This is a genomic window from Autumnicola lenta (genome assembly GCF_031846515.1).
GTDB lineage: Bacteria > Bacteroidota > Bacteroidia > Flavobacteriales > Flavobacteriaceae > Autumnicola > Autumnicola lenta.
The window spans coordinates 1-57,671 of sequence record NZ_JAVRHO010000019.1; the positions used below are offsets into that span (position 1 = coordinate 1).

At 38.7% G+C, this 57,671-nt stretch carries 56 protein-coding genes (1 of these 56 running past the window's edge); 32 read left to right on the forward strand and 24 right to left on the reverse strand.

All coding sequences use genetic code 11. The features are described from left to right. Positions 1 to 257 precede the first annotated feature (257 nt). Together RM545_RS12935 and RM545_RS12940 are read left to right on the forward strand one after the other, a co-directional pair. The gene (locus RM545_RS12935; RefSeq protein WP_311495703.1) at positions 258 to 677 is read left to right on the forward strand and encodes a DoxX family protein; all 420 of its coding nucleotides are present in this window, start codon (positions 258 to 260) and stop codon (positions 675 to 677) included. Positions 678 to 924: 247 nt separating this feature from the next. Then, positions 925 to 2,328: an amidohydrolase family protein gene (locus RM545_RS12940; protein ID WP_311495704.1), complete on the forward strand. Its 1,404-nt coding sequence runs from the start codon at positions 925 to 927 to the stop codon at positions 2,326 to 2,328. 115 nt (positions 2,329 to 2,443) lie between these two features. Here RM545_RS12940 and RM545_RS12945 read toward each other — a convergent pair whose 3' ends face one another. Together RM545_RS12945 and RM545_RS12950 are read right to left on the reverse strand one after the other, a co-directional pair. Continuing rightward, complete coding sequence (locus RM545_RS12945; RefSeq protein WP_311495705.1) at positions 2,444 to 2,773, reverse strand: hypothetical protein; 330 nt, start codon at positions 2,771 to 2,773, stop codon at positions 2,444 to 2,446. Between the two features lie 453 nt (positions 2,774 to 3,226). After that, positions 3,227 to 4,063: an OmpA/MotB family protein gene (locus RM545_RS12950; protein ID WP_311495706.1), complete on the reverse strand. Its 837-nt coding sequence runs from the start codon at positions 4,061 to 4,063 to the stop codon at positions 3,227 to 3,229. 440 nt (positions 4,064 to 4,503) lie between these two features. Here RM545_RS12950 and RM545_RS12955 point away from each other — a divergent pair, with 440 nt between their 5' ends. Beyond that, positions 4,504 to 9,579 (forward strand): translocation/assembly module TamB domain-containing protein, encoded by a 5,076-nt coding sequence (locus RM545_RS12955; RefSeq protein WP_311495707.1) that lies wholly within the window; start codon positions 4,504 to 4,506, stop codon positions 9,577 to 9,579. 12 nt (positions 9,580 to 9,591) lie between these two features. After that, positions 9,592 to 11,913: a translocation and assembly module lipoprotein TamL gene (gene tamL, locus RM545_RS12960; RefSeq protein ID WP_489752649.1), complete on the forward strand. Its 2,322-nt coding sequence runs from the start codon at positions 9,592 to 9,594 to the stop codon at positions 11,911 to 11,913. Here the strand turns inward: tamL and upp are convergent. After that, the gene (gene upp, locus RM545_RS12965) at positions 11,910 to 12,569 is read right to left on the reverse strand and encodes a uracil phosphoribosyltransferase (RefSeq protein ID WP_311495708.1); all 660 of its coding nucleotides are present in this window, start codon (positions 12,567 to 12,569) and stop codon (positions 11,910 to 11,912) included. The genes tamL and upp overlap by 4 nt on opposite strands. 176 nt (positions 12,570 to 12,745) lie before the next feature. Between upp and RM545_RS12970 the strand changes: the two genes are divergently transcribed. The 4 genes from RM545_RS12970 (at position 12,746) to def (ending at position 16,058) form a co-directional block, all read left to right on the forward strand. Next, positions 12,746 to 13,279: an SRPBCC family protein gene (locus RM545_RS12970; RefSeq protein ID WP_311495709.1), complete on the forward strand. Its 534-nt coding sequence runs from the start codon at positions 12,746 to 12,748 to the stop codon at positions 13,277 to 13,279. A 92-nt stretch (positions 13,280 to 13,371) separates the two neighbouring features. Then, positions 13,372 to 14,001, forward strand: coding sequence for a hypothetical protein (locus RM545_RS12975; RefSeq protein ID WP_311495710.1), 630 nt, complete (start codon positions 13,372 to 13,374; stop codon positions 13,999 to 14,001). Positions 14,002 to 14,260: 259 nt separating this feature from the next. Beyond that, the gene (locus tag RM545_RS12980) at positions 14,261 to 15,322 is read left to right on the forward strand and encodes a hypothetical protein (protein ID WP_311495711.1); all 1,062 of its coding nucleotides are present in this window, start codon (positions 14,261 to 14,263) and stop codon (positions 15,320 to 15,322) included. 97 nt (positions 15,323 to 15,419) lie between these two features. Then, entirely contained in the window at positions 15,420 to 16,058 is a 639-nt protein-coding gene (def, locus tag RM545_RS12985; RefSeq protein ID WP_311495712.1) for a peptide deformylase, read from the forward strand. Here the strand turns inward: def and RM545_RS12990 are convergent, their stop codons facing one another. After that, on the reverse strand, positions 16,059 to 17,303 hold the full coding sequence (locus RM545_RS12990) for an APC family permease (RefSeq protein ID WP_311495713.1): 1,245 nt from the start codon (positions 17,301 to 17,303) through the stop codon (positions 16,059 to 16,061). Positions 17,304 to 17,668: 365 nt separating this feature from the next. On the opposite strand from RM545_RS12990, the gene RM545_RS12995 reads away from it, so the two are divergent. The 4 genes from RM545_RS12995 (at position 17,669) to RM545_RS13010 (ending at position 21,185) form a co-directional block, all read left to right on the forward strand. Continuing rightward, on the forward strand, positions 17,669 to 18,583 hold the full coding sequence (locus tag RM545_RS12995; RefSeq protein WP_311495714.1) for a helix-turn-helix domain-containing protein: 915 nt from the start codon (positions 17,669 to 17,671) through the stop codon (positions 18,581 to 18,583). Between the two features lie 87 nt (positions 18,584 to 18,670). Continuing rightward, entirely contained in the window at positions 18,671 to 19,129 is a 459-nt protein-coding gene (locus tag RM545_RS13000; RefSeq protein ID WP_311495715.1) for a universal stress protein, read from the forward strand. 73 nt (positions 19,130 to 19,202) lie between these two features. Further along, positions 19,203 to 19,775, forward strand: a complete 573-nt coding sequence (locus RM545_RS13005; protein WP_311495716.1) for a Crp/Fnr family transcriptional regulator — start codon at positions 19,203 to 19,205, stop codon at positions 19,773 to 19,775. A gap of 288 nt (positions 19,776 to 20,063) precedes the next feature. Continuing rightward, on the forward strand, positions 20,064 to 21,185 hold the full coding sequence (locus RM545_RS13010) for an alkene reductase (RefSeq protein WP_311495717.1): 1,122 nt from the start codon (positions 20,064 to 20,066) through the stop codon (positions 21,183 to 21,185). 109 nt (positions 21,186 to 21,294) lie between these two features. On the opposite strand, the gene RM545_RS13015 is transcribed toward RM545_RS13010, so the two are convergent. Beyond that, complete coding sequence (locus tag RM545_RS13015; protein WP_311495718.1) at positions 21,295 to 22,311, reverse strand: zinc-binding alcohol dehydrogenase family protein; 1,017 nt, start codon at positions 22,309 to 22,311, stop codon at positions 21,295 to 21,297. A gap of 197 nt (positions 22,312 to 22,508) precedes the next feature. On the opposite strand from RM545_RS13015, the gene RM545_RS13020 reads away from it, so the two are divergent. From RM545_RS13020 to RM545_RS13055, 8 genes are all read left to right on the forward strand, one after another. Then, positions 22,509 to 23,456, forward strand: a complete 948-nt coding sequence (locus RM545_RS13020) for a polysaccharide deacetylase family protein (protein ID WP_311495719.1) — start codon at positions 22,509 to 22,511, stop codon at positions 23,454 to 23,456. A gap of 178 nt (positions 23,457 to 23,634) precedes the next feature. Further along, positions 23,635 to 24,084 carry a cold-shock protein gene (locus RM545_RS13025; RefSeq protein ID WP_311484044.1) on the forward strand — a complete coding sequence of 150 codons (450 nt, stop codon included), beginning with the start codon at positions 23,635 to 23,637 and terminating at the stop codon, positions 24,082 to 24,084. Positions 24,085 to 24,216: 132 nt separating this feature from the next. Further along, a complete protein-coding gene (locus RM545_RS13030) occupies positions 24,217 to 25,539 on the forward strand; it encodes a DEAD/DEAH box helicase (protein ID WP_311495720.1) in 1,323 nt (440 codons plus the stop codon). A 15-nt stretch (positions 25,540 to 25,554) separates the two neighbouring features. Next, the gene (locus RM545_RS13035; RefSeq protein WP_311495721.1) at positions 25,555 to 26,046 is read left to right on the forward strand and encodes a peptide-methionine (S)-S-oxide reductase; all 492 of its coding nucleotides are present in this window, start codon (positions 25,555 to 25,557) and stop codon (positions 26,044 to 26,046) included. 156 nt (positions 26,047 to 26,202) lie between these two features. Beyond that, on the forward strand, positions 26,203 to 26,505 hold the full coding sequence (locus RM545_RS13040; RefSeq protein ID WP_311495722.1) for a hypothetical protein: 303 nt from the start codon (positions 26,203 to 26,205) through the stop codon (positions 26,503 to 26,505). A gap of 58 nt (positions 26,506 to 26,563) precedes the next feature. Further along, a complete protein-coding gene (locus tag RM545_RS13045; protein ID WP_311495723.1) occupies positions 26,564 to 27,343 on the forward strand; it encodes a sensor histidine kinase in 780 nt (259 codons plus the stop codon). Positions 27,344 to 27,537: 194 nt separating this feature from the next. Continuing rightward, positions 27,538 to 28,983 carry a pyridoxal phosphate-dependent decarboxylase family protein gene (locus RM545_RS13050; RefSeq protein ID WP_311495724.1) on the forward strand — a complete coding sequence of 482 codons (1,446 nt, stop codon included), beginning with the start codon at positions 27,538 to 27,540 and terminating at the stop codon, positions 28,981 to 28,983. A 258-nt stretch (positions 28,984 to 29,241) separates the two neighbouring features. Continuing rightward, the gene (locus RM545_RS13055) at positions 29,242 to 29,598 is read left to right on the forward strand and encodes a SpoIIAA family protein (protein ID WP_311495778.1); all 357 of its coding nucleotides are present in this window, start codon (positions 29,242 to 29,244) and stop codon (positions 29,596 to 29,598) included. 150 nt (positions 29,599 to 29,748) lie between these two features. On the opposite strand, the gene RM545_RS13060 is transcribed toward RM545_RS13055, so the two are convergent. From RM545_RS13060 to RM545_RS13075, 4 genes are read right to left on the reverse strand one after another with little or no spacing between them, the layout of a single operon-like run. Further along, positions 29,749 to 30,876, reverse strand: a complete 1,128-nt coding sequence (locus RM545_RS13060; protein WP_311495725.1) for a carboxymuconolactone decarboxylase family protein — start codon at positions 30,874 to 30,876, stop codon at positions 29,749 to 29,751. A 12-nt stretch (positions 30,877 to 30,888) separates the two neighbouring features. Continuing rightward, positions 30,889 to 31,509: a flavodoxin family protein gene (locus RM545_RS13065; protein ID WP_311495726.1), complete on the reverse strand. Its 621-nt coding sequence runs from the start codon at positions 31,507 to 31,509 to the stop codon at positions 30,889 to 30,891. Between the two features lie 12 nt (positions 31,510 to 31,521). Beyond that, complete coding sequence (locus RM545_RS13070) at positions 31,522 to 32,373, reverse strand: DUF4440 domain-containing protein (RefSeq protein WP_311495727.1); 852 nt, start codon at positions 32,371 to 32,373, stop codon at positions 31,522 to 31,524. Positions 32,374 to 32,403: 30 nt separating this feature from the next. Further along, positions 32,404 to 33,513, reverse strand: coding sequence for an alpha/beta hydrolase (locus RM545_RS13075; RefSeq protein ID WP_311495728.1), 1,110 nt, complete (start codon positions 33,511 to 33,513; stop codon positions 32,404 to 32,406). 279 nt (positions 33,514 to 33,792) lie between these two features. Between RM545_RS13075 and RM545_RS13080 the strand changes: the two genes are divergently transcribed. Next, positions 33,793 to 34,155, forward strand: coding sequence for a cupin domain-containing protein (locus tag RM545_RS13080; RefSeq protein ID WP_311495729.1), 363 nt, complete (start codon positions 33,793 to 33,795; stop codon positions 34,153 to 34,155). Continuing rightward, positions 34,118 to 34,684, forward strand: coding sequence for a helix-turn-helix domain-containing protein (locus tag RM545_RS13085; protein ID WP_311495730.1), 567 nt, complete (start codon positions 34,118 to 34,120; stop codon positions 34,682 to 34,684). The genes RM545_RS13080 and RM545_RS13085 overlap by 38 nt, the downstream gene beginning before the upstream one ends. A 38-nt stretch (positions 34,685 to 34,722) precedes the next feature. On the opposite strand, the gene RM545_RS13090 is transcribed toward RM545_RS13085, so the two are convergent. Beyond that, the gene (locus tag RM545_RS13090) at positions 34,723 to 35,241 is read right to left on the reverse strand and encodes a DUF4251 domain-containing protein (protein ID WP_311495731.1); all 519 of its coding nucleotides are present in this window, start codon (positions 35,239 to 35,241) and stop codon (positions 34,723 to 34,725) included. 619 nt (positions 35,242 to 35,860) lie between these two features. On the opposite strand from RM545_RS13090, the gene hpf reads away from it, so the two are divergent. Then, positions 35,861 to 36,160, forward strand: a complete 300-nt coding sequence (gene hpf / locus RM545_RS13095; RefSeq protein ID WP_311495732.1) for a ribosome hibernation-promoting factor, HPF/YfiA family — start codon at positions 35,861 to 35,863, stop codon at positions 36,158 to 36,160. Positions 36,161 to 36,234: 74 nt separating this feature from the next. On the opposite strand, the gene RM545_RS13100 is transcribed toward hpf, so the two are convergent. Continuing rightward, a complete protein-coding gene (locus RM545_RS13100; protein ID WP_311495733.1) occupies positions 36,235 to 38,271 on the reverse strand; it encodes an aconitate hydratase in 2,037 nt (678 codons plus the stop codon). A gap of 31 nt (positions 38,272 to 38,302) precedes the next feature. Here RM545_RS13100 and RM545_RS13105 point away from each other — a divergent pair, with 31 nt between their 5' ends. Beyond that, a complete protein-coding gene (locus RM545_RS13105) occupies positions 38,303 to 38,989 on the forward strand; it encodes a hypothetical protein (protein ID WP_311495734.1) in 687 nt (228 codons plus the stop codon). Between the two features lie 125 nt (positions 38,990 to 39,114). Here the strand turns inward: RM545_RS13105 and RM545_RS13110 are convergent, their stop codons facing one another. The 12 genes from RM545_RS13110 to RM545_RS13165 all read right to left on the reverse strand — a co-directional run bounded on the left by RM545_RS13110 (position 39,115) and on the right by RM545_RS13165 (position 47,976). Next, the gene (locus tag RM545_RS13110) at positions 39,115 to 39,831 is read right to left on the reverse strand and encodes a hypothetical protein (protein ID WP_311495735.1); all 717 of its coding nucleotides are present in this window, start codon (positions 39,829 to 39,831) and stop codon (positions 39,115 to 39,117) included. 91 nt (positions 39,832 to 39,922) lie between these two features. Next, complete coding sequence (locus tag RM545_RS13115; RefSeq protein ID WP_311495736.1) at positions 39,923 to 40,492, reverse strand: 4'-phosphopantetheinyl transferase family protein; 570 nt, start codon at positions 40,490 to 40,492, stop codon at positions 39,923 to 39,925. Next, positions 40,489 to 40,743: an acyl carrier protein gene (locus RM545_RS13120; protein WP_311495737.1), complete on the reverse strand. Its 255-nt coding sequence runs from the start codon at positions 40,741 to 40,743 to the stop codon at positions 40,489 to 40,491. Before RM545_RS13120 ends, RM545_RS13115 begins: the two co-directional genes overlap by 4 nt. Positions 40,744 to 40,970: 227 nt before the next feature. Then, positions 40,971 to 42,242: a beta-ketoacyl-[acyl-carrier-protein] synthase family protein gene (locus RM545_RS13125; RefSeq protein WP_311495738.1), complete on the reverse strand. Its 1,272-nt coding sequence runs from the start codon at positions 42,240 to 42,242 to the stop codon at positions 40,971 to 40,973. Positions 42,243 to 42,313: 71 nt separating this feature from the next. After that, positions 42,314 to 42,760: a 3-hydroxyacyl-ACP dehydratase FabZ family protein gene (locus RM545_RS13130; protein WP_311495739.1), complete on the reverse strand. Its 447-nt coding sequence runs from the start codon at positions 42,758 to 42,760 to the stop codon at positions 42,314 to 42,316. Between the two features lie 18 nt (positions 42,761 to 42,778). After that, positions 42,779 to 43,573: an SDR family oxidoreductase gene (locus RM545_RS13135; protein WP_311495740.1), complete on the reverse strand. Its 795-nt coding sequence runs from the start codon at positions 43,571 to 43,573 to the stop codon at positions 42,779 to 42,781. Beyond that, positions 43,567 to 44,619 (reverse strand): type III polyketide synthase, encoded by a 1,053-nt coding sequence (locus tag RM545_RS13140; RefSeq protein ID WP_311495741.1) that lies wholly within the window; start codon positions 44,617 to 44,619, stop codon positions 43,567 to 43,569. Before RM545_RS13140 ends, RM545_RS13135 begins: the two co-directional genes overlap by 7 nt. Positions 44,620 to 44,623: 4 nt before the next feature. Beyond that, a complete protein-coding gene (locus RM545_RS13145) occupies positions 44,624 to 45,343 on the reverse strand; it encodes a methyltransferase domain-containing protein (RefSeq protein ID WP_311495742.1) in 720 nt (239 codons plus the stop codon). Next, positions 45,340 to 46,464 (reverse strand): NAD(P)/FAD-dependent oxidoreductase, encoded by a 1,125-nt coding sequence (locus RM545_RS13150; RefSeq protein WP_311495743.1) that lies wholly within the window; start codon positions 46,462 to 46,464, stop codon positions 45,340 to 45,342. Before RM545_RS13150 ends, RM545_RS13145 begins: the two co-directional genes overlap by 4 nt. Positions 46,465 to 46,539: 75 nt before the next feature. Next, the gene (locus RM545_RS13155; RefSeq protein ID WP_489752650.1) at positions 46,540 to 47,229 is read right to left on the reverse strand and encodes a YiaD family glycine zipper/OmpA-like lipoprotein; all 690 of its coding nucleotides are present in this window, start codon (positions 47,227 to 47,229) and stop codon (positions 46,540 to 46,542) included. Between the two features lie 25 nt (positions 47,230 to 47,254). Next, positions 47,255 to 47,734, reverse strand: coding sequence for a lipocalin family protein (locus tag RM545_RS13160; RefSeq protein ID WP_311495745.1), 480 nt, complete (start codon positions 47,732 to 47,734; stop codon positions 47,255 to 47,257). A gap of 80 nt (positions 47,735 to 47,814) precedes the next feature. Next, complete coding sequence (locus RM545_RS13165; protein WP_311485615.1) at positions 47,815 to 47,976, reverse strand: DUF1328 family protein; 162 nt, start codon at positions 47,974 to 47,976, stop codon at positions 47,815 to 47,817. A 428-nt stretch (positions 47,977 to 48,404) separates the two neighbouring features. Here RM545_RS13165 and RM545_RS13170 point away from each other — a divergent pair, with 428 nt between their 5' ends. The 7 genes from RM545_RS13170 to RM545_RS13200 all read left to right on the forward strand — a co-directional run bounded on the left by RM545_RS13170 (position 48,405) and on the right by RM545_RS13200 (position 55,121). Beyond that, positions 48,405 to 49,355, forward strand: coding sequence for an isopenicillin N synthase family dioxygenase (locus tag RM545_RS13170; RefSeq protein WP_311495779.1), 951 nt, complete (start codon positions 48,405 to 48,407; stop codon positions 49,353 to 49,355). Positions 49,356 to 49,358: 3 nt separating this feature from the next. Further along, on the forward strand, positions 49,359 to 49,715 hold the full coding sequence (locus tag RM545_RS13175) for a translation initiation factor (RefSeq protein ID WP_311495746.1): 357 nt from the start codon (positions 49,359 to 49,361) through the stop codon (positions 49,713 to 49,715). Between the two features lie 28 nt (positions 49,716 to 49,743). After that, positions 49,744 to 50,676: a DUF1835 domain-containing protein gene (locus RM545_RS13180; RefSeq protein ID WP_311495747.1), complete on the forward strand. Its 933-nt coding sequence runs from the start codon at positions 49,744 to 49,746 to the stop codon at positions 50,674 to 50,676. A gap of 1 nt (position 50,677) precedes the next feature. Continuing rightward, positions 50,678 to 51,547: a nucleoside phosphorylase gene (locus RM545_RS13185; RefSeq protein ID WP_311495748.1), complete on the forward strand. Its 870-nt coding sequence runs from the start codon at positions 50,678 to 50,680 to the stop codon at positions 51,545 to 51,547. Positions 51,548 to 51,615: 68 nt separating this feature from the next. Next, entirely contained in the window at positions 51,616 to 53,667 is a 2,052-nt protein-coding gene (gene ppk1 / locus RM545_RS13190) for a polyphosphate kinase 1 (RefSeq protein ID WP_311495749.1), read from the forward strand. Next, positions 53,664 to 54,524 carry a substrate-binding domain-containing protein gene (locus RM545_RS13195; RefSeq protein WP_311495750.1) on the forward strand — a complete coding sequence of 287 codons (861 nt, stop codon included), beginning with the start codon at positions 53,664 to 53,666 and terminating at the stop codon, positions 54,522 to 54,524. Before ppk1 ends, RM545_RS13195 begins: the two co-directional genes overlap by 4 nt. 24 nt (positions 54,525 to 54,548) lie before the next feature. Then, positions 54,549 to 55,121, forward strand: coding sequence for a WW domain-containing protein (locus RM545_RS13200; protein WP_311495751.1), 573 nt, complete (start codon positions 54,549 to 54,551; stop codon positions 55,119 to 55,121). A gap of 686 nt (positions 55,122 to 55,807) precedes the next feature. Here the strand turns inward: RM545_RS13200 and RM545_RS13205 are convergent. Further along, positions 55,808 to 56,473 (reverse strand): uracil-DNA glycosylase, encoded by a 666-nt coding sequence (locus RM545_RS13205; protein ID WP_311495752.1) that lies wholly within the window; start codon positions 56,471 to 56,473, stop codon positions 55,808 to 55,810. A gap of 47 nt (positions 56,474 to 56,520) precedes the next feature. On the opposite strand from RM545_RS13205, the gene RM545_RS13210 reads away from it, so the two are divergent. Further along, positions 56,521 to 57,671, forward strand: the 5' portion of a protein-coding gene (locus tag RM545_RS13210; protein WP_311495753.1) for an endonuclease MutS2. 1,033 nt of this gene lie beyond the right edge of the window; the window shows 1,151 of its 2,184 coding nt (coding positions 1–1,151); its start codon is at positions 56,521 to 56,523; its stop codon lies beyond the right edge, outside the window.

Genomic DNA, 57,671 nt, shown 5'->3' on the forward strand with positions numbered 1-57,671 from the left:
CATAGGTAGTTTATTAGTTAAAATATTGATTTTAAGCACTTTAATATACTAATAATCTACCTATTTTTATTCCTTTTTACTCCATATTATTAATCGAACTCAGGTTAGTATAAATTGTACCGGCTTAAACCATTTTAAGTGATCTCCCGTTTTTTACAAAACTAAATAACTCATCGCGCAGTTACATCGCTCAATAATTTCTATAAAAGCATCTTTATTCCCTAAAATTAGTATCTTCATCAAAATTTTAACTCCCTATGAAAAATTCTTATTCAACAAGTTTAAATCTTCAAAGTGTAGATGTCGCACTCCTTATATTCAGAATAGCTATTTCAGCATTAATACTTACGCATGGTATTCCGAAGCTTATTACTTTTTTCAACAGCGAAGAAATTGCTTTTGCAGATCCTATCGGTTTGGGGGAAACAGTAAGTTTTACCCTGGCGGTTTTTGCAGAATTTGTTTGTGCGGTTCTTATTATTTTTGGTTTCGCCACAAGACTGGCTGCAATTCCGCTTATTATCACCATGGCCGTGGCAGCGCTTATCGTACACATACCAGATGGTTTTGGAAAGCAGGAATTACCGTTGCTTTACATGTTTGGTTTTATTCTTCTAATGTTTACAGGAGCAGGAAAATATTCTCTTGATCATTTCTTATTATTAAAGAAAAAGTAGTAATTATCACATGTCTTAAAGTGTAAGACTGATGATTTGATAAAGTAGGGAGCCGGCCTTGTTGTTGCACTAGTGATCAAATTCTCTACTGCGGAAATTTGAATTAAGAACTATTTTACACCCCTGATCTTCTTCAATTTGAACTGTAAATCCAGGTATTTTACGTGGAGGAAAGACTTTATCTGAAATAGCTAAACTTCAAGAGGTAGTTTTCCTATTTTTCCCTTATTTTTAATAAAAACAGAAGATGGACAAGAAAAGAAGGGATTTTTTAAAAAAGGCGGGAGCTTTTTCTGCAGCAGGCTTTTTACCTTCAGAAATATTGGCTTTTACAGATGGATCCATAAATGATGCGGCTTCTAAAATTACAAATTTCGTTATTAAAAATGCGCAGGTGCTTTCTATGGATGACGATATTGGTGATTTCAAACGTGCCTCTGTAGTGGTGGAAAATGGAATAATTAAATCTGTTTCCGAAGATTTCACCAATAATTCAGATTTTGAGATAATTGATGGGGAAGGTGCTATTCTCCTGCCGGGACTTATTGATAATCATTGGCATTTATGGACTTCTCTGTTAAGAAGCATGGCGGGCGACACCAAAGCCGAAGGCTATTTTCCAATGACGGAGCGCTATAGTAAGCTCTACAGTCCCCGTGATATGAAACTTGCCGCAAAATATGCTGCAGCTGAAGCTATTAATGGTGGAATTACCTGCTTAAATGACTTCAACCATAATGCCAGGAGTCCGGAATATGTAATGGCCAGTTTTGATGCTCTTGCTGAAGCAGGTATGCGCGGACATGTGGCTTATGGTCCTTACCGCGACCTTAGTTCTGACACTCCTACAGATTTTGATGGGATTAAAAAGGTGCTCCAGGCGACTAAAGGTGTTGAAAAGTATAAAGGTATAAGTCTTGGATTGGGCGCACGATCTGTCAACTCCCAATTTCTAAAAGAAGATTGGTCGCGTGCCAGGGAATTAGACCTGCCCATAACCATTCATGCCAGTTCTAATGAAGAACAAAAAGGACAGATCTCGAAATTGGCAAATATCGGCCTGCTGGGTGAGGATGTTAATATAATACACGCCAATGCTATTACAGATGAAGAAATCGTGGCAGTCGAAGAATCGGGAGCTTCTATTACAATGACGCCCTACAGCGAAATGCGTATTGGATTTGGATTTCCGCAGGTAAACCGACTAATGCATAGTGGAATTAACCTTGGAGTAGGCGTGGATACCACGGCACTTTCTGGTAACGCTGATTTGCTTTCAGTTTTAAAGCTTTTGCTGAATATTGGTAATGCTGAAGCAAATGATGAATTTGCAACAGATCCCAGAGAGGTGTTGAAAATGGCCACTATCAACGCTGCAAAACTTCTAGGTATCGAAAAGGAGACAGGATCTGTAACTCCGGGTAAAAGTGCTGACCTGATATTATTAAGGAAAAATGATCTGAACTTTTCTGCAAGCACGCAGCCTTATCACTTAGTAGTTGAAGCAGCTCAGCCCGCAAACGTGGAATTTGTTTCTGTAGGCGGCAGAATTTTGAAGAAGGATGGAGCACTTTTGAATATTGATGCCGGGAATCTTGTTAAAAGAGCTAAAGCAACACTGCAAAGAATGGAAGAGCAGGTAAACAATTAGAAAAAAAAGAGACTATCCAAAAACCTCAGTTTTCGTCATGTAAAACAATAGATGACGAAATAAAAATTTTTGAATAGCCTCTCCTAATAAGTTATTGCGACTTTTCCGCTGAAAATTAAGGCTTATCAGTTTCTGAATCGGGATGATCTTTGGCCTTATCACGATCTGGTCTGGCTCCACGTTCATTAAACTGAAAATTTTGCTCATCGGGATTCGGATTTTTAGCAGAATCGGGGAGACTGTCGTTGCTCGCCGGAATATCCAGATTTTTTGCTGTAAAGTCTACCGGATTCTCTCTGTCCAGTGCCTTGTCCTGACCTTTATTCATGCTGTGCCCTTTTTCATTAAGTGCCTGTTTATCTTCTTTTGTAACATCAGGATTATAAGGCAAATCTTCTTTCTTTTCCTTTGGTTCTCTCTTCAAATCTTCGTTCGCTTTACTCATATCTTTCTGTTTTACTCGATTATCTAAATTAAATGCCCCGGGGTTTGCCTCAAGGTCAAATTTTTATTTATTACCTCGCTGGAATTACCCCCAGAAGGATTTACTTAAATGTAAAGATTGTATCGATAACAGCCATTTATTACCGGTTAAAATCTCGTTAAAGCTTTTAACAGACTTTAGGCGGTAGACCGTAGATTAGAAAAGTTTGAAGTCATCAGGAGTTTAACCCTATACCGATACATTCCATTTATTCGTTATCCCTATGATGAGAAAGACCTCACAGGTTTTAAAAACCTGTGAGGTCTGTAATATATTTTTAATAGTGAAGACATTACCCTTGGTACCAATAGCCATCAGAAACGATCAGGGAGAAACTTTTTCAGCATAATTTTGCAACAAAAAAGGGTAAAGCCCTGAGGACTTTACCCTTTCCAAAATGTTGGGGTTACTTTTCTATATTTGCCCTTCGGAATCCAGCATAGCTAAAAACTTGTCAAGGTTTGGAAGAATTACAATTCTGGTTCTTCTGTTTTTGGCCATATTATCTGGTGAATCATTTTCAACTAAAGGATCATAGCTACTACGCCCTGCTGCGATAAGTTTTTCTGGAGAAACCCCATATTTATCCTGTAGGAGACGTACAATAGAAGTGGCTCTTCTTACACTTAAATCCCAGTTATCCTGTAGATAAGAATTTTCTACCATAGTACGGGAATCTGTATGTCCTTCTACCATTACCTCCATGGTAGGTTCAGATTTAATTACTTCAGAAAGTTTTTTAAGCAAATCATGCGCCTGATTACTTATTCGATAGCTTCCGCTTCCAAAAAGAAGTTTGTCAGAAACATCGATCATCACTACGGTTTTGTCTACGCTTATATTAATGTCCTCATCATCTCCACCTTCAGAAATTGTATTTTTTAAATTGTAAGATACGGCAAGGTTTATAGAGTCTTCAAGAGTTTCAGCACCTTGCAGGGCTTCGGGATCCATCTTTGCGATGGTGGACCTCATTTGCCTCTTGTTGTTATTAGACATTGCCGTAAGATCATTCATTTCCATTTTCTCGTCATTAGACTCACGAAGAGAATTAATTTTCGCATTATAATCTGCTACACGAGATTCAATTGCTGCATATTTTCCCTCTATTTCTTCTTTTTCAACTTGTGTTTTTTGCAATTCACTTCTGGTATCGTTCAAATTACTTTCCAAAGCCACATATTTCTTTTTGGAAACACATGAACCGAACATAGCGGCTGATAATACTGTTATTGCGATCGTTTTCTTCATAATAAAAATTTAGATTAGATTCTTTTCTGTTAATAGATTGTAAGGATATATTTTCCAGAATAATGCCACAGTTGCACCAGTACCCTTCGAGGGATAATAAGGAACAGGAGTAATATATACTGAAATACTTTGATTTACAGCTTTTTACGAAGATAGTCAGTTTTATCACCACAGTGTTAAAATGGCTGATGTGCTCCAAATGCCGGCTGTTTTAGGGAGCTGAAAATTGTGGAAATATGCAGGAAACTGTGAAATTTCGCCACAGTTTTTCCTGGTGAAAATGATGTAATTTGGGTTATAGAATTTCTTATTTAGAATTGTTTAAGGTCTTCGAAACAGGTTTTAACAAATTTTTATTGAACCTTAAGAAAATATAAACTTTCAAAACTTCTTAATGAGCAGCCTTTGTAATAGCTTTGAAAATTGTACCATTAGAAGATTTGAAAAAAAGTAAAAGAATACTTATTAAGACCCTCAAAATCCTGGCTAAGATCCTGGCAGGAATTATTGTTTTATTACTTCTTGTTATACTTTTTGTACGCAGTCCATGGGGGCAGGGTATTATTAAGGACAAATTTATTTCTTCAATAACAGATAAGACCAATACTGTTATAGAACTGGATAAACTTTTTATCACTTTTTCCGGAGATATAAGTGTGCAGGGACTTTATGTAGAAGACAAACAGGGTGATACGCTGGTTTATTCCAGGTCGCTGGAAGCCGATATTCCGCTATGGCCAATTATTAATGGTGAGGGAATAGCTGTAGATGAACTTGAATGGGACGGACTAAGGGCAAATATTACCCGAAAAGATTCTGTAGAAGGATTTAATTTTCAGTTTTTGGTGGATGCGATGATGCCTGCAGATACCACCACAACAGCCCCTGAAACCCAACAGGATACAACTGCTACTCAGCAAATTTCTATAGGAGATGTGTACCTCTCTAACTTTGATATCACCTATAAAGATGATGTAACAGGTATGGTTGCCGGGATAAAAATGAAAAACCTGGAAGTGGCTATGCAGGAAACCGATCTCGAAAATATGCGTTTTGAGGTGGCTTCGGCAAGTCTTTCTGATGCAGATTTTGAATATCTGCAGACAAAACCTTTTCCGGAATCACCAGAGCAGGAAGAGGCGCCCCTGCCATTTATCTCTGTTAATTCTTTAACTATAAACAACGTTAACGGGGAATATGAATCTATTCCCGATGGTATCCTGGCTCGTTTTGATATTGCTGAATTAAATACCTCGGCGCCGGTTATGGATTTGGCAAACAATGTTATTGAGGTCGATAATTTGGATTTAAACAACTCCATTATTTATATGGATATGAAAAGCTCTCCAACGGAAGGCGACACTCCGGCAGATTCAACAGAAGTTGCAACACCTCCCGCAGAAGAAGGTTTTCAATGGCCGGAATGGACTGTGGATGTAGCGGAAATAAACCTGCAGTCTAATGACATTACTTATTTGGCAAATAACGCCCGGCCAAAGACGGGAGAATTTAATCCCGAAGCACTTGTACTTCAGGATTTAACCCTGGAAATACTTGATATTTATTTAAGAAACCAAACTGCAGGAGCAGAATTTAATAAGCTTGAATTTCAGGAATCTTCAGGAATAGATTTTAATGAACTTGCTTTTAATTTAGAAGTTTCTGAAAGTCAGTTTGAACTTTCAGATTTAAATTTTGCCGCAAACGGAAATATATTGAGAGGCGGACTTTCCGCAGAATATAACAGTCTGGATGATTTTATAAATGCTCCGGAAAATGCACAACTAAGTGCAGATTTAAGCAGGTTTGAAATTGCGTTACAGGAGGTTTTCCGCTTTCAGCCAGATCTAAAGAACAACGAATATCTTGTAAACCTGAGCAAAAAGAAAATAACAGGAAACCTGAGAATGGAAGGACCGGTGGCTTATCTTCAAATTCCTTCAGCAACTATAAACTGGGGCCAGAATACACGTATTTCTGCCAGGGGAAGTATTCAGAATCCGACAGAGCCGGATAATTTAAAGTTTGATTTCCCCAGCGTTGAACTTGTTTCCACAAAATCTGATCTTAACCAGATCATTGAAGAAGACAGCCTTGGAATAAGCCTTCCTGAAAGAGTACGTTTAACAGGAAATTTAAGAGGGAGCCCAGACAATATAAATGCTATGGCCCAGCTTAATACTTCTGAAGGAAACATAAATCTTGATGGTAGTTTTCTTAACAGGGAACAAATCGCATTTGATGCCGACCTTCAGGTAGATAGTCTTCAATTGGGCAAAATTCTTCAGAATGAACAATTGGGAGCGCTCAGTTTAACCTTAACAGCTTCAGGAGAGGGCAGTGACTTAAACAGCCTTGACGCTAAGTTGCAAACCACAATTTCAAGTTTTCACTATAATAATTATGCTATTGAAGACCTGAATATTTCAGGTGACATTGAAGATGGTAAAGGAACTATTACTTCAGATTATAAGGATGAGAATCTTAACGCAGAACTTGCGGCAAATGTCCTTTTAGACTCAGTTTCTCCTGTAGTAGATCTTAAACTTAACGTGATAGGTGCAGATTTAACCAAACTTGGAGTAACACAAAGGGAAATGAGAACGGCATTTCGCCTGCGCGGTATTTACGAAGGAACCGCTGACGGTTTCCAGGTGATTTCAAGTATTAATGATGGGGTTGTGGTAAACGATAACAAAAGCTACCTCCTTGGTGAATTTGGTGCCGCCGCGTATGTAACTCCCGACAGTACGGCGATGGCGGTAGATAATACGATGCTGAACTTAAGACTGAATTCCAATACCAATCCTGCAGGATTTGTAGATGCCATCGTTAGACATTATCGCCGATTCCTTACTGACGATGTTGAAACACCGGACACCCTAGCGAATCCGGTAGAACTTGAAATGAGAGGAAAAATTATTCCTGCACCTATTATGCGCGAAGTGTTTCTTACCAGTCTGGAAGAATTAGATACTATAGACCTTAGTGTTAATTTTGACGAAGAAGAAAGGTTGCTAAATGCTTACGTAAAAATTCCATATGTTAATTATTCCGGTATGGAAGTGGACAGCCTTCAGTTTGATTTGGATTCCGAACCTGGTAAATTCGATTTTAATCTTGGTTTTAAAACTCTGGCAGTTGGTCCTCTGGATATAAAAGAAACCATTTTAGATGGGAATATAGAAAACGAGAATCTTTACCTGGATTTCAGGTCCTTTTATAACGATGAGCAACTTGTACACGTACAAACAGAAACTTCGAAAGAAAATGATACCTTAAGAATCCATATTAATCCGGAGGAACTTATCTTGAACAGGAATCAGTGGAACATTCCGGAAGATAATGAAGTACTATTTGCAGATGAGTTGATCAAATTCAACAATTTCAGGATTGACAGGGATCAGCAGGAATTTTCACTCACCAACAATCAACCCGATGTGGAAGAAGAGCACATCGCCCTGAATTTTTCAAATTTCAAGCTCGCTACGTTATTAACTTATCTTAATCCTGTTGATACTTTAGCAACAGGAAGGATGAACGGGGAGTTCGTATTGCAGGAGCCATTTGGCAGTACCGGGATTCTGGCAGATTTAGAAGTGAATCAATTCAATCTGCTTAAGGTAGATATGGGAACGCTTAGCCTAAATGGCGAATCGCTGGGGGATCAAAATTATGATTTTGGCCTCGCAACCAGCGGAGGAAAGGTAGATATGGAATTAGCCGGAAATTATAAGGTACAGGATACCACTGCCCAACTGGACATGACGCTGGACCTGCAAAAAGTGGAAATGTCTGCACTGGCCGGTTTCTCTATGGGTGCGGTAAGCAGTGGCGAAGGAGATTTTTCAGGTCAAATTCAGATCAATGGTACAACGGCCAATCCTAATTACGACGGGGAGCTGAATTTTAACGAAGCTACTTTTACCGTTGCTATGCTGGATGCGCCGTTTACACTTCCAAACGAAACACTCACTTTTGATAATGAAGGGCTTTATTTTTCCAATTTTACAATAGAGGATGTAAATGATAGTGCGTTAGTATTGGATGGTGAAATTAATACCGAAGATCTTTTAAATCCTGCTTTTGATTTAAGCATAAAAGCCAATGACTTCCAGGCGCTTAGTTCTACTGCAGAAGATAATGAGCTCTTTTACGGAACTGCAGTTTTTGATGTGGATGCCAATCTAAGCGGAGATCTCAATCTCCCAAAATTAGATATGGAACTGGATATCGGTTCCAAGACAAATGTTACCTACGTGATTCCCGAAACGGAATTACAGATGCAGCAAAGAGATGGAATAGTTGTTTTTGTAAACCGTGAAAATCCTGATGCCATTCTCACTGAAACAGAAGAAGAAACTGCCGTAGTTTCCGGCGTAAACGTGGATGCTCTTGTAAACGTTAATGAAGATGCTATTTTCAGTATTATTATAAGCGAAGAAACAGGAGATCAATTCCAGGTACAGGGAGAAGGAGAGCTTAATATGAATGTTTCTCCAAATGGACGAACCACTCTTACCGGAAGATATGAAATGAGTGACGGCTTTTATGAAATGAGCCTCTATAATCTCGTGACAAGAAGGTTTGAAATTGTCGAGGGAAGTACAGTTACCTGGTATGGAGATCCATATAATGCCGGCCTTGATATAAGAGCGAGGTATAATGTAGAAACTTCGGCCAGTGCTTTAATGGCCTCTCAAATTTCCGGTATAGACGTAAATGAAAGAAACAGGTATAAGCAGGAGCTTCCGTTTCAGGTATTTTTAAATATTGAAGGAGAACTCACCCAACCAAGACTTTCTTTTGGTCTTGACATGCCTGAAGAAGAGCAGGGAGCAATTGGAGGTCAGGTTTATGGCCGAATTCAGCAGCTTAACGAGGAGGAACAAGAGTTGAATAAGCAGGTATTTTCCCTTTTAGTACTTAATCGTTTTTATCCCGATGCAGGTTCTGCCGGAACTTCTGGTGGTATTGCCACTATTGCAAGGGATAATTTAAATCAGGCGCTTTCAGATCAGCTAAACTTGTTCTCAGATAAATTGTTGGGGGATACAGGACTGGAGCTTGACTTTGGTCTGGATAGTTACACCGATTATCAGGGCAATGCCCCACAGCAAAGAACAGAGCTTGACATTGCTGCTCAAAAGCGATTCCTGGATGACAGGCTAATTGTTCGTGTAGGAAGCGAGGTAGATATCGAAGGAGCAAACAGCGATCCCCGGGACACTAATCCTTTAATTGGGAATGTAAGTCTCCAGTATTTACTAACTGAAGATGGCCAGTTCCGGTTAAAAGGTTTCCGGAAAAATCAATATGAAAATGTGATTGACGGGCAGGTAATCGTTAGTGGTCTTGCATTTATTTTTACTCAGGAGTTTAATAAGTTTTCTGACCTCTGGGATGCTCTTTTAATGCAACAGGAAGAAGCAAAGGCAAAAGAAGAGGAGGAAGTTGGGGTGAAAAATAGCCAGGCAGAAGATGATGTAGATAGTAATCAGGATATAAAAAAATAAATATTGAAACAGGTGCGGAAATTTAAGCAATACATAATACCTGCTTTACTTGCAGTTTTTACAATATACTCCTGTAGCGTGGAGAAATTTATTCCTGAAGACAAAATGTTATATACAGGTGCAGAACTGGAACTGGACACCACCAGTCAAATTGACGATCTTCCGGAGGTAAAAAGTGAACTGCAGGAAGTATTGTTGCCAAGTCCGAACAGTGAATTTCTGGGAATGCGTCCCGGTTTATATTTTTATTATAAAGCACAGCGCGAAAAACCAGGGTTTATAAATAAATTTTTAAATAAGAAGATCGGGGAAGAGCCAGTTTATCTTTCTGACGTTGAAACTGTCAATACCCAGGATCTTATTCTTAACCGCCTGGAGAATCGCGGGTTTTTCTATAGTACCGTGGGAAGCCAGGTTAATGAAGATGAAGAGAGTAAGGAAGCAAGTGTTTTATACAGGGCGGAGTTATCACAACCTTACCTTCTGGAAAATTACAGGCTGGACAATGACTCCCTGATCGTATATAAAGAAATTCAGGATTATTTACCAGAATCTCCTGTAGAGGACGGGATGCGTTTTGATTTACCGGTGATGAAACTGGAGAGGGAAAGAATAGATAATTACCTAAAAGGAAAGGGATATTACAATTTTAATCCCGGATTTTTAATTTTTGAAGCAGATACTAATCAATACGACAATAAGAAGTTTGATCTTTTCCTGAAGCTGAAAAAAGATGTACCTCCCAAAGCTATTATTCCTTACCGCATTGCCGAAGTCAACGTTTATCCTAATTACACGGTGGGAAATGATTCCCTTCAGCTGGATACTGTACATTTTGAAAACAAAAATTACATAAGGGACGAAGAATTCTTTAAACCAAAAAGGCTGGATCCTTATATTCTTATTGATGAAGGGGATTTTTACAGTCCTGATGTGTCAGGTAATACAAGCCGAAGGTTAGGCTCTATAGGCGCCTACAAATTTGTGAATATCAGTTACGATGAAATAGATTCCACAGCAACAGACAGCCTTGGCCTTCTTGAAGCCAATATATACCTTTCTCCGTTAAATAAGCGATCTATACGGGCAGAGATACAGGCAGTTACCAAATCGAACAACTTCGCAGGTCCAACATTGGCTGTTACTTACAGCAACAGGAATTTATTTAAGGGTGGTGAAATTCTTAGTGTTACCGGGAAAGTGGGTTATGAAACTCAAATTGCAGGAGGGGACAACGCAGGATTGAGCACTCTTCAGTTAGGATTAAATACCGATCTTATTTTTCCAAGATTATTATTTCCTATTTCGATAGACGACAATTGGTTTGATTATTCTATTCCGAAAACAAAAATAGGTTTAAGTTTTGATTACATGAACAGGACCAATCTCTTTACTTTAGGTTCTGTTCTTGCGAGCTTTGGTTATTTATGGGATGCGAACCGCTATATCACTCATGAGTTAACACCAATTTCAATAGCCTATACTAAACTAACCGACACCAGTCCGGAATTTGACCAGATTCTGGAAGACAATCCATTTTTACAAAGTAGTTTTGAGCAGCAGTTCATTGCCGGCATCACTTATTCATTTACCTATAACGGAATGGTAGACACTAACAAAACTCACCAGTTTTTTATAAATAACACCTGGGACATTGCGGGAAATACGCTAAATCTTCTCAGCGGAAGTTCAACGGAAGAAGAAGAACCTAAAGCGTTATTTGGGCAGGAATTTGCGCAATATGTAAAGTCTGATATTGATCTTCGGTATCACTTTAACTTTGGGGAGGAACAGAAAATAGCCACGAGACTTTTTGCCGGGTATGGTTACGCTTATGGCAATTCTGAAGTTCTGCCGTTTATCAAACAATACTATTCTGGTGGTCCGTATAGTATAAGAGCCTTTAGAACCCGGTCACTTGGCCCCGGTAGTTATTCTGCAAATGAAGACGACGGCATTAGTTTCTTTGACCGTACAGGTAACTTGCGGCTTGAGGGAAACATAGAATATCGCTTTCCTGTTTTCCAGTTCCTAAAGGGTGCTGTTTTTGCTGATGCCGGGAATGTATGGAATACTCAGATTAATTCCCTTGAAGAAGGCGAAGAACGAACTGAATTTCAGCAGGAATATGTGGAAAGTGGAGAGTTTGAATCAGACTTTATATCAGAATTGGGAATTGGAGTAGGGGTAGGCCTTCGGGTAGATATACAGAGCTTTGTTATAAGATTTGATCTTGCTGCACCAATGCACGACCCAGCCTTGCCAGAAGGAGAGCGTTGGATTTATGATTTTGGTAGTCCTGTTTTTAACTTCGCAATAGGATATCCATTTTAGTGCTGAAGTTTAGGTCCAAAACAGAGGTCGCCGGCATCACCAAGACCCGGAACAATATATCCTCTTTCATCTAGTGTATTGTCTATCGTTGCAATCCAGAGATGACTATTTTCAGGATATTCTTTGCTAACATATTCAATGCCTTGCTTTGCTCCAATTACAGAAACCAAATGAATTTCCCTGGGGTTACCCATGGTTTCAAGTGCCTGCAGTACATTTACAAAAGAACTCCCGGTGGCGAGCATAGGATCTGCAAGGATTAGGATTTTCCCTTCCAGGGAAGGCGATGCCAGGTATTCCACGAGGATTTCAAATTGCTCGTTGTCGTTTGGATGATGTCGGTAAGCTGAAATAAAAGAATTTTCTGCATCATCAAAATAATTCAGTAATCCGGTATGAAGTGGTAATCCGGCTCTTAAAATAGAACATATTATAATTTCTTCTTCAGGAAGACTCATTTTTACCTTCCCAAGGGGAGTGATGATATTCTCAGAGCCATAACGCAAACTTTTACTCAATTCATAGCCCAAAATTTCACCTAACCTTTCAATATTTCTCCTGAAGCGCAGGCGATCTTTTTGTACAGTAATATCCCGCAATTGCGCTACAAATTTGTTTGCTATAGACTCTTTTTCCAGTAGGTGATGTACAGTCATAATATAATTTTCTTTAAGAGGGTGGAATATGTACCAATTTACCATGTACAGCAATATTGAACAACTTCTTTTTAGTTATTTATTACTACTTTTTGTAATCAGAACGTCATTTGCTATTTCTAGCCTGCGTTCTTTTAATTAGTATCTTTAGATAATTAACCATTCAGAATATTGTAATGCAAAAATATGGCAGAATTACTTCTCCGGGTACTGTACACTTTGAACGGATATTTCAGAATGAAATCCTGGAAGTATGGGATTATTTAACAGATTCTGATAAGCGTGGGCTCTGGTTCGCTTCCGGAAACATGCAAATGGAAGTAGGAGGGGAAGTCAATCTTGTTTTTCAACATAGAAATCTGTCGATGCAGGAAGACACCGTGCCAGAGAAATTCAGGGACAAAGTAGATGGAAACATACTGAAGGAAAAGGTCACACAACTGAATGCTCCGGAATTGCTTAGTTTCACGTGGAGCGGTGATTCTGTAGTCACTTTCCAACTAAACGAGAGAGAAGAGCAGACACATCTTACACTTATCCATCATAATCTGGGAAAGAATAAAGGAACATTAATAGGCGTTTGTAGTGGATGGCATACTCACTTAAACATACTTTCAGACAGGCTGGAAGGTTTGGAACCAAAGGGCTTTTGGACGGCTTATAATGAAGTGGAAGCTAAATATGTCCAAAGAATCGCGACTACTAACTAACCCCTGTAAAATCATGTTTTGATTTGTATCTTTGGCTGTATTTTTGATTATGTGTAAACTGATTTTGCCTGTCAATTCATAAAAGTTTTAAAATGAAATATTTCTTCACCTTAATCTTCATATTTGCATTCACTATTGGAAGCAAGGCTCAGATAGAAATTCCAAGGTCTACAAATACCGGAACCCTTTTACCGGCTGAACCCGAAAACAATAATACTGGTGCCTTTTCTTCATTCCGACTAAATAAAGAAGAGGAAAAAGAGAATAACTTCTTAAAAAAGGAACCCAGGAAACTTGACTTCAGGGAAACAAAAAACGAGTTTTTAACTGCCGGTGATGCGGTAGAAGAAAAGTGGAAAAAAGACAAGGAAGCCAAAGAAGAATATAGAGGTGATCAATATCTTGGGGATTTTACTACTAAAGGCGCTTATGTGGAATTGTATTGTCGTGATCATGAATTTGTTGATGGCGACCGCGTAAGAATTTCTGTTAATGGTGTGGTTGTAGAGCCAAGTATAGTATTGAGTGGCGGTTACCGTCCTATTCTTATTACTCTGGATAGCGGGCTGAATAACATCGAATTTGAAGCCCTTAATCAGGGATCCTCGGGACCAAATACTGCCGAGCTTCGGGTTTTTGATGCCCAGGGACAACCCGTCACACGTAACATTTGGAACCTGCTTACTGGTGCAAAAGCCAGTATGATCGTCCTGAAGCAATAGCTGAGGATTTTTCAGCTATTGTTTCTGAAAATTTATATAAGTGCTCTCACTTTTTCACATACTTTGCATAGTTCGGGATCTTAAAGTGTATGCCTGAAAATTCACATTTTCATACTTTTATCTACGAAAAGTAAAAAATTAATAAAAAAAATACTATTGCAACGTTAAAATAAAGGCTATTTAACGTTTAATTATATTCTATTCCCTTTGTCTTAATATTTGTTGCCTTAATTTAGAAGAAACCAACTATATATAAATTATGGATACAACACGTACAACACGAACAAGAACAGGTTTTGATGATCTTAAAGACAAGGTTACCCGGAGTTCCTGGGGTGCTATTTTTGCTGGCGCACTTACTGCCCTGGCAGTGGCTTTCCTCTTAAATCTACTGGGATTGGGAATTGGACTTACTTCTATAAACCCGATGACAGAATCTGACCCTCTTGCAGGCCTTGGAACGGGAACCATAATCTGGTGGGGGTTATCCAACCTTGTGGCCTTATTTGTTGGAGGTATGGTGGCAGGACGCATGTCTGGCTTTCCTTCTTCTGCAGATGGTGGAATTCATGGATTCCTTGCCTGGGCACTTTATGCAATAGTTACTTTTTATTTTCTTACTTCTACAGTAGGATCAATAATGAATGGAATTGGTAGTGCCGTTTCCGGAATATTTGGTGGTAACCAATCAGGTCAAATTTCTGTACAAATAGATGAGGCACAGCAGCAAAGTCAGGATCAGGCAAATTTTTCTATTGAAAAGGCAAAGCAACAGGTACTTCAGGTATTAAATACTGCGGAAAAATATGATGTAGTGCCGGAAGGGGCGTCTACAGACACCCGCCAAATGCTGGAAAATCCGCAGGTCGATGCACAAGGTTTAATAAAATCTATGGACATTGAAGAGTTTTTTAATGATCTTTCTTATAATATCGACGATAGCGGAAATCTCAATATTGAGCTTGAGGGTAATGGAGAATATATTCAGACGGAAGAATTAAAAAATTATCTTACTGAAAATACCCAGCTGAGCGAATCAGAAATAGACGGAATGATTCAAAAGTGGGAAACAAATATTCAACAGGCTATTGAGGACGCTGAGCAGGCTTTTGCAGAGGCAAAACAAAAAGCCGTAGAGCTGAGTGATAAAATTACTGATGCGATTGGAAATTTCAGCCTTATCGCTTTTGGAGTCTTGCTGCTTGGGGCATTAGCTGCTTTCTTTGGAGGTAGTTTAGGATCTCCGGAATTTACAGTTAATGAAGAACATAGGATTAAGGAAGAACATGACGATGATCACCGTCGCAGGGATCACAGATAGTCTATAGACATACACAGAATAAAAGCCGCAGAAAAAATCTTTTTGCGGCTATTTTAATGAATAAATGTAATTTCGCAGTGCTAATAAAATTTTAAAAATGAAAAATTTATTCTCTGCACTGCTTCTTACCCTAATAATTGCTGGTTGTTCCAGCATGAAAAATAAAACGGCAGAAAATTCCTTTACTCAGGATCAGGTAAAAATGATTATGGCGGCAGACAGCTCTAAACCCATGAGGGTTTTTAAAATAACCAGTACTAGTGATTCTTTATTATTGCGAACCAAAAGTGAAAATGTGAAGGTAGACCCTTCAGATCCTGTACTAAAAACTTTTGTAAAGCGTCTTTATCAAACAGTTACAGACAGTATGTCCCTGGGAGCGGGAATTGCAGCACCACAGGTTGGAATTCTGAAGAATATCATTTGGGTTCAGCGTTTTGACAAAGAAAATTTTCCGTTTGAACTTTTTATCAACCCAAAAATTGTTCAGTATTCTGAATTAAAACAGGATTGCCTGGAAGGTTGTCTCTCTATTCCTGATCGTCGCGACACCACAAAGACGAGATCTTATGCCGTCCTGGTGGAGTATGATAAGCTGGATAATACACATCATGTAGAAATGGTAGAAGATTTTACAGCGGTAATATTTCAGCATGAAATTGATCACCTAAACGGAATCCTTTATCTGGACCATCTCCAAAAAGAAATCGAGGATGCTGCTGGCAATAATCAATAACTAAAGATTTCCCTGGAAAAGGTTGTAAATATTGAATCCAAAGAGAATAAGGATCGTTACCAATGCAATAACAGTTGGAATAGGAATGTTATTTACATTTAACGGGATATGGAAATAAGGCTTCTCTTTATCTTCATCACGTTGTTTGTATCGTAATCGAAGTAAAGCAACGTTGACCATCCCAAAAACGATAAAGATAAATATGTTACTGATACTGGCCACCACTTTCAGATTTCCTATTAATCCGAATAATATAGCAATTATTGCGATCGCGATAATGGCGAAATTTGGCGTTTTTGTACCTATACCTTTTAATGTGGTAAATCGTTTCATCCACTCAATTCCGCTGTCCCTTGCCACGTCATAAACAAGCCGGGAAGTTCCCAGTATATTGCTCAAAATGGTCTTACTGGTAGCAAAAAGCGCCACGATTACAAGAATTGTTGCTCCTATACTTCCCAATTTTGTCTCAATAACCGCAGCAAGAGGTCCATTGGAAATGGAAAGTTCTTCCCAGCCCATCACGCTTATGGTACAAATTGCAATAAGAACGTAAATTAACAAAACTGCAAGACCGCTTAACATTACTGCTTTTGGCATGTTTTTTTCCGGTTTCTTTGTTTCCTCGGCCATCTTCACTAGATCTTCAAAACCTATATAGCTAAAGAAAATTAAGGCTCCTCCTGCCAATATTCCTGTCCAGCCCTTATCATTCATTTCCAGTAAATTTCTTGAGCCTATCTCTGGAAAACATACAACTACAACCAGACCAAGTCCCAGTAATGTTACAACAGTAGCAAAAGAATTGTAGTAAGAACTGTATTTGGAACCCAGGATATTAAATAAAGCCATTAGAGCAATAATAATAATTACCACAATCCATGTAGGAACATTTATAAGCCGACTAAAATAATCGGCAAAACTAATCGAAATCGCAGCGGCTGCCACAATTCCCGTAAAGACCATAAATACAGACATATAATTTGCTGTCTTTTCTCCCAGTCCCTGTTTAATATATTCAAAGCTGCCACCGGCATCAGGAAAGCGGCTCACAAATTCTGAATAAGATAAACCTGTAAGTAAAGCAACAAAAGCAGCTATTATAAAGCTGAGCCAGAGCATATTCCCACCCAGCGCCGCTGCCTGTCCTATAATCGCATAAATACCAGCTCCAACGATACCTCCTACACCAAACATCAAAACATCCCATAATCCCAAAGAGCGCTTTAGTTTTTCTTCTGCCATATAAATTTAAAATTTCTGATTTTTTTGAATATAAGTTTTTCGGCAGGAACAGTGGTAGGCTTTAAAAAGCTGTTAGGAAAAAAATAACATCCTTTTGTAAAACAACCTGTGCGTTATTCATTTCAGGTTACCTTTTTGTACAATAAAACTTACTATAACCATAATTTTAACTAAACGTATGTTAAACATTTACTGTTTATGAACTTAGGCATTTAATTAAGTTTAATATTGTTAAAACTATTTTTCTGAAAACTATCCAAGTAAATTCCCTGCCCATTAACGATGTGTTAGAAGATATATCAAAAGCACTGGCCGTTCCATTAGAACGAAACTGTGAGGAATATTATGTGCAAATCCCTCCCCAAATGGGAAAGGGTACAATCAAGGGAATTAATTTTGAAAATGGACTCGGTTTTATACGCTACAGCTGTACCTTTAAAACAGATTTTGAAATTCAGTTCATTAAGTCAGAAGTCCATCCTTTAAGGTTTATTTATGCTCATCAGGGTACAGTAGGGCACCGTTTTGCAAACGAAAATACTATTCATCAAATTCAGAAATTTCAGAATATTATAGTTGCCAGTGAGCAAAATAATGGACATGTAATTTCTTTTTCAGCAGGGAGATCGACAATAATCAGCAGCATAGAAATCAGGCGTAGTGAGTTTAAGTCGAAAACAGAATGTGAAATTAAAAGCATGCATTCTGAATTTCGAGACTTGTTAACCGATGTAGAAGCCAGGAAGCAATTTTATTATGAAGGTTTGTATAGCCTCCACATTTCTGAAATGTTTAAAGAAATAGAGAATTTTCAGGAGCAGGATTTTTTGAATAAACTTTTTACTGAAGGTAAAGTGTACGAAATTATTGCACTTCAAATGTTGCAGTACCAGGATGATTTAAAAGATGTTGGTAACCGATCTCTGTTACGCCGGTATGAGGTAGAGCAAATAGAAAAAGCTGCAGAAATGGTAAAACAAGATATAATCAATTTTCACAACATAGACCATATCAGTAGAGAGGTGGGATTAAATGCCAATAAACTCCAACAGGGATTTCAGGATTTGTACTCCCAGACTGTTAATGGTTATATCAATAAAGTACGACTGGACCTTGCACAAAATCTTCTTTTGAATACCGATCTTAGCCTTGCTGAAATTGTAGATCGGATCGGTCTCATTAACAAAAGTTATTTTTCTAAAATATTCAGAGATAAGTACGCCATTTCACCTTCGCAGTACAGAAAAACTTACCGGAATTCCCACAATAGATCTCATTAAAAGCAGGTATAATTTTAACTGATTTTGAACTTTTTGAAACCATGTCTTTTTTGTAACTTCAGGTAATACTAAAACAACCTATCTGTTATGAAAAAAGTTCTTATCGCTCTCGATTATAATCCCGTTTCTGAACAGGTCGCAAAAGCAGGCCATGAGCTTGCTAAAAAATTAAACGCTCAAGTTTGCCTTATACACGTACTTACAGATGTGAGTTATTACGGGATGCAGTATCCTACTTTTATGGGCTACGATGGTTATAACCTTTCAGCCGATATGAACCTGTCTACTGAAATGAGAAATTTTGCTGAAGAATTTTTAAAAACGGCAACAGATCACCTTCAGGATCCTAATGCAGGTTATCATCTGGCCGAAGGTGAAACCGAAACCGCATTGCTAAATTATGCTGAAGAATGGAATGCAGATTTAATTGTGATGGGTACCCATAGTCATTCCACTCTGGAAAAACTGCTCGTAGGAACCATTGCTTCCCGGGTGCTGGAGAAAACAAAAATTCCGGTTTATATGGTACCAATTCAAAAGGAATAATTTCAGGAAAGAAACCTAACTTAGCAGGGTGCATAAAATGGCAATTTTCGTATTCTATATTTTTTAATTCTACATGCAAAATAAAATCCTGCAACACATAGAACAGGTTATTGATCTTGATCTTTCAGAAGAGAACGAATTCCTGAGCATACTTTCAGAAATTAGAATTTCCAAAAGAGAATTCCTGATTGAACCGGGGCAGGAAGTACTCTCAGAATTTTACGTGGTGAGCGGCTGCCTGGAAGCATATTATCTTGATGAAAGCGGAAACAGACATATAATTCAGTTTGCAGTTGAAGACTGGTGGATAAGTGACTTTGAAGCCTTTTTCAGCGGAAAAAAATCAGAGCTTTTTGTAGAAGCCATTGAAAATTCCCATTTACTGGAAATTCAAAAAAGTAATTTGGACACACTCTATAAAAGGATTCCAAAGTTTGAACGCTTTTTCCGAATTAAAACCACTAATGCCTTTGTTGCTTTGCGCGGCAGGATCATGTCTGCACTCCAAAAAAATAACAAGCAACGTTACATAGAATTTTGTGAGCAGTATCCACAAATCGAGCAGCGTGTACCGAACTCGCATATCGCAAATTACCTTGGCATAAAACCTGAAAGCCTTAGCAGGATTCGCAAAGAAATTCTCTAAGCTTAACAATGTTTAACAGCCTTCCCTAACATACATCAAGCACTTTATAACAGCCTTTTCTATAGTTTTGCACATAGAAAACAATTTTTCTGATAAAGGAAATCTATTTCATTTTCAGTAAAAAGTTTGAGCCTGACTTCTACATCAGGTAGATAACTCCGGCTTCACGGGAATTAAATTGCTATGAAAACTTTAAAATTCTGAAGTCGGTTTTACTGAAAAGAGTGAACCTTAAACAATTTCTGGGTTTACGATAAAAAAACTGAGTCATAAACGATATATAAAATTATGAGTATAGAACAAGCATTACTAAAAGATTATAATCTTAACGGAATCCAGTTATCAAACAGAGTGGTGATGGCCCCAATGACACGTAGTAGGGCTGATAATGACGAAAATAAGCCAGAAGAAGGTTTACACGATGTTTATTACAAGCAACGAGCCAGTGCCGGGCTGATAATTAGTGAAGGTGCACAAATTTCTAAAGAAGCTGTAGGTTATGTGAATACACCGGGTATTTACAGCAAAGCCCAGGTAGAAGGCTGGAAAAATGTTACAAAAGCTGTTCACGAAGCCAATGGCAAAATATTTATCCAGCTTTGGCACGTAGGTCGTATGTCACATCCAGATTTTCATGATGGGAAAGCACCATTGGCCCCGTCTGCCATTAATCCCGAAGCAAAATCCTTTACTCCCGAAGGTTTTAAAGATACCGTCGCACCAAGGGAAATGACAATAGAAGAGATTCAGCGAACTGTTAAGGACTTTAAAAATGCGGCTAAAAATGCTATGGAAGCTGGTTTTGACGGTGTGGAAATTCATTCTTCCAACGGCTACCTGCTGCACCAGTTCTTTAATGCAACTTCAAATCACCGTACAGATGATTATGGAGGGACAAAGGAAAAACGGGCACGTATTCTTTTTGATATTCTTGATGCAATTAAAGAAGTGATGCCGGAGAATAAAATAGGGTTAAGGTTAAATCCTTCACTTAACGGAATTTTTGGAATGATGATGGATGAGGAGACTATTCCAACTTTTGATTACATAGTCGAAAAGCTGAACGAATATAATCTCGCTTATCTTCATTTATCAGAACCTTTTAGTGATGTTTCTGATCTCCCGTTTGCAGAGACTGAAATTGCAAAACGTTACCGGCCAAAATATCATGGAACAATTATTATTAATGGTGGTTTTGACCAGGAAAAAGGGAATAAGGTCATAGAAGACGGCGATGCAGATCTTGTTGCTTTCGGAAAACTTTATGTTTCCAATCCAGATCTTCCGGAACGTTTTGAAAAGAATATTCCTTTGTCAGACTGGGATGAGGATACTTTTTACACCCCGGGCAAAGAAGGTTACCTGGATTATGAAGCTAGGACAAGGACAGAAGAAGTAGAAGGGGAATAAATTCCTGACCAAATATTATTTGCAGAAGTCCTGTGCTTATCTCAACAGAAAAAGTCCTTCTGAAAATTTTCAGAAGGACGAAAACTGTCATTTTACGCACAGGACTTTTTTAATATTTGATAACGTTTTTACCAATAGATTTTCCAGATTCCTGAAGTTCATGAACTTCCCTGAAGGTTTCGGCTTTTAATCCGTTAAAGGTCTTATTCAGTGTAGAAACCAAGATTCCCTCGTCAAGAAGGCTCGAGATCCTTTCCAGGATTTCATGTTGTTTATACATGTCTTCAGTTTTTAATGTAGGCCGTGTAAACATAAGTTCCCAGTGAAAAGCAACACTTTTATTCTTAAGCTTGTTTAGATCTACTGGATCTTTAGTTTCCACAATAGAACAAATATGGCCCTGGGGTTTAATTAATTCTGCCATAGCATTCCAGTGAATATCTGTATTGGAAAAATTAAGGATATAATCTACCTGTTCAAATCCTTTGCGCTTCATCTCTTTTTCCAGATCCTTATGATTCACCACCACATCTGCTCCTTTTTCGCGACACCATGCTTCTGTTTCTTCCCGGGATGCGGTAGCAATTACTTTATATTGGGTAAGTTTTTTAAGGATCTGAATACCAATAGAACCAACTCCGCCGGCACCTCCAATCACCAGGATCACCTTGTTACTTCCGCTATTTTCAGTTATAGGGAGTCTTTCAAAAATGCTTTCCCACGCGGTGAGGGAGGTGAGGGGCATGGCTGCGGCTTCTTCCCAAGATAATTTTTTGGGTTTATGGCCGGCACTTTTCTCGTCGATGAGCTGATATTCTGCATTACTACCGGGTCGGTTAGCTACTCCAGCATAGAATACTTCCTCTCCTTTTTTGAAGTTTTGGACATTTTCTCCAACTTCCTCAACAGTTCCTGCAGCGTCCCAACCAATAATTTTCGGACTTTCCAGTTCTTTATCCTTAGCTGAATTTTTCCTGATTTTGTAATCTACAGGATTTACAGATACTGCTTCAATTTTTACCAGAAGGTCATTTTCCCCGGGCGTGGGTTTTTCGGTTTCAAAATCAATAAAACTATTTTTTTCCTCTACAGGAAGGCTTTTTTTAAATCCTACGGCTTTCATCATTTTCCAATTTTTTATTTGAATTAAATTACAAATTAGATGTGGGACTTGCAATTGAATTCCTTGCACATATTTCAGAAAATCTTTTTTGAGTTTTTATGGATCTTGTAAGAGTATAGGAATCATTATAAAAGGAGAAGTAAGAGAATTTTTATTTATATTTAAATCAGTACCTAACCACCAACTAATTTATTCTTATTATGAAATTTTTAATTAGGTTAATTCCCCTGTTTTCTTTTACCTTTTTATGCTCCACAACCTGGTCGCAGGATGCTTCTGTAACTATTGCTGAACAACTGGGATATCCCAGGGATGCAAAGCTTCTTATTATACATGCCGATGATGCCGGAGTTTCACATGCTGAAAATATTGCGACCATAGCAGCAATGGAAGACGGGATTGTAAATTCTGCAAGCATCATGGTACCCTGTCCCTGGTTTCCCGAAATTGCAGCATACGCTTCTCAAAATTCAGAAAAGGATTTCGGGTTGCACCTAACCGTTACCAGTGAATGGAAAAACTACAAATGGTCATCTGCCAGCTCTAAGAACGAGGTAAAGAGCCTTATAAATCCCAATGGTTATTTTTATCCTCTTGTAGATAGTGTGGTGGTAAATTCCAACGCAAGAGATGTAGAAAAAGAGATTAATGCCCAGATAGAGAAAGCACTTAAGTATGGAATAGATGTTACCCACCTGGATGCGCATATGGGTGCTGTAATGAGTACTCCAGAATTTTTGGAAGCGTACATTAAAAAAGGAAGGGAATACCGGGTTCCGGTTTTGTTAAGCAACGATCTACCTGCTCTGGAAGAACTAAAAACCAGGATGGACCTTACGTCTAAAGATGTTATTGTAGATCATTTATACCAGGCAAGCCCTGAAACTTTTAAAGGAGGAATGGAAGCTTTTTATGAAGATTTGCTTAACAACCTTGAGCCGGGATTATCTTGTTTCCTTATTCACCTTGCGTTTGAAAATGAAGAAATGAAGGCAGTCACCATAGATCATCCAGACTGGGGGGCCAGGTGGCGACAGGAAGATTATGATTTCTTTACAAGCCAGAAATCCAGGGATCTGCTGGAAAAAAATAATATTGTTCTTGTAACCTGGAGGGAAATACGCGATAAAATTGTTAGGGCTCAGTAAATTACAATTCGAATTAAGAGACCTTTATTTACAATTAAAACGCTTATATTTGCAACCGTTAATGAATATACTATCATATTTCTTTCCTAAATTTCAAGATAAAAATGGTCAGCATTTTTATTTTCCCCATATAATTACTAATTTATACTTATAAACTAAAAACAACTTAAATAGACGAATGGCAAAATCTCAACAAACATTTAATAAAATCGAGAAAGAAAAACAACGTGCAAAAAAGCGCGAGGAGAAGCGTAAGAAGAAAGAAGAACGCAAATCAAGCTCCAAAGGAAGTTCTTTTGAGATAGCCTATGTTGACAAAAATGGAAATCTTACAGATACTCCACCAGATCCTGCAGACAAAGTAGAAATTGATGCTTCGGAAATTGAAATTGGTGTCCCGAAGAAAGTTGAAGGTGAAGAAGAGGATAAACATGCACCAAAAGAAGGAAAAGTTTCTTTCTTTGATCACTCCAAAGGTTTTGGTTTTATCATAGATAGCAATACGCAGGAGAAGCATTTTGTGCATGTTAGTGGGTTAATCGATGAGATTGATGAAGATGATAAAGTTACTTTTGAACTTGAGAGAGGGATGAAGGGAATGAATGCGGTTAGGGTAAAAAAGATCTGATTACCAGCTCAAATTAAAATCACAGGAATTTCCTGTAATATTTATACACTTGAAAGCTCCATTTTGTGGAGCTTTCTTTTTCTTTATACCCTTTGTAAGAACTTCTTCGGAATAAAATTATAAGCAATCCAGATGGCCACAACAATGAAAAATCAACAGGAAATACTTGAAAAGCTTGGAATAAGGGAACTTAATCCCATGCAAAAAGAGGCGCTGGTTTCGATAAAATCAAAAAAAGACACCATTCTTTTATCTCCAACAGGAACGGGAAAAACCCTGGCTTTCCTGCTTCCGGTAATCGAAGAACTGGACGCAACGCTAGAAGAAGTGCAGGTTCTAATCCTTGTACCTTCCCGAGAACTGGCAATACAAATAGAGCAGGTAACCCGGGAAATGGGATCTGGATTTAAGGCCAATGCCGTTTACGGTGGCCGTGCCTTTTCCAAAGATAAAATAGAACTTAATCACCCGCCGGCAATTCTTATCGGTACGCCGGGTAGAGTGGCAGATCATCTTAGAAGGGAAACTTTCTCGGCTGAAAATATTAAAATTTTGGTGCTGGATGAATTCGATAAATCCTTAGAAGTGGGATTTGAAGCTGAAATGAAGGAGATCATCAGCTTTCTTCCGCAGCTTAAAAAGAGGATACTCACTTCTGCAACGCAAAATATCGATATTCCGGCTTTTGCAGGATTACAAGATCCGCAAACGATCAATTATCTGCAGGAAGCTGTTGCGGGATTGCATACAGAAATAGTGGTTGCCCCCAAGCGTGATAAGCTGGAAACGCTTTTGAAACTGTTGCAAAGCACGGGAAATGAACCCGGTATTATTTTCTGTAATTTTAAGGATAGTATTCAGGAAGTCAGCGACTTTTTGCAGAGGAACGGAATGCCGCACGCATGCTTTTCCGGAGGAATGGAGCAAAAAGACCGGGAGAGAGCGCTTATAAAATTCAGGAATGGAACGCACCGTCTCATTATCGCCACAGATCTTGCGGCGCGGGGAATAGATATTCCGGAGATCAAATTTATTATTCACTATCAACTTCCGCATAGGAAAGAAGAATTTACCCATAGAAACGGAAGAACTGCCAGGATGCACGGAGAAGGGACAGCCTATGTACTTCAATATGAAAAAGAAAGTCTGCCTGAATATGTTACGCCGGACAGTTATACGAAAAAGGTTGAAAGTAAAGTCCAAACTCCAGAGCCAAAGCAAATAAAGTGGACTACTTTATTTATTTCAGGAGGGAGAAAAGATAAAATTTCTAAGGGTGATATCGCCGGATTATTTCTTAAGCAGGGAAATCTCGCCAAAGAAGAATTAGGAGTTATTGAGCTGAAACAGGATTGCGCTTTTGTTTCTGTACCACCCTCAAAAGCCGAAAAACTGGTCCGGGAGTTAAATAATACACGGCTTAAAAAGAAAAAAGTAAGGATTTCACGGGTTTAATGGCAATACAATGTTATGGCGGCAGATTCTAAAATTGCTTTGGGTGGCGGGTGCCACTGGTGTACAGAAGCCGTTTTCCAGGCTTTAAAAGGGGTGACCAAGGTAGAGCAGGGCTATGTCGCTTCAACAGGGGAGCATTCCGCGTTTTCAGAAGCGGTTATTGTCCATTTTATTTCTGAAGAAATTCCGTTGGAGCGTTTAATTGAAGTTCATTTGTACACTCACAACAGCACTTCCAACCACAGCATGAGATCCAAATACAGGTCGGCCATCTATTATTTTAATTTTAGTCAAAAAGTGGAAGCTGAAAAAGCACTAACGACCTTGCAAGCTTATTTTTCTGAAAAACTCATCACCAAAGTTTATCCTTTTGGAGTTTTTGAGCTTTCCAGGGAAGAAATCAGGGATTATTATATCAAAAATCCCGAAAAACCCTTCTGCAAAACCTATATCGAGCCTAAATTGAAGCTCCTTTTGCAGCAATTTTCAAAAGAATTACGGGAATAGCTTTAGATTTTAAGATTTAAGGTGGAGTAGGGGCGATAATTCGAAAATGGCAATTATCAGGCTGCTATAGAAAAATTGGCTTCCGAAGAAATTGCGGTGTAAAAGATAGTATTGCTCGAGTTTTACATGTCACTTAATTTAACTTACCTTAAACCAATGAAAGCAGCAGCAAAATATATTGAAGAGCATACACACGATATAATAGATTTATGGGAAGAAAAAGTCAATAAAGAGATATCGGCTTCCGAAACTACAAATTCCATGGTTTTGCGTAACCTTCTGCCCAATCTACTGGAAGACATTTCCACGGTACTGAAAAGGAACGAGGGCAAGAAAAATTTTCTAAAGGAGGAGAATTGTTCTGAAATTGTAAAAAAAAAGCATAGACCATGGGAGGCACCGCGCTACGTCTTCCCATTATACGGTCAAGCAAATTATAAGGGAGTACATTGTTCTTAACCAGGCCCTAACAGAGCTCTTAATATCCAAAGACTTACATAGCGAAGATATCAGCGTCTTGCTCACTTATATCCTGGAAACCTCCATGAGCCATTCTGCAAGCTCCTTTACAGATTCTATCCAGGAAATGCGTGAAAAACTGGTAGGAACCCTTGCCCACGACATTAGAAATCCTATCTCTGCAGCTTATTTTGCAATTGATATTATGAATTATGCCGATGGGGAAGAAAAATTCAATAAACTTAAAAAAACGACCAGGGAAAGTCTTAAAAGGTCTATCGATTTAATGGAGGGTTTGCTGGATGCCATTAGTGTAAAAGCCGGGGAGGGGGTGACACTTAATTTTCAGAAAGGTAATATTGTTGAGGAGTTGAAAAGCGTGTACGGCGAGGCAGCTCGTATTTATGCTAACGAGATTGTTCTTGAATGTGATGAGGATGAAATTACCGGCGTCTACGACGGAACTGCAGTTAGAAGAATCCTGGAAAACCTGATTACCAACGCCATAAAATACGGGGCACAGGACAAACCTATAAGAATTATACTCAAGAAACATGAGGAGAAATTAAAGCTTAGTGTCCACAATTTTGGAGATCCAATTGCCTCAGGAAACAAGAAAATTATTTTCGATTTTTTAAGCCGGACAGATAAGGAAGCTTCTGGACAATTGCAAAGTTGGGGCATGGGACTAACTTTTGTAAAAATGGGGGCCGAAGCTCATGGTGGTCACGTAGAATTGATAAGTAATGAAGAAGAAGGAACTATTTTTTCTGTGATCCTTGATATAAAATCAAACGAACCCGGTAAAAAACGGGCAAGACTCAACCTTTCTGATTAAAGTTTTGATATTGCAGGAAAACTACCATAGTACAAATAAGTCCTTTGATAATGCTCTAAAAATGCCAGTTTTCGAGCTTTAGAAGATAGCTGCTTCCGAAGAAATTCCTAATCATTGGCGCAATAGTAGTACGATAATTGGCATTTTAGACACTGCTCTTATTTTCGCTATTTTTGTACTGAAAAGAACTCCTGATGGACGATTTAAAAAAGCAAATTCTGGCACTAAGCAAGATTTCCAGCACGTTGGAACCTTCTGAAGCTCAACGTGACGGGATATTTAAAGAAGTACAGCAATATGCGAATACTTTTCTGAACAATTTGCTCTCTACAAAAGCTTATTCTTCGGAAAAGGCTAAAAAAGAAGCTTTTTCTATTACTGCTGAAGTAAAACCGCTCAAGAAAATACTCGAAATTTATGATTCTGAAGTTGCAGATAAAGGAATCCATCCCGCTTCCGGAGGTCATCTGGGATATATTCCCGGTGGCGGAATTTACACTTCGGCACTGGCAGATTATCTTGTGGATATTACAAACGAATACGCCGGACTCTCATTTGCATCGCCCGGAGCTGTGGCTATGGAGCACGAATTGCTGGACTGGATGAAATCCCTCTTTGGATTTCCTGAATCTGCTGTTGGAAACCTGACTTCCGGTGGTTCTATCGCTAATATGATTGGATTAACGGCAGCGCGGGACAAGCACAAAATTAAAGGTGCGAAAATCGAAAAAAGTGTGGTGTATCTTAGTCCGCAGCTGCACCATAGCTGCTTAAAAGCCCTGAGGATTATTGGTCTTGAAGATATTATCATCCGTCACCTTCAGCTGGATTCGAATTCGAAAATAATTCCGGAGGATTTTTCAGAAAAACTTCAGAAGGATAAAGAAAACGGACTGGAACCATTTCTGCTGATTGCTTCAGGAGGAACTACAGATACCGGTGCCGTAGATCCGTTAAAGGAACTGGGCGAAATCGCTAACCAGAATAAACTGTGGTATCATATTGATGCTGCTTACGGCGGATTTTTTATCCTCACAGAACAACGGAAAAAGCTTTTCGAAGGAATAGAAATGGCAGATTCACTGGCTGTGGATCCTCATAAAGGCCTCTTTTTGCCCTTCGGCCTGGGAGCGGTGTTGGTGAAAGATAAAGAGGCCGTTTTCCATTCCCATCACCACAGCGCCAATTATATGCAGGACGCTCATGCTGAAGTGAGCCGGGTAGATCCCGCAGATGTTTCTCCGGAACTTACCAAACATTTTCGTGCGTTACGATTATGGTTGCCACTGCAATTGCACGGAATAGCACCTTTTACAGCCTGCCTGGAAGAAAAATTACTGCTTACCCGCTACTTCAGGGGAAAAATGCTGGATTCAGGATTTAGGGTAGGCCCGGAACCTGACCTTTCGGTAACCTATTTCTGGTGGCCCCGGGATGAAAATGAGGATGAATTCAATAAAAAAGTGCTCAAGGAAATACATGAGGATGGTACGGTTTTCCTGAGTTCCACATTAATAGACGGGAAATTCGTAATACGGCTCGCTGTACTTTCTTTCCGAACAAAGATAGAAACTATAGATAGGGCAGTGGAGGTGTTAATTTCAATAGTTCGAAAGTTGGAAATAAAGTTTAAGGTTTAAAGTTTATTGTGGATTGTTTTTAAAGGTAAAGAGTAAAAGAAGGAAAAAGTAAAAAAATATATAGGAGCGGATTTGGGAACCGTTTGTAATTGATAGATGCAATTTTTCTAAAAACCCGAACTGCAGACACATAATATTATGTAAAATAGAGCCCTTTCAATTTTGATCTGTACTAAAGAAAAGCTAAGTTTTTGCTATAGTCTTATTTACTGGTTAACTTAAAGTTGAATCAGAAAAAAAAAGATATCTACACAAAAAATAGATTTAGGAAGTGAACATGCCGTTGGATTTAGATGGGAAGGAGATTTTGACGAAAAAGCTTTCAAGGAATCGATGGTGCAATTTCTTCCGGAGTTTAAGTCCCGGAACGAGATGAATATTTATATGGAAATTTCCGGTATTGGAGAGGTTGAGGGATCAGCTGTTTGGGAAGATGCAAAATTTGCGATCAACAATTTAAAAGAACTTGCTGATAAAGTTGATAAGATCGCCCTGGTAACAAACGAGTCCTGGATGCGAAACATGGCCGAAGCTTCTTATAAAATGATTCCGGGAATAAAGTTAAAAGCTTTTACTTCTGAAGAAAAAACAGCTGCAAAGGAATGGGTTGTTTAGAATTAGCCAAGTTATTTATAAAATACCGTTGTAAAATATACAGTTTAAATTCTCCTAATGATATAACTGAACTATAATTTATATTATGTAAAATACAATAATTCCGATGTCTCTCCGTCCTCTCTCACAGATTCTTTCTTAGATAGACCATTAATTTCTATATTTTTTATCCGATACCGTTTCAAACCACTCAGTTGGTCCATTAATCCTGCTGGTAATGGCAATTTGGACAAATTCTTCCTCAGGCCCCGCACCGTGCCAGTGCGGAGTATTTGCAGGGCATTTTATAATATCTCCTTTTTTCAGGATTTTCTTTGGGCTACCTTTTTCCTGGTAATATCCTTCACCTGAAAGTGCTAAAATGATCTGGCCATTAGGATGCTGATGCCAATAAGTTCTGGCTTTGGGCTCAAAAGTGACCACTCCCACAGAATTCCTATTAACTTCATCTGCGGTGACCAGCATTTCTAACCAGGCCGTACCGGTAAAAACGGGATTTATGATCTTTTCTCCCCGGGGATATATTTTTTCTATATCCATATATTCAGAATACTGGTCTGGATCAATAGGATCATCTGAAGTGATTTCAGCAAAAAGTTTCCTGCCTTTAAGAGCAGTTCTCTTATCAATATCTGTTTCTATAATTTTCAGGATTTGTAAAATCTGAGGTTCGGTAACGCCCAGTCTCATACTTATCTTCATATGCCCTTTAACCATTGGGGCCAGATCTCCCATAGTTAGTAAAGCTGTAACCGTGGCAATTTCCCGTTCTTTAAAAGATAATACGCCTCTTTTAAAAATATCGGCAAACAAATGCTCTTTCAGAAATACTTCAATAATGGGTACCGTTTTAGCATAGCCCGCTTTTGGCCTGTCTTCAACCCCGGTTAAATCGGCCAGGACTTCTTTTCCAATTTTATATTTATCACCATCTTTGAGATCTGTCGGCTCTTCCCCTGTTTTGTCTTCAATTCCCCTTTCTTCCCTGTTCTCCAAAACTTCAGTTAGTGTATTAATGGCCATAAGACTTCGCGGAAAACCACAATACGCATAAAGATGAACAAGCTCCTCCTTTACCTTATTAACACTAAGCCCGCTATCCAGGCCTTCATTTAAAGCCTCCTGTAAGGTTTTAAGATCACCTTTCGCGGTAGCCGCTGAAATCCTGGCAATACTATATTCTTCAGCACTTAATCCCTGAGATGCCGTTTGTGCGGAAACATAAAGATTGGCCATGATAAGTAAAGTGATAATTAAACCGATGTTTCGCAATTTCATAATTCTTTAATTCTAAGATTTTTCCAATAATCCGATCTTGGTTAACCATGTTACAACCTGATCTTCAACCCTTTCTTTACGTTCTCCTTTTATCGCCAGTAAAACCCCTTTCTTTTCATAACCTCCTTCTACCGAAAAACCTTCAAGAATCTTACTGTTAGGACATATTTCTCTTAACTGATCAAATCCCCGGCCTACTCCATAACCTGCATTGGTATTGAATGGAATTAGCGTTTTACCGCTTAGATCATTTTCGGTTAAAAAACTCTTCATTGGCGGGGGCATTTGGATATCCCAGGTTGGGAAACCTACAAACACAATATCATAATCTCCCAGATCTTCAATTTTCGTCTTTAATACAGGTAAATAGTCTTGTTCATTCTCACTGTCAACCTGGGCTACGATTTCTTGATAATTTTGAGGATAGGGATCCTGCTTTTCCAGGGCTACTAATTTTCCACCAAGCTTATCCTGAATAATTTCTGCAACTGCTTGCGTATTTTTAGTCCGCGTTAGGTAAACAATGAGGACTTTTTCATTTCCTGAAATTTCTGAAACAGGCATTTCTTTCTCAATTTGGGTATTACCGCCAACCGAAAATAAAAGGCTCAGCAACAATAAAATCACTTTCATCGCATTTATTTTTTATTCTTCGGAAGGAGCAGACAGCTGTTTTACAAAAGAAAGATTGGCGAGTTTCCATTCGCCTGATTCCTTCACATAGACCTCGGTCACGATAAACGGGTTTGTAACTTCATTACCACCAACCACCGCAAGTAGTGTAATTTCATTTAAAACAATAGCGGTATTTCCAACAATATCGGCTGAAACACGATGGATATCTGCTTTTTTATAATGGATACCGCCGCTTCTTATCACTTCAACTTCACGGTCCTTTCCCCAGCTTCCGCCCATATGAACAAATTCTGCCTCTTCATGAAATAAGTCCGCAAGTTTATCGGCCTCCTTATTGGCCATCCATTGCCATTTCTTTTTTGAAAGATCTATAATTTCCTCTTTTGAATTTTTACTGGATAAAGCCGAAGCCTTAATGGCATTATAAGTTTCCGCAGTTAGGGTATCGGTCCATTTTGTAGGCGCATTTCCGCTAATTGCAATATAGGTAACCGGGTTATTGGGGGTTGCACCATGCCAGTGTTCAACATCCGGAAGACATTTCACAACATCTCCGGCACGAAGCACCTGCACTTCTTTTCCCTTTTCCTGGTAATAACCTACCCCGTGGGTTATTAATAATAACTGTCCTTTTGGATGCAGGTGCCAGTTTAGTTTAGAACCTTCAGCAGATACGGCCTGGGCAATATTAAAATCGAAAGTTTCATCTGCTTCAAACACGTGGCTCAACCAAACATCGCCCGTGTGATGCACATTTGGTGCTTTTTTACCTTTCGGAAAAATACTCTCCTGGGCCAACAGGAAGTTTGGAATTAGTATTCCTATAACCAGAATCAGATGCCAGTTTTTTATGATATTCATGTTTTGAGTTATAAAAATTAGTTTCTTGTTTTAATCCAGACCTTTTTGTTTCAGCCATTCAAACAAATGTTCCGCCACCTCTTTATTGTTAAGGTCTGACATCGGGAAATGCGTATTGCCTTCCAACCCTATTTCAGGAAGGGGGACTAAGCTCACATCTCCCCCATATTTATTTACCGCATCACGCCATTTCCCGGCCATCGCAAGAGCTACCCGCCATTGCTCCTTTTCCGGATTCTGAACAGGCTCCTCCGGAATATAATCCCCATAGTAAATAATAATAGGAATTTTAGTGAGCTTTTTAAATTCAGCCATAGGGACTTCCCTGGCGCTAAGCTCTCCACCAAGATAAGGCTTTGGTTCAGGCAATTCAGCTTTAGGAAAGACGAAATTACTACCAGGTTCATAGGAAGCGATTGCCTTAATGTTATCATTTTCAAGAGCCGTGAGCCATCCTTGCCCGCCACTGTGGGAATGCGTAACCAGGATACCTGGCCCTATTTTATTAAATAATTCTGAAACGGCGGCAATGTTTATATTAATATTTAAAGGACCTGTATCTGGCGTTATTTGACGGAAGAACTGATTTAATGCTTCAGGATCTTTGGAGAATTGAACGCCGGGATAAAAATTATTACTCAGCCCCAGCCTGAAAATTCCAAACCAAAGCTGATCGTCGGTAGCAGCATTAATTGTAATGGGTTCTGTACTCCTTCCGGAATTTCCACGCCTTGGCTGATCTATGAGATAAATTGAAAAATCTTTCCGTAAAAAGATGCTTTGGAATCCTTCCCGGCCATCGGGAGTGGTTTGCCAGGTCTTCATAGACTGGCCGTAACCATGCCAGAACACCAAAGGAAGCTTTCTTGCGTTTACAGGCTTCTGGTAAAATACAAATGCGTGGTCTCCATGCAGGCTTTGGCCTTCGGTGCTTTGATTGCCGGGATTAAAAGCTCCATCTTGTATAGGATCAAAAGTTCCCGGACTTTCTTTTACTGTGCCTCCCACAGCAAAACTGCCTTGCTCCTTCAGGACAATTTGGTTGGAGGAAAAGGATTTAGAACCCGAACAAGCACCAAGAAATACAGGAATTCCCAGTATGAGTAAAACTATTTGTAATTTTCGATAAAGTTGTTTCATCTTATCAATTTCAGTTTTCTTCAATTTGGTAAAGTATTCTCCGTTCAGAATTAGCTTATACAAATATCAGTTAACCTTGAATTCTATGTGGTATACAGATTACTGATATTCTTACCATTATTACTAATAGTTCAATTTCTTAAAACTCTGATTGGTATATTTGTTTTGAAGTAAATTGCTTCGGGGCAAGCCCACGAAGCATTAAGAAGAAATGATTTTCGATTTCGAGGCAAGCCTCGGAGCATTAAAATCTCGATTATCGAGTAAACAAAAAGCCTTATGGAAGAGATATTGAAAGTGGAAAGCATTACCCAATACAACACACTTAAAGAGATCAAGACAAGACATCCATTAATTACATCTTTTGACAGCGGTACGGCAAAACCGTTGTCTAGCGGAAAGTTCAGCTTTGAGTTTTATGCGATCTTTTTAAAAGGAGTGAACTGTGGGGAATTGAAATACGGCAGGAATACTTATGATTATGAAGAAGGGACTATGGTCTTCATGGGACCAGGTCAGGTTGTTGGTATTAAAAGTGAAAAGGATTATAACCCAAAAGGCTTTGCACTTCTTTTCCATCTTGATTTTGTTAAAGACACTTTCCTTGCAAATAAAATCCATACCTATTCATTCTTCATATGATCTAAATGAAGCCCTCCATTTATCAGATAAAGAGCAGCAGATCATCACTGAATTATTCTTAAAAATAGATTACGAACTCGATCAGAATATCGATAAACACAGTAAAACCATCATCACCAGTAATATTGAATTACTTTTGAATTATTGTGAGCGATTTTATGACCGGCAATTCATAACCCGCGAAGATTTAAACCAGGGAATAGTATCAAAATTTGAAGGATTGCTGAATGAATATTTTCAGTCTGAAAATCCTCAAAAATACGGCCTGCCTTCCGTTGGTTATTTTGCTGAACAATTGAATCTTTCAGCAAATTATTTTGGGGATCTGATAAAAAAAGAAACCGGTAAGTCGGCTCTGGATCATATCCACCTGAAATTGATAAATGTTGCTAAAGACCGGATTTTTGATACCGATAGCTCTGTTAGCCAGATCGCCTATGAATTAGGATTTAAATATCCGCAGCATTTCAATAGAATGTTTAAAAAGAATACCGGATATACTCCAAATGAATATAGAAATCTTAGTTAAATATTTTTAGCCAACACTAGAATTTGCAGTTTTCCAATTTATTCGTTTTCTTCTTTCAATGGCTCCAGGTCACCACGGTAACTTATCGCATCCCGCTGGTTACTGTTCACTGAGGTTTCAGCGTTTCCGTTTGGATGGAGGTTTATGTAGAAACTCAAACTTTCGGTGCCCATCTTCCCATCAAATTTTATCCTGATGTTTTTGTTTTCCCGATTTTCTATTATCTCCAGATCTTCTGTAGGTCCTTTGTATTCTATACCACCGCCTTCGCCATATCCGCCACCGGACTGCCGTACGCCAAAATACGGAAGGAAAACATCTGCACTGTCTCCTTTAAAACGTATAAAATTTGGATTACCAATTAAATTAATCCGGCCTCCGCGTAACGGGATCGCCCACTGGTTTTCAATTTCGAACCCGCGACTGTTTACCAGTTCCTGCAGCTTCTCATAAGCTTTCAAATCGGAGTCTGATGTCCGACTCCTGCTTCCTCCGCAGGATATCAAAGTAACGCACATGACAAGCAGCAGATATCGAAATAAGGCTATTTTCTTCATATGTAATATTTTCTATGTTATGAGGAAGCTACGAATTTCTTTCTAAAAAAGAAATTAGAATCCTTCCGGTTTTCTTTCTGCATAGAGGTCGAAAATTGACATTTTTAATCTCTGGTTCATTAATTGAGCGTTTATTTTATCACTATTGGTTTGAGAGCATAAAAATTCAATACAAAATCTTCATTTACTATTAAAATTAAGGGAAAACATCAGTTTCAACTAAAAAAATTAGGTTAAATAGGATCATTTGCTGCTCCTGGTTACATATTTCAGCATTAGCTGAATTTTCTTCGAAGAAATAAAACCAACTTTTCTCCAGCTTAAAGTTATTTTCAAACTGTATCCTGAAAATGGCAATTATCGTGCTCTAAGACGGTCTTCAGTTAATCTTTTTCCGCGAAAGCGACAGTTTAAAAATACTGTTCTTAAATTTTCAATGTTTGTCTTTGTTCCTGGCTCTTTCAGCTAAGCGCTTCTGCGTCTTTTTAAAATCTTCTTCCGCAGAAATATGGAAAAATTTCCTCTAAAGCAATCATAAATCTTTCAAAAGAAACCTATAATTACCTTGGTGACCTACCTGAATTTAATTTCCTTGTATGGAAATAAAAATTTTTAATTTATGGAAACTAATTTCGAATATGTAGGTATTCAAAAGAGTGAAGCTCTGGAAGAGTACACCCAAAATAAACTGGATAAACTGGAAGTTAAGTACGATTTTATTGTACGTGCAGAAGTACATTTTAAGAGGGAGGAAAACCAGGACCCCAAAGGCTATATCTGTAATATTAAATTGAGTGTACCGGGGCCACAGCTTTTCGCACAATCTAATGAAGATTCATATGAAGCTGCCGCTGCAGAATCTGTACGTGATGTTGAAAAGCAATTGCAAAAGCTAAAATCGAAAATGAGTACCCGATAAAACCGACCATTTTTAGCATATAAAAAAACCCTTCAGTTTTATTTCTGAAGGGTTTTTTAATTAAGGGGGGGCAACTATTTTATCTGTTGTCGCTCATTATCTGTAACCGTATTCTTGTCTACAGCATGTACTTCTTCATTACTGAGCTTCGCTTTAAACTCATTTATAATTCCTCCTTTTAAAAGAATTTCTATTTGCCGATCACTCATGGTATGTTTGGCCTCGAATTCAATTGGCTCGCTACCTTTTTCGGATTTTTGCACACGGACTTTAATATTATTGCGGCTTTTTACATCTTCTCTAAGATTCTTAAAGCTGATCAAATCTCCCTGCTCAATTTTGTCATAATCTGCAATATCTATAAATTCCAACGGTAATATTCCGAAGTTTACCAGGTTCTGCCATGCAATTCTTGCATAAGAATTTGCGATAACAGCTACCTGTCCAAGATATTTTGGTGCCAGTGCGGCGTGTTCCCGGCTGGATCCCTGGGCGTAGTTATCTTTGGCAACCACAATATGACCTCCAAAATCTCCTTTTGCATCCTGTGCCCTGTCGTAAAAAGTATCGTCAATAACCGAATAAGAGAACTTGCTAATTTCGGGAAGGTTACTTCTAAACGGTAAGACTTCAGCTCCGGCACGTAGAATTTCATCTGTAGACACATTGTCTCCCATTTTCAGTAAAACGGGAACATCTGCACTATCTACAAGTGGTTCTATTTCGGGAAGTGTCTTAATATTCGGACCTTTCTTCAATTCAACTTCATCCCCTTCTTCTGCCGGCGGTACAAGCATATCTGTATTGATAATCTCTTTTTCCGGTTGTTCAAATTTAGGATAAGACATTCCGAATAACTTTTCCATATCCCGCGGATCTGTGATTTTTCCCGTTAATGCTGAAGCTGCCGCTGTTTCAGGACTACACAAATGCACCTGATCGTCTTCGGTACCGGATCTACTTGGGAAATTTCTTGGCATCGTTCTTAAACTGATAGTGCCTGATGCGGGTGCCTGACCCATTCCTATACAACCCATACAACCGGACTGGTGGAACCTTGCCCCTGCCGTTATTAAATTCGCAAATGCTTTATTATCTATTAAATTCTGAATCACCTGCCGGGAAGTCGGGTTAATGTCGAAAGAGACATAATCTACGACGCTCTTATCTTTCACAATCGCACCTGCTATCCAAAAATCCCTGATTCCGGGGTTAGCCGATGATCCTATTACCACCTGCCCTATTTCTTTTCCGGCCACTTCACTTACCGGCACAACATTTCCGGGGCTTGTAGGCAGCGCAATTAAAGGTATTAGGTCGTCCAATATAATTTCATCGTGTAAATCGTATTCACATCCTTCATCTGGCAACAATTCTCTCCAGTCTTCTTCGCGATGCTGAGACCTTAAAAATCGTTTTGTTTCCTGGTCACTCGGGAATACTGTGGTAGTAGCACCAAGTTCAGCACCCATATTTGCAATGACGTGGCGGTCCATGGCACTTAAAGAATCCAGTCCTTCGCCGTAATATTCTATAACTTTTCCCACACCTCCTTTAACATCATACCTGCGCAGCATCTCCAGGATTACATCTTTTGCGCTTACCCAGTCTGGTAATTTTCCGGTAAGCTTCACTCCCATCACCTGTGGCATTTTAACAAAATAAGGTTGTCCTGCAATTGCAGCGGCCACATCAAGTCCTCCAGTACCTATGGCGAGCATTCCCAGAGATCCTGCAGATGGCGTATGGCTGTCAGAACCTACCATTGTTTTTCCGGGTTTCCCAAAACGCTCCATATGTACGGGATGGCTCACACCATTTCCCGGGCGGCTATACCACAGTCCGAATTTTCGTGATGCCGAAAGTAAGAACGCATGGTCATCGGCATTTTTAAAATCGGTCTGCAGCAGGTTGTGATCTACGTATTGTACAGCGACTTCGGTCTTGGCTTTTTTCAATCCCATTGCCTCCAGCTCGAGCTGTACCAGGGTACCGGTAGCATCCTGCAGCAGCGCCTGGTCTATCTTGATCCCGATTTCTTTCCCTGGCGTCATCTCCCCTTCCAGCAGATGTTCTTTAATTAATTTTTGAGTGACATTTAATTTTGACATAGTTGGCTATTTTACCTTTAAAATATTAAAATTGAACCGGAAGTTCCTTCCATTTAACAATATCTTATATCTAAATGCTGAAGAAAAAAGTAATTTGCTTCAGAAGAAAAATTTAAATGCTAAGGATTTATTAATGGATGTTATTATTAAACGTGCTATTGTAGGAGGAGTAGTTTCTACAGTGGTTATGGGTATCGGAACCTTTATTTTAGGAGAAATTTCGGGATATAGAGCGATGGATATGCTTTCCACCTCCCTCTCAGGAATTAATATGTTGTGCAACACCGTGATTCTGGGGTCCTCTACAATTTTAGCTTTAATGCTTACCTTATTAAGTATCAGCAGGTCTGCAAATTCCCGACTTACGAAAAAACATTACAGAAATGTATTGCATATTGCCAAATATGACACTATTCTTATTATTGTAGCTACCATCACTTTCCTGATGTTAAACCTGCCTATAATAGAAAGTAATGAAGTGCCGGAAAACTGGTACGTCGCCATTTACTACACCAGCCTTGGTATGGCTGCTGTCCTTGGCGGCGGGTTAATTGCAATTGTTACAATGCTTTATGGAACTATAGCAAGCATTATTCTTATCGTCGGACTTAAAATCACAGATCATCCTCTGGTGGACAATGAAGAAGCTGAGGATGCAAAAGAAGAGCAGGAAAAACAGGATGAAAAAAGCAAAAATAGGGCGAAACAAACGAAATAATAAAAAAGGGCCATTTGAAAATATCCCTGTTCCACATCGCTCACGAATTCGTCCTGAAAGAGACGAGTTGATAAACGAGCCAGGTTATACTTTGAAATGACCCTTATAATCTCTAAACTGTTTTTCTAGCTTTTGCTTAAGTTGCCAATAATATCTATCTGGTGCCCTTCTTCCAGATTAAATCCTGGTTTTCCTTTTCTCGGAAATAAGTAAGTAAAAGGCTCATTAAAGGCGCTCCAGCTTTCGGCAAGACCGTAGTCGTTGTTTTTACTCTTATTTTCCGGACGCCTAAAGGTATTTAAATCTGAATCATAATCAGATCCTACTGCATCCTCTCCCGGAAACAACATTCCGTCGTTAATTTCAGAATACACGAGCACAGATTCTCCTCCATTGCCGGGCAGATCTACAATTTTAAGTGCAAAATCTTTTAAAACTGTTCCCTTAGCGGTGATATCTTTAGTTTTAAAATCGTCCTTAATATTATTTCTTGGATGCGCAAAAATTGGAGCTCCACCGGCATCTTCACTTATTGTAGCAAGATCTGCATAAGCAGAATCCACGATACCGTCACAGGTAAGTAAAATTCCTTTTATTTTGTAACCGTCGGTAACCAGTTTTTTTACTGCGGACTTTGTTGATTCTTCAACCACATCAATCAGGATCATATCCTGCCTGTTAATATGTCTGATAGCATATCCCTGGTTAAAAACGCGATTTTTTTCCTCTCCTTTTATAATAAATGTATCCGGAATAAGCTTTAGGAATTTTCCGGTTTCTCCTTGCTGAATAAATTCAGCTGACTGGCTATGCAGTACCTCCATCTTATCAACAGTCTTCATATGCTATAAATTTTATATTAGTTGCTTCAAGATACAACTTCAGAAACAGTTTTTCAAAGAAAATTTGGAAGGGTTTAACTGGATTTAGCACTTAATTAACGGCAAAGACATAAGCAGAATAGTTGCCGTGATGCGAGATCGAAAAAGGCAAATTATAATTCTTTCCCTTTAAAATAAGATGCGGAATAAAATTTAAATCTTTTTTTATATCCAAGTCTTTGAAAGATAACTTTTTACTGTTAGCAACTGCAGAAATCAATTCCTGTTTCAGGTTTATAGTATCTGAAAAAATTATCTTTTTTACTTCGGAATTTTCTACGGAAGCCACACAATGTATTGCTTTTTCTGAAATTTTAGCGCTAGTAAAATAACTCCAATTATCGATCTTTACCATTCCTGAAGATCCCAATCCTCCTGAAGGATCTGGCTCGCACCTGAAGGATTTCGGGTTAAATTTCCGTGGCAGTGAAAACCTTCTTTGATGGGCTTTATAAGCAGCTTCCTTCATTGCCCAAAAGAGCCAGAATCTTTGCTCCTGATTTTTGGCTTTCTTTAATAACTTCCGCTCCTCTTCTGTAAATATTTTAGAATGCATTCCAGGTCTTTTCCAGTTGCTTTCTTTAGCTGCCAGGTTTAGATCCACAATGTCGTTTCCTATCATTTTTCAGCCATTTTTCGCTCAATAATCCTCTTTGCATCACCAACCGTTAGCATCCCATCCATAGAATCGTTATCGATTTCTATATTAAACTCATCTTCCACATCCAACACAACATCCACCAGGTTAGCAGAGTTTATTTTGAGATCATTAATAAAATCTGTTTTCTCATTAAAATCCTCCAGCCCCTCCTTCCGCTGAACATACGGAGTAACAATAGCTTTTAGTTTTTCTATTATTTCTTTATCTGTCATTATTACAATTGGTTATTTTCTATTTCTATTTTTTATTTTCTCTTTCCATTCCTGCTCTTGTCTCCGAATTCCTGAATCTAATTTAATTTTCAAATCGTCAAATTTTTGAAAAATTTTACCCTCGTACATAAGAATTTTCTCCACTTTCCACTCTCCACTTTAATTCGATTTAAACTCACAACTCACACCTAAGAACCCTTTTATCTTCGTACTTCTTACCTCGTACATTAAGCGAATTTCCTGAAAATCACCACCGCATTTACATCTCCAAATCCAAAACTTGCTTTAGCAAGAATTTTTGTTTCCTGCTGAAGGGTTTTCCGCGGAATTTTCTCACTGGTAATCATTTTGAGAATTTCAGGATCGGGATCTTCGCAATTAATGTTCCCGAAGATAAAATCATTTTTAAGCTGAAGCACACTCGCAACACATTCTATACTCCCCGAAGCACTTAAACAGTGACCAATCATTCCTTTAAGCGAATTAATGACAGGAAATTCTTTGTTCTCACGTTGCAGAGCTTTTGTCCAATTAAGAATTTCTACAGAATCTTTGGTAGTAGCTGTTAAGTGTCCGTTTATAGCATCAATTTGCTGTGGGTCGATATTTGCCATTTTCAGGGCACCTCTTATACAGCGCTGTACCGCCTCATCATTCGCTGCAGTCATGCTTCCACCTGCCCGCTGTCCTCCGCTGTTTACTTCCCCGCCCAGGACTTCGGCATAAATTTTAGCACCTCTTTCCAAGGCAGATTCAAGATCTTCCAGAACAAGGGCTCCTGCACCGCTGCCGGGAACAAATCCTGCCGCAGATGCACTCATAGGGCGCGAAGCCGCTTTTGGACGATCATTATATTTTCCGGGTAAAATCCGCATGGCGTCAAAACCACCCCAGACATATGGGCCATCATCACTGCAGCTTCCCACCAGCATCCTTTTTGCTTTTCCGGCCTGAATACGTTCAAATCCCATTAGCAAAGCTTCAGTTCCTGTTGTACAGGCTGAAGAATTTGTGGTTACTTGATTTCCACAGCCTAAAATGCCTCCTAAATATGCACTAATTCCGCTGGCCATAGTCTGAATCACACTTGTGCTCCCAAGTCGCCGTGTTTTTCCTGCATCTATAAGATGAATTGCTTCCCGGAATTTATCCACACCCAGAATTCCTGTTCCGAAAATAATTCCGGAGTCCCAGTCGGGATTTTTTTCATCTGAAATTTCCAAACCCGCGTCTCTCCACGCGTCTGTTCCCGAAATTACTCCATAAATAATTCCGCTGCTGTTAAGTCCGCGTAGTTGTAACGGAGTAAAATACTCCTTCAGTTTTTCTTCTGAAACTTCCGGCTTCCCTCCTATCTGGCAACTGAAATTTAATTCCTTTAATTTTGGATGAAATGTAACGCCGGATTTGCCATTTTTGATGGCCGACTCAAATTCCTCTATTCCAACTCCATTTGGAGAAGCTACACCAAGTCCGGTTATGACTACCCTCTTTTTCATTTTTTTCTAACTATCAACCTCAAATCGTTATGTTAAATGATGAATTTTAAAATTTGAATTCCGAATTCTCACTACTCACTACTCAATTTCATCATCCCTGCAATTGTTCCTTTACAAACCAGTTCATTTTTAGTGTTATACATTTCAACAACACATTTTAGCTTGTTAAACCGGAAATATTGCTTCTTTGAAACTACTTTCACTGTTTCTCCCGGGAATACCGGTTTATAAAATTCAATTTCGGAAGAACTAAGGGCGATTTTCGCATTTTTTGCGTTAGAATTCTCTTTATTCAGAAGAAAAATTCCGAGGCAAACGAGCCCGATCTGTGCCATACATTCAGTTAAAATTACTCCCGGAGTTACAGGGTTGTTTTTAAAATGACCTTTATAAAAAAAAGATTCCGGCGGAAAAGTGTAGTGCCCAAAAAGCCCATTTTCGTCAACCTGGGTAACTTCATCTACAAATAAAAAAGGATTTGAATACGGCAGCCGGGAAAGGATTTCTTTTACGTCCAAAGGATAAAACTTAAAGATTTACATTAAATGTTCCCCGCCGTTCACAGGAATAATAGTTCCTGTAATCCAGCCAGCTTCATCTTTACTTAAAAGATAAACCACGTTGGCCACATCTTTGGGAACAGTGAGCCGCTTAAAGGGATTATGCTTTAAGGCATGGTTCTTTAAAGTTTCGTTACCCGGAATCATCTCAAACGAACGGGTAACGGTAATACCAGCCTGGATACAGTTGGCCCGAATCCCGTGAGGTGCAAATTCCAGAGCCATGCCACGCGTAAGGGATTCCAAAGTAACTTTAGCGGCAGAAATGGCAGCATAGTTCTTCCAGGCCTTCTTATTTCCCTCACTTGTAAATGAAATTATCCTCGCATCTTTTGCAAACAGTCCCGCGCGAAAAACATCCTGCGTCCAGTCGTACAAACTCAAAGCCATTGCATCTATAGTTAGCTGAAAATCGATATTTTCGAGCCTGGATTCTTCACCTGTCATTGGCTTTAAATTTCCTTTGGCAATACTATGTACCATGGTCCTGACTTTTCCCTTAGCACCTAAAATTTGTGAAATTTGTGAAACCAGACCTGCTCTTTTTTCTTTCTGTACAGCATCTACATTAAAACTCTCCAACCTAACACCCGTTTCACGGATTTCATCAAAGGCTTCTTCAATATTCGGAATTTCAGAACGGCGGTCGCGATGAACAATAATGATATTCATCCCGTGCTTTGCAAGTTTACAGGCACTGGCGTATCCCAGGCCGCTACTGCCGCCAAGAATTAGCGCCCAATAATTTAGATCTTTAAATTCTGCTACCATTGTAATAAGATTCTTTGTGCTGAAAATCCGGGACCAAAACTGAGCATTATTCCCTGTTCCCCCTTAGAAATATCTTTTTCCATAAACCGCTGCAATACATAAAGTACCGTCGCGCTGCTCATATTGCCATACAAACGCAAGACTTCCCGGGTATCATCAATATTCTTTCCTAAGTTACCAAAAAGATCAGAGACTGTTTGTACAATTTTTCTTCCACCCGGATGAAAAATGAGATGATCTACTTTTTCTATGGAACTGTTATTTCTTTCCAGAAAAGGAAAAATAATATCTGAAAAATGATTTGAAATAGTTTCGGGAACCCTCTGGTCCAGGATCATTTGCAATCCCTGGTTGGTAAGATCAAATCCCATCATTTGAGTTGCATCATAAAAATGATACATTTCTTCAGCAAGAATTTCAGGTCCTTCTATATTTTCTTCAGAAGACATAAGCACACATGCAGCACCATCGCCAAAAATAGCAGCACTTACCATATTTGCCATACTGTAATCCTCGAGCTGAAAAGTCGCCGTGGGACTTTCTACAGCAATCACCGCTGCCCGTTTCCCGGGATTGGCTTTAAGAAAATTATGAGCATAAATCATTCCCGAAATACCCGCAGCACAGCCCATTTCGGTTACCGGAAGCCGCGTGATATCCTGTCTTAAGTTTAGGTCATTGATCAAATATGCATCCAGCGAAGGAATCATAATTCCCGTACAACTAACGGTAATAATGTAATCCAGCGAATCTGCCTTCCATTGCGCATTATCGAGTGATTTTTTAAGAACATTTTTTCCCAGTTTCTTTACTTCCCGCACATAAATATTGTTCTTATCTTCAAAAGAAGTAGAGGTAAAAACTTCTTCGGGAGCCATAATGGAATAACGCTTATCCACACCTGCCCCTTCAAATATTTTCAGAATTTTTCTTCGGAACCTTTCATCCTGTCCACTCAACCATGTTTCCACTAATGGTAGCACATCTGCCGTTTCCCGGGAATATTCCGGAAGTTCTTTTTCAACCTTTACAATTTTTACACTCATGTTTCTAATGTTCTTTTTCAATAATCCACTGGTAACGGAACGCCCACTTCCAGCTTACTTCCTGTTTATCTGAAGGAATTTGTGCAGCCAGTTTTTTAATGTCCTCTTTTTTGAATCCGCGCAGGATGGAAATCAATCCATCTTTCCTGGCGATTTCATTATTAATAAATACGCCGCAAAAGGCCTGGAAAAGCCTGTAAGCCGCTTTACTCCGGTGAAGGTCGTTAATAACGATCCCAATACGCGCCTGCCGGTAGAAATCCTGTAATAAATTTATAATTGCCGGATTTTTAAAGTGATGCAGCGTGAGCGTACACAGGATTATATCATATTGCTGATTCTTAAATTCCTCACTAAAAATGTTGAGGGTTTCGAATCTCAACTCCGGAAATCCTTCAGAAATTTCTTCTGCAATTTTTATAGCATGTGGATTGGCATCTATACCTGTGAGATTTAACTTGTGGTTGTTCTTTCTTCCCCATTTTGCTATTTCCCTTAAAATAGCACCATTTCCGCAGCCGACATCTACAATTTCTATAGTTATTTCCTTCGGAACACTTTCAAGAAGCTTTTGTACTCCCTGAATGGTAATGTTATTTCCCCCAAGCCATTTATTGATGTTATCCAGGTCATGCAAGGTTTTTTTTAGTTCTTCACCACTCAACTCGAAATCATCCATGATCTCCTCCTGATCTGTCCTTTTTGAAGTATCTATGCTGCTCATGCTACAGTTTTTCCGTGAGTTCTTTTTATGATGTGGGGCAGAAGAAAAGGCAGCTTACTGATAAGGTTTTGAGAGACCCCGGCCATTCCTGGATTTATCAAAATACTTTGTAAAACTCTTCCTGTTAATAACCTGGTTTTAAATTCTTTATTCCATTTCATTTGATATCCTTCTTCAACTTCAGTTCTATTGCTAAGTTTCTTATTATGAAAGGCAAGAATAGCTTCTGAAGCCATTTTGCCACTGTGAATAGCCATGGCCATTCCATTACCACATAGAGGATGAATTAAGCCTGCAGCATCTCCCAGCATTAAAACGTGATTTTCAATCAGAGACTTTTCATCAAATGAAACTTGTGCAATGGTCAAATCTTTTTCAAAGGCAGGTTTAGCATCCTGGAAGAAGGACTGAAGGTGCGGATTTTCAGAAAGAACATTGTTTTTATAGTCTTCGGGAGCTTTATGTTCCTTAAAGCTTTTGTACGTGGCCAGGTAACAAACATTAACAGCTCCGTTCTCTACTTTTGACAGTCCGCAGTAGCCACCTCTAAAGTTATGAAGGGAAACCAGATTGTCGGGATAATCTTCATGCCGATAATGTGCTTTTACAGCAAGCCACTCTGATTTCTTCTGAATGAAGTTCCGATCAAGGTTTTTGTCAATTATCGACCTTTTCCCAAAAGCGCCAAGAACGAAATCTGCCGTAAGTTCTGTACCTTCAGAAGTAGTGATTTCAAATATATCATTGGAATATGTAATGTCTGTGACTGTTTCCGGTATAATTTCAGCACCTCTTTTTACAGCCATTTTATAAAGATAATTATCCAGAGCATAGCGGCTTACTCCTATTCCGCCCATTTCCAACTCAGAAGAAACTTTTTTTCCTGATGTTGTGCTGTAATTAAGAGTATTAATTTCTACAGGAGCTAAATACTTTAGAGAAATATCAAGAGAATTCAGATAAGGAATAATTTCTTTAGAAAGATATTCTCCACAAACTTTATGACGCGGAAAAGTATCCTTTTCGAAAAGCACCACTTTTAAGTTGTTGGAAGCCAGGTGAATTGCTGCGGTTAAACCAGCCAGGCCCCCGCCCACTATAGCAATTTTACCAATTCTCATGTTATGAAGATAATTAAAAAGAACAAAAAAATCCCGGCGGTTAACCGGGATTATATATTGTTTAAGTATTCTCTATTAATTTTCTGAAGTTGCCTCTTGCGCTTCTTGCTTCAATTCGTCACTAGCCACAATTGCTAACTCTACCCTACGGTTTTTAGCCCGACCTTCTGCCGTTGTGTTGTCGTACTTCGGCTGAGATTCACCGTACCAGTTTGTAGTTAACCTTCCCTGGGCAATACCTCCATTGGTGACAAGGTAATTAGTTACAGCCTGCGCCCTGTTCTTAGAAAGGGTAAGATTGTAACTTTCTGCCCCTCTGTCATCTGTATGTCCTTCAACCAGAATATTGGTATCTGGATATTCTTTTAAAATATTTGCGAGTTTATTAAGGGTTTCACGAGACTCACCGGAAATATCTGATTTATCCGTAGCAAAATAAACTCCGCTGCTTTCATCAAAAGTAACGTTGATTCCTTCTCCTACACGTTCTACTTCGGCACCAGGAATTTCCTGTTCAATTTCTTTTGCTTGTTTATCCATTCGACTACCAATGTAACCACCGGCAGCACCACCAACAACCCCACCAATAATTGCTCCCAGGGCGGTATTTCCATCGCCGGTATTATTACCTATAACTCCGCCAATTACAGCGCCACTACCGGCTCCAATCACGGCTCCTTTTTGTTTATTATTCGCATTTCTTGTAGCGTCACAGGCAAATAGCATGCTGGCTGCAAAAAAAACTGCGGTAAACTTATTTAGCATTCTACTTCTCATAATTTGTTCTTTTTTAAATTTTAGTAAAGTTCATTCTAATTACGAAAGGCTTACCTTCAAGAGTGACGGTTTGTTCCCAAACCATATCGTTTTCGCTTAAACTTCGAAGGTTTAATCTGAAGCCCTGTCCTCCTGTAGTGGAGTTCGCATTTTCATCTGTTGGTTTCAGGAGAAAGTCGTATACACCCTGGGGTGTATTTTCTTCATCTATAGACCAATTAAAATATCTTTGTCCTGTGCTACAGTTAGCACCCTGTAATGTATACGTTCCCTGATTGTTGTTGGACACAAAGTTCCAGGTACTATTTTCAAAGCACGAAGCCGAGGCATCGTTTAGCAGGGTCACATTAAAAGTACCTGTGTTTTGAGGATAAGTAACACTTGTAAGCGTCCAATCTCCTTTAAACGTTTTACGCGCTTCTCTTGCTACTTTGCTGGGGCCGCAGGCGGCGATTAGGATAGCAAATGTCAATACAGTTAGTATCTTTTTCATTGTTGTTTTGGGTTTAAAGTAAAAACCCAATGTAGATCATATGTTGATCTACATTGGATTTAATAATATTAAATTTAGTCCTATCTTCTAAATAACCTGCTCAATAGAGATATTACCAGAAGAACTACAAAGATCCAGAAAATAATCTGGGCAATATCAGCAGCTCCCTCTGCTATACCACCAAATCCAAATATTGCAGCGATTATAGCAATGATTAAAAAAATGATAATTAGACGTATCATAATAATTGGTTTTAATTGATTAGATAGATCTAAATTAGGTCAGGAGTTTCCGGTGAACAAAAGATTATTAATACTTTAACAGAGACTCTGTTAAGAAATATTAAAAATATCAGGTGAAACTTGTTAAATTATTAATGTTCTATTAATTCAGCAACTTCTTTTATACAATTAGGAGAATGAGGCCATCTCTGCCTTTAATTTTTTCGCCTCCTAATATGACTGTCGATATTTGCCATTTTTCGGGCTCCTCTTTTTTATTTCATTTTTTCTGTTTTAGAAAAAATGCAAGTATGGCTACGGAACGGAAATACAACAGCTATTTTCTGATATAATCAAAAAGAGCTAAGGAAGATTAAAAAGCTACGGCATCTCGCTTAATTTATTTAACTTTGATTGATTATTACACAAAAAACCACACAATAATGGCTATGAACAATATTCCCAGTGTAGATCTGGCCGATTTTTTATCTGATGATCTTAAAAGGAAACAAAAATTTGTTGATCAAATTGGCAGGGCTTATGAGGAAATAGGTTTTGTTGCATTGAAGAACCATTTTTTAAGCGACAAGCTTGTAGAAGAACTATATAAGGAAGTAAAATCCTTTTTTGATCTTCCACTGGAAACCAAGAAGAAATATGAAATTGAAGGTTTGGCAGGACAACGCGGATATATTTCCTTCGGAAAAGAACATGCAAAAGGTAAAAAGGAAGGTGATCTAAAGGAATTCTGGCATTTTGGCCAGGAACCTGCAGAAGATGCCAATCTTACCGAAGAATATCCTAAGAATGTTCAGGTTGAAGAGCTTAAAGATTTTAATCATGTAGGCATGGAAGCTTATAGAATGCTCGAAAAAACCGGAATATTTGTTTTGAGGGCTCTTGCTCTTCATATTGGACTTAAAGAAACATATTTCGATCATTGGGCAAGCAACGGAAACAGCATATTAAGGCCAATCCACTACCCTCCTATTACCGAAGAGCCGAAAGGAGCAGTTCGTGCCGGAGCTCATGGTGATATTAATCTTATCACTTTACTTATGGGGGCATCTACAGGTGGATTGCAGGTGCTTAGAAAAGATGGCGAATGGATAGATGCCATTCCTCAGGAAGATGAACTTGTGATAAACGTTGGTGACATGCTGGAACGACATACCAATAACAAACTTCGTTCTACCGTTCACCGGGTTGTAAACCCTCCTAAAGAGGAATGGGACAAGCCAAGATATTCAATACCTTTCTTTTTACATCCAAGGAGCGAAATGCCATTGGACTGCTTAGAAGAATGTATAGATGAAAATAACCCAAAACAATATGAAGATATCACCGCAGGGGAGTTTTTACACCAGCGGCTTGTAGAAATCGGATTGCTCAAAAAATAAGTTATGGCAAAGAAAAAAATGGGACTTGAAGATCTGGGAGGATTCGTTTTTTCAACCAATGACAATTTTGATGAGAACGAATTTACAGATAACGAACAACAGGAAGAACTAAATCCCGGAGATCAGGAATTAGAGGCGCATTTTAGCAATAAAGGGCGCGGCGGAAAAACTGTTACAATAATTAAAGGTTTTATAGGACCTGAAGAAGAATTGATAGCTTTAGGAAAAAAGCTGAAGAAGAAATGTGGTGTTGGCGGTTCCACTAAAGACGGTGAAATCATCATTCAGGGTGATGACCGTGAAAAAATCATGGAGATCTTGAGAAAAGAAGGATATAATGTAAAGCGTGTTGGAGGATAATCTTCAGCACGTTTTTTTTATTTAAACTATGGGCAGTAAAACGATACATATAATTAACGGAGACGGTCTTGCCGCAAAAATGATGGAACTGGATATTCCGGGAGAAGTTATTGTATGGAGGGAACTCCTTTGCGAAGGTCCTACTGTTCAGGAAGTGGGAAGTAACGAATTTATAGAAGTCAGGAAAAAATTTGTAGGAGACACTTATGATATTTCACCTGGAGATTACGAGGAAAAATTTATTTCTCAGCTGGAAAAACTTCGTGAACTTGAGGGATATGAGGAAGTTATTCTGTGGTTTGAATTTGATCTTTTCTGCCATATAAATATGATTGCTGCAATTAGTTATTTTCTTAACCAGAAGGGGGAAGTGCCCATGTACCTGGTTTGCAGCAAAAAACTGAATGGTGAAAATGGACATAAACCACTTACACAACTCAATGCAAAGCAGTTACACAATCATTATAACTGTAAAATTCCTCTTACTTCTGATGATTTACAAACAGCAGTTTATATATGGGAGCTTTATTGTAGTAATAATCCTCTGCAATTAAAGGCACAAATAAAAAAGCATAGCAATTTTGAATACCTGTCCAGTTGTATACGTGCTCACATAGAGCGTTTTCCTAACAGTAAAACCGGGATAAACTCCCTGGAACGAAACATTCTGGCGATCGTTCAGCGAAATATGATTTCTTCAGAAAATCAACTTCTGGGATATGCCCTTGAGTATCAGGGATATTATGGATATAGTGACGATCAAATGCAGCGGTTGTTGAAAAAACTTCAGGATTTTTATCTGGTAGAAGACGAGCGCGTAATTCTATCCAAGAAAGGGGAAGCGGTTATGGAAGGAAACAAGAATTTTTACAGGGATCTTAATAACAATGAATATTTTGGCGGTGCAAAAATGTACGACTTCTTATACGAATCAGAATCCCATCGCTTATTAAAACTGTAATATGAGTTTAGCAGCTTCAGAATTAATACTAAATATCGACGGTAGTATATATCACCTCAATCTTCTACCCGAACACCTGGCAGATACCATAATTGTGGTTGGGGATCCTGACAGGGTAGATAAAGTAGCCGCACATTTTGATAATATAGAATATAAGGTAAGAAAAAGGGAATTCCATACCCAAACCGGCACCTATAAAGGAAAGCGTCTTAGCGTGATTTCTACCGGAATAGGAACAGATAATATAGATATTGTTTTTAATGAACTGGATGCGCTGGTGAATATCGATTTTGAGAAGAGAACACTAAAAAAAGACCTAAGACAACTGGACATTATCAGGATTGGAACCACTGGCTCTATTCAACCGGATGTTCCTGTTGATTCTTTTTTAATGAGTAAAGCCGGAGTTGGATTTGATTCTCTCCTTCATTTCTACGACAGCAACCATATCCAGGATCTGGAGTTTGCTGAAGCGCTTGTGAAGCACCTGGATTGGTTTCCGAAGAAATCTGCGCCATACGTTGTGGGGAATGATGAAGATCTTGCCGAAAAACTGAATTCTAAAGAAGTTCATAAAGGAATTACAGCTACAAACGTGGGATTTTATGGTCCGCAAGGGAGAATTTTACGACTCGCACTACAGGATCCGGAAATGAATAGAAAACTTTCAGAATTTTCTTATAAAGGCCAAAGGATCACAAATCTCGAAATGGAAACTTCAGGAATTTACGGTTTATCAAAATTATTGGGTCACAGAGCAGTTTCCATGAATGCAGTAATTGCCAATCGCGCTACAGGAGAATTCAGTGAAGACCCGAAATTGGTAGTCGATGGGCTGATAGCTTATTGCCTGGAGAGGCTTGCCGGATAACTTCTAAATTAACAGAAAATTAAACCCATAGAGGTGCCTTCTTTGTATTTTTGAGCTAAAACGAATTTATGCAGGAACCTGAAAGAAGCCACTATAGACATCGTGACCTTAACTGGTTGAGCTTTAACGAAAGGGTTTTGCAGGAAGCCGAAGATAAATTGAATCCTTTATATGAACGTATTCGTTTTCTGGCAATTTTCTCTTCAAATTTAGATGAATATTTCAGGGTAAGGGTTTCGCAACTTCGGCAAATGAAGAAGGTTGAAAAAAGCCTGAGAAAAAAACTTGCCTTAAAGCCCACGAAATTAACTAAGGAAATTCTTGAAGAAGTAAAACGACAGCAAGAGAAATTTGGGGATATCTATTATAAGCAAATAATTCCGGAACTTGCCTACCACGATATTTATTTAATTGAATCTTCGCATTTTAATGCCGAACAAAAGAAGTTCGCCGTAAATCTATTTCAGAAGAAAATTTCGAAACATATAAAATTTAGACTTTTAAATCTGGATAAAGAAAATGATCTTTTCCTTGAAAATGCTACGCTTTATTTTCTCGTAACTTTTAAAAACGAAAATAAATTTGGGCTGGTAAACATTCCCGTGGATTCCTGCGGAAGATTTGTAGAGCTAAAAGATAAAAATCAGAAGACTATTACTTTCTTGGACGAAATTGTGCGTTTTGAGCTGCACACCATATTTCCAGAGGAGGAGATTACCGGAATTTATGAAATCAAACTTTCCAGGGATGCCGAACTTTACATTGACGATATATACGATGGTCCTTTAGCTGAAAAAATCTATGACTCCCTGAAGCAGCGAACCAGCGGTCAACCTACCCGACTACTTCATGATGCCAAAATGCCTAAAGAAGTGCAGAAAAAAACACGGAAGCTTCTTAACCTGGGGAAAATAGATATGATGCCGGGGGGGAAATATCATAATTTTAATGATTTTTTCTCCTTTCCCGATCCTACAAATAATCCTGAACTTCATTTTGAGAAGCTCCCTCCTATTCCTCACAAAGTACTCGAGAAATCTGACGATTATTTTTCTGCAATTGCAGAAAAGGATCAAGCCTTACATTTTCCATATATGTCTTTTGATTATGTAGAGAATTTCCTTGAACAGGCCGTTCAGGATAAGGACGTAACAGATATTAAAATTTCACTGTATCGCGTTGCTGATGAATCTAAACTGACTTCCTGTCTTCTTGAAGCTCTTGAAATGGGAAAAAATGTTACTGTCTTCGTTGAAGCAAAAGCACGTTTTGATGAGAAAAACAACATTATCTGGGGAAGAAAATTTGAGGAAAAAGGAGCTAATGTAATTTACAGTTATCCTAAGGTAAAGGTTCATTCTAAAATAATGCTTATCCAAAGAATGGAAAATGGCGAGAGTGTAAATTATTCCTACATAGGTACCGGGAATTTTAATAGCGAAACTTCCGAAATTTACTGTGATCACGCCATTTTCACTGCCAATCAAAAGATAGCGAAGGAGCTGCTAAGGCTTTTTAAAGTTCTGGAAGGAGAATTAATAGTTCCGAGGGAAAAGAACCTCTTAATATCCCCGTTTTCGACCCGACAGGAATTTACAAAGCTTATCTATAATGAGATAGAAAATGTCAGGGAAGGAAAGAAAGCAAAAATTACTGCTAAAATGAATAGCCTGGAAGATCCTGAGATGGTGGAACTTCTTTATAAAGCCAGTAATGCTGGTGTCAAAATAAGGTTGTTAGTACGAGGATTTACCTGCCTTATCCCTGGAATTAAAGGAATAAGTGAAAATATTTATATGACGAGTGTGGTGGATCGATACCTGGAACATGGCAGGATCTATATTTTCGAAAATGACGGGGACGAAAAAATCTACTATGGAAGTGCAGATCTCATGAGCAGAAATCTTGATAGAAGAATCGAGGTTATTTCTCCGGTTCTGGATAAAGACGTTGCGCAAGAATTTAAAGAACTGCTGGCTATACAGCTTGAAGATAATGTGAAAGCCAGAGTTCAGGACGCTTCTGAAGAAAATAGATATGTAGAACGTGTTGAAGGGGAAAAAGCCGTACGCTCACAGTACGAAATGTATAAGTACTTAAAAGAAAAACATACTTCATGAAATCCATAAGAATTGGCGGTGTACCAGAGCATTTTAACCTTCCGTGGCATTTGTGCATAGAAGGAAATGACTTCAATAAAGAGGAGATAAACGTGATCTGGAAAGATTTCCCGGGCGGTACAGGTGATATGAATAATGCCCTTCGTTCCGGAGAAATAGACGCAGCCGTTATTTTAACTGAAGGGATCACACGGGACATCATAAATGGAAACGATGCAAAAGTAGTACAAACTTACATAGGTTCACCACTCATCTGGGGGATACATGTAGCCGCCGATTCCCCTTATAAAAACAGTACAGACCTCCAGCATACCAAAGCTGCGATTAGTAGGGAAGGTTCCGGTTCTCATTTAATGGCTTATGTAAATGCTCAAAATAATAATTGGAATGTTGATGATCTCGATTTTGAGATCGTAAAAGATATCGATGGTGCTGTTAAAGCTTTAAACGAGGATAAAGCACAATATTTTATGTGGGAACATTTTACCACAAAGCCGCTGGTAGATAATCATACCTTCAGATTAATTGCAGACTGCCCTACCCCGTGGCCCTGCTTTGTAATTGCAGTTAGGGATGAAGTTTTAAAATACGATTCCCGGCGAATTAAAACCATGCTGAATGTTTTGAACAACAAAACAGCAGGTTTCAAAGAAATTCCAGGAATAGATGTAATGTTAGCTGAACGCTATGATCAAAAGCTGGAAGATATCAGGAAATGGTTAAAACTTACAAACTGGAGCAACAGCCAACTATCTGAGTCAGAATTAACTGAAGTTCAGGAGAAATTAATCCAGTTAAATCTTATAAACAAAAAAGTCAAAAGTTCAGAAATATTACATAGTTTGCAGCAGTTTTAACATCATCAATCAATACATCGTAGAATGAAAAAAATTATCTGCCTGCTGGCATTCCTATGCCTCGGTTTTACTGCACTTGCACAAACAACTGAAGAAGAAACCACCCCAGTCGACACGCGTGACATTACAAAAAATGAATTAAGTTTTAATGCATTTAATCTCGTGGCTTTTGGAATTTTCGACTTATCCTATGAAAGAGTAATTACTGAAAATTCCACCTGGTCTACCGAGTTATTTCTACATCTTAACAAAGATGATTATTACGATGAGGCCTACTACAAGGACGTTTCGGTTACCGGAAAATATAAGCACTTTTTTAGTTCCAGTTATGCCCGCGGTTTCTACGTTCATGGCTTTGGAATGATTTCTAATGGAGAATACGAATCCACTTATTATTACGACTCTGTTACAGGAGAATCCAGCTGGGATAGAGAGGACTACACCGATTTTGCCGTAGGTTTCGGTCTTGGTGGGAAATTTATTTCTTCAGGAGGGTTTCTGCTTGATCTTAGTGGCGGAATTGGACGAAATTTATTTAATAATGCAGCCCCGGAAATTATCGGTCAGTTTATGGTAAACCTGGGCTACAGGTTTTAGAAAAAAATGAATGCAAATTAAAATATTAAGGGCCGAAAATGTCAATTTTCGGCCCTTAATATTTTTTAAGAAATCTCGAAAACAGCAGGTCGATAACTGTCAAACTTTGTTCTTGTTTTTTTCTGAATCTAAGACTTCACAGGTTTTGAAAACCTGTGAGGTCTGGTGCTAACGTCCATAGTTCCTTCAGACTTCACTAATACCTTTTTTAAAATATTGCCACAACAGCAGTCCGATAATTGCCATTTTCAAGTCCCTCTTTATTTTAATAATTCACCATTATTCAAACGTGTCAGGTTTTAAAAACCTGACACGTTTCCGCTGTGAAGTCTGATGCTATTTTGGATTTATATAATGAAAAAGCATCTACAAGGTCAAAAAAAGACCTTGCAGGATTGGATGAAACCTTGTAGGTTTCAGCAAAACAGCTTCAGTTTCAAAACTCAGTAGATGAATTTGCTATTTTCAGCATAATTCTTAATAGAAGAGAAAGAGCGAAAGCTTTTCAGAATTCCTTCTTCTAATAGTTTGTCTTCAAACGTGTCAGGTTTCAAAAAACCTGACACGTTTCCGTTCACAATACGTTTAAAGCTGAGAGAGATAATTTCCTTACTTCTTACCTCGTACTTCAAAACAAGTCGATAATTGCCAAATTTCGGGCTGGACTTTTTTTCTAATAAAACAAATTACCAATCTACAGGTTCCTTTCCTTTGCTTTTCAGGTAATCATTGGTTTTACTGAAGTGTTTATTGCCAAACCAGTAACCTCTGTTAGCGCTTAATGGCGAAGGATGTCCGCTGGTGAGAATGAGGTGCTTTGAAGCATTAATTTTTTTCGCTTTTTTCTTGGCATAACCACCCCAAAGCAAAAAAACCACGTTTTCCTTCTCTGCAGAAACAATTTCTATAACCCTGTCTGTAAACTCCTCCCAACCTTTGTTTTGATGAGATCCTGCCTCGTGTGCTCTTACGGTTAAAGTTGCATTTAGTAGCAAAACGCCCTGTCTGGCCCACCGCTCTAAATTGCCATTATCGGGTACAGGCTTTTCCAGGTCGGTTTCAATCTCCCTAAAGATATTTTTTAGCGAAGGTGGCACCTGTACATCTTCTTTTACAGAAAAAGCGAGTCCGTGGGCCTGTCCTACTCCGTGGTAAGGATCCTGTCCAAGGATAACCACTTTGGTCTCTTCAAATTTTGAATTTTCAAAAGCAGCAAAAATATTCTTGCCGGCAGGAAAACATTTATGGTTTGCATATTCATCTTTTACAAATGCAGCAAGATTCTGAAAATAAGGTTTTTCAAATTCTTCATTTAACTTTTTTTTCCAACCTGGGGCTATTTCTACCTTCATTATAATTGAGTAAATTTGCAGAGCCTCAAAAGTAGGGAAAAATTACTATGATTAAAATCACATCGAAGAGTCTTCTTGATCTTGAATTTCCGGTTGTACGTGAGCAAATTAGCACGCTTTGTATCACAGGAAAAGGGAAAGAAAAGGCCCTGGAAATAAAACCTTATTTCACTTATAAAAAGACATATTTCGGACTGCATCAAACGAACGAATATGTAAAATCCAAAACTCAGGAAAGTCCGATTCCCAATCACGGGTTCGATAACATAGAAAATGAAATAAAGCTTTTAAACATTGAAGATTCTGTTCTTGAAGTTAGCGGCTTCAGGAAAATTGCTTCTATTTCTGAAACTGTCAATATGCAGTTGCGATATTTCAGAAAATTCAGGGAAATTTATCCTTCACTTTATCAAACCACTTCAGAAGTAGAATATACGACTGATTTGATTGAGCGAATAGGAAAAGTAGTCGATAAATTTGGTGAGATAAAAGACGACGCCTCTCCCCTGTTGCAGGAAACCAGGCGTTCCATGAATTCGGTAAAAGGAAAGATCAATTCCAGTTTTACTTCAGCTCTTACCACTTATAATGGCTATGGTTATCTTGATGAAATTAAGGAAAGTGTTGTTGAAAACGTGCGTGTTTTAGCCGTTAAAGCCATGTACCGAAGGAAGGTAAAGGGCGGAATTATGGGAAATTCCAAAACCGGAAGTATCGTTTACATTCAGCCGGAATCTACATTTCATTTTACACGGGAACTCAATAATCTTCAGTATGAAGAAAAGGAAGAGATCAACCGGATTTTAAAGGAACTTACTAATTTTGTGCGGCCTTACCGTGAGTTGCTCATAGAATATCAGGAACTGCTAAGTGAAATTGATGTAATTTCTGCAAAAGCAAAGTACGCTGACAAAGTGGACGGAATTCTCCCAAAGATTTCTGAGGACAGGGAAATTCAGTTAAAAGATGCTTATCACCCCTTGCTGCTCCTTTCCAATAAAAGAACAGGCAAGAAAACCTATCCGCAGACTATTGAAATGGCCAAGGATAACAGGATAATTGTAATTTCAGGACCCAATGCCGGTGGAAAAAGTATCACGCTGAAAACCGTAGGTTTGCTTCAGTTAATGCTGCAGAGCGGAATTCTTGTTCCGGTACACGAGTACAGCAGAATGTCATTTTTCGATAAGATTCTGAC

What these genes read in the sequence shown, in the direction of transcription:
- RM545_RS12935 (WP_311495703.1), top strand. Translation starts at nt 258, where the DNA reads ATGAAAAATTCTTATTCAACAAGTTTAAATCTTCAAAGTGTAGATGTC.
- RM545_RS12940 (WP_311495704.1), top strand. Translation starts at nt 925, where the DNA reads ATGGACAAGAAAAGAAGGGATTTTTTAAAAAAGGCGGGAGCTTTTTCT.
- RM545_RS12945 (WP_311495705.1), bottom strand. Translation starts at nt 2,773, where the DNA reads ATGAGTAAAGCGAACGAAGATTTGAAGAGAGAACCAAAGGAAAAGAAA.
- RM545_RS12950 (WP_311495706.1), bottom strand. Translation starts at nt 4,063, where the DNA reads ATGAAGAAAACGATCGCAATAACAGTATTATCAGCCGCTATGTTCGGT.
- upp (WP_311495708.1), bottom strand. Translation starts at nt 12,569, where the DNA reads ATGACTGTACATCACCTACTGGAAAAAGAGTCTATAGCAAACAAATTT.
- RM545_RS12970 (WP_311495709.1), top strand. Translation starts at nt 12,746, where the DNA reads ATGCAAAAATATGGCAGAATTACTTCTCCGGGTACTGTACACTTTGAA.
- RM545_RS12975 (WP_311495710.1), top strand. Translation starts at nt 13,372, where the DNA reads ATGAAATATTTCTTCACCTTAATCTTCATATTTGCATTCACTATTGGA.
- RM545_RS12980 (WP_311495711.1), top strand. Translation starts at nt 14,261, where the DNA reads ATGGATACAACACGTACAACACGAACAAGAACAGGTTTTGATGATCTT.
- def (WP_311495712.1), top strand. Translation starts at nt 15,420, where the DNA reads ATGAAAAATTTATTCTCTGCACTGCTTCTTACCCTAATAATTGCTGGT.
- RM545_RS12990 (WP_311495713.1), bottom strand. Translation starts at nt 17,303, where the DNA reads ATGGCAGAAGAAAAACTAAAGCGCTCTTTGGGATTATGGGATGTTTTG.
- RM545_RS12995 (WP_311495714.1), top strand. Translation starts at nt 17,669, where the DNA reads ATGGGAAAGGGTACAATCAAGGGAATTAATTTTGAAAATGGACTCGGT.
- RM545_RS13000 (WP_311495715.1), top strand. Translation starts at nt 18,671, where the DNA reads ATGAAAAAAGTTCTTATCGCTCTCGATTATAATCCCGTTTCTGAACAG.
- RM545_RS13005 (WP_311495716.1), top strand. Translation starts at nt 19,203, where the DNA reads ATGCAAAATAAAATCCTGCAACACATAGAACAGGTTATTGATCTTGAT.
- RM545_RS13010 (WP_311495717.1), top strand. Translation starts at nt 20,064, where the DNA reads ATGAGTATAGAACAAGCATTACTAAAAGATTATAATCTTAACGGAATC.
- RM545_RS13015 (WP_311495718.1), bottom strand. Translation starts at nt 22,311, where the DNA reads ATGATGAAAGCCGTAGGATTTAAAAAAAGCCTTCCTGTAGAGGAAAAA.
- RM545_RS13020 (WP_311495719.1), top strand. Translation starts at nt 22,509, where the DNA reads ATGAAATTTTTAATTAGGTTAATTCCCCTGTTTTCTTTTACCTTTTTA.
- RM545_RS13025 (WP_311484044.1), top strand. Translation starts at nt 23,635, where the DNA reads ATGGCAAAATCTCAACAAACATTTAATAAAATCGAGAAAGAAAAACAA.
- RM545_RS13030 (WP_311495720.1), top strand. Translation starts at nt 24,217, where the DNA reads ATGGCCACAACAATGAAAAATCAACAGGAAATACTTGAAAAGCTTGGA.
- RM545_RS13035 (WP_311495721.1), top strand. Translation starts at nt 25,555, where the DNA reads ATGGCGGCAGATTCTAAAATTGCTTTGGGTGGCGGGTGCCACTGGTGT.
- RM545_RS13040 (WP_311495722.1), top strand. Translation starts at nt 26,203, where the DNA reads ATGAAAGCAGCAGCAAAATATATTGAAGAGCATACACACGATATAATA.
- RM545_RS13050 (WP_311495724.1), top strand. Translation starts at nt 27,538, where the DNA reads ATGGACGATTTAAAAAAGCAAATTCTGGCACTAAGCAAGATTTCCAGC.
- RM545_RS13060 (WP_311495725.1), bottom strand. Translation starts at nt 30,876, where the DNA reads ATGAAATTGCGAAACATCGGTTTAATTATCACTTTACTTATCATGGCC.
- RM545_RS13065 (WP_311495726.1), bottom strand. Translation starts at nt 31,509, where the DNA reads ATGAAAGTGATTTTATTGTTGCTGAGCCTTTTATTTTCGGTTGGCGGT.
- RM545_RS13070 (WP_311495727.1), bottom strand. Translation starts at nt 32,373, where the DNA reads ATGAATATCATAAAAAACTGGCATCTGATTCTGGTTATAGGAATACTA.
- RM545_RS13075 (WP_311495728.1), bottom strand. Translation starts at nt 33,513, where the DNA reads ATGAAACAACTTTATCGAAAATTACAAATAGTTTTACTCATACTGGGA.
- RM545_RS13080 (WP_311495729.1), top strand. Translation starts at nt 33,793, where the DNA reads ATGGAAGAGATATTGAAAGTGGAAAGCATTACCCAATACAACACACTT.
- RM545_RS13090 (WP_311495731.1), bottom strand. Translation starts at nt 35,241, where the DNA reads ATGAAGAAAATAGCCTTATTTCGATATCTGCTGCTTGTCATGTGCGTT.
- hpf (WP_311495732.1), top strand. Translation starts at nt 35,861, where the DNA reads ATGGAAACTAATTTCGAATATGTAGGTATTCAAAAGAGTGAAGCTCTG.
- RM545_RS13100 (WP_311495733.1), bottom strand. Translation starts at nt 38,271, where the DNA reads ATGTCAAAATTAAATGTCACTCAAAAATTAATTAAAGAACATCTGCTG.
- RM545_RS13110 (WP_311495735.1), bottom strand. Translation starts at nt 39,831, where the DNA reads ATGAAGACTGTTGATAAGATGGAGGTACTGCATAGCCAGTCAGCTGAA.
- RM545_RS13115 (WP_311495736.1), bottom strand. Translation starts at nt 40,492, where the DNA reads ATGATAGGAAACGACATTGTGGATCTAAACCTGGCAGCTAAAGAAAGC.
- RM545_RS13120 (WP_311495737.1), bottom strand. Translation starts at nt 40,743, where the DNA reads ATGACAGATAAAGAAATAATAGAAAAACTAAAAGCTATTGTTACTCCG.
- RM545_RS13125 (WP_311495738.1), bottom strand. Translation starts at nt 42,242, where the DNA reads ATGAAAAAGAGGGTAGTCATAACCGGACTTGGTGTAGCTTCTCCAAAT.
- RM545_RS13135 (WP_311495740.1), bottom strand. Translation starts at nt 43,573, where the DNA reads ATGGTAGCAGAATTTAAAGATCTAAATTATTGGGCGCTAATTCTTGGC.
- RM545_RS13140 (WP_311495741.1), bottom strand. Translation starts at nt 44,619, where the DNA reads ATGAGTGTAAAAATTGTAAAGGTTGAAAAAGAACTTCCGGAATATTCC.
- RM545_RS13145 (WP_311495742.1), bottom strand. Translation starts at nt 45,343, where the DNA reads ATGAGCAGCATAGATACTTCAAAAAGGACAGATCAGGAGGAGATCATG.
- RM545_RS13150 (WP_311495743.1), bottom strand. Translation starts at nt 46,464, where the DNA reads ATGAGAATTGGTAAAATTGCTATAGTGGGCGGGGGCCTGGCTGGTTTA.
- RM545_RS13155 (WP_489752650.1), bottom strand. Translation starts at nt 47,229, where the DNA reads ATGCTAAATAAGTTTACCGCAGTTTTTTTTGCAGCCAGCATGCTATTT.
- RM545_RS13160 (WP_311495745.1), bottom strand. Translation starts at nt 47,734, where the DNA reads ATGAAAAAGATACTAACTGTATTGACATTTGCTATCCTAATCGCCGCC.
- RM545_RS13165 (WP_311485615.1), bottom strand. Translation starts at nt 47,976, where the DNA reads ATGATACGTCTAATTATCATTTTTTTAATCATTGCTATAATCGCTGCA.
- RM545_RS13170 (WP_311495779.1), top strand. Translation starts at nt 48,405, where the DNA reads ATGAACAATATTCCCAGTGTAGATCTGGCCGATTTTTTATCTGATGAT.
- RM545_RS13175 (WP_311495746.1), top strand. Translation starts at nt 49,359, where the DNA reads ATGGCAAAGAAAAAAATGGGACTTGAAGATCTGGGAGGATTCGTTTTT.
- RM545_RS13180 (WP_311495747.1), top strand. Translation starts at nt 49,744, where the DNA reads ATGGGCAGTAAAACGATACATATAATTAACGGAGACGGTCTTGCCGCA.
- RM545_RS13185 (WP_311495748.1), top strand. Translation starts at nt 50,678, where the DNA reads ATGAGTTTAGCAGCTTCAGAATTAATACTAAATATCGACGGTAGTATA.
- ppk1 (WP_311495749.1), top strand. Translation starts at nt 51,616, where the DNA reads ATGCAGGAACCTGAAAGAAGCCACTATAGACATCGTGACCTTAACTGG.
- RM545_RS13195 (WP_311495750.1), top strand. Translation starts at nt 53,664, where the DNA reads ATGAAATCCATAAGAATTGGCGGTGTACCAGAGCATTTTAACCTTCCG.
- RM545_RS13200 (WP_311495751.1), top strand. Translation starts at nt 54,549, where the DNA reads ATGAAAAAAATTATCTGCCTGCTGGCATTCCTATGCCTCGGTTTTACT.
- RM545_RS13205 (WP_311495752.1), bottom strand. Translation starts at nt 56,473, where the DNA reads ATGAAGGTAGAAATAGCCCCAGGTTGGAAAAAAAAGTTAAATGAAGAA.